Source organism: Candidatus Poribacteria bacterium, assembly GCA_021295715.1.
Classification (GTDB): Bacteria; Poribacteria; WGA-4E; order WGA-4E; family WGA-3G; genus WGA-3G.
The window spans coordinates 1-57,671 of sequence record JAGWBV010000038.1 but is presented as its reverse complement, the minus strand read 5'-3'; the positions used below and the strand labels follow the sequence as shown (position 1 = coordinate 57,671).

The following is a 57,671-nucleotide window of genomic DNA, read 5'->3' as shown; positions in this document are numbered from 1 at the left end:
GAATCCCCCAAGACGCGTGCCACTGCCGGATCTCCCAATCTGCCCTTCGTTGAGGTCTCAAAAACCTTTCATCCCCAAAAGACTGTGGAACACGATCTTGCTCAGGAGTACCACCTATCGGCATAAAAGAAATGCCCGCCTGCTCTAAGTCGTAGAGCGCCACTGGATATCTCTGCGCACAAAAGACCGTGAAATGGTGAAAAAGTCCTTTGTAGAACGAAGGTGTTACAACCGTCTTTTTCTGCCGAAGCGGTTTCTCGCGTCGTTGATGGCAGCGTTGAATAATATCTTTCAGAGCATTCATAGGAGCCTTTTGCCAAATTTTGAATCAATTCTGACGGATGTTTGATTTTTGGCAATCTCTTTATTATTATAAGATTTAAAGATCCTTGCTACTTGTGGCACCATTTATCTTCTCAAGGAACGGACTGAGTAAATCAATCGGGATTGGGAAGACAACGGTCGAGTTTTTCTCCGCACTCACTTCGACCAAAGCCTGAAGGAATCGGAGTTGCACAGCCGTCGGGGTCTTACTGAGAATTTCAGCGGCATTGGTTAGTACCTCAGCAGACTCGAACTCACCCTCAGCGTGTGTGACCTTCGCACGCCGTTCCCGTTCTGCTTCCGCCTGTTTCGCCATGGCGCGTTGCATCTCGACAGGGAGATCCACGTGTTTAATCTCCATCGCAAGCACCTCAACGCCCCACGGTTCACAATGTTTCTTAATGATCTCCTCCAAATCCTGATTTAGTTTCTCTCGTTCTGAGAGCAGGTCGTCCAGTTCAGCACGCCCCAGTACACTCCGGAGCGTCGTCTGTGCGACCTGGGCAATCGCAAAACCGAAATCTTCAACCTCAATCACGGCTCTATCCGCTTCGGTCACTCTGAATGTAAGCACGGCGTTAACGCTCACGGAGACGTTGTCTTTCGTAATCACATCTTGCGGTGTGACATCATTGACGATAACTCGTAGACTGATACGCTGCATCCGTTCGATCCAGAACGGTATCAAAAACACGAGTCCAGGACCGCGGGTCGAAACCAATCGTCCGAGTCGGAAAATGACGGCGCGTTCGTACTCTTTGAGAACGCGGACGCTCGTTGCGATCATTATAACAACGGCAATTGTGATGGCAAAATAGATAGGGTCAACTTGTGGCATATTTTAATTTTTCCTTTTTTAATTTTCCTTGCGGAGAAACAACGTGCATTTAGACTTTTATGCCTGATGCTATGAAGCATATCAGCCAGTAATGTCGCGAGCCTTTTGAAAAAAGGCACGTTTGCGCGGTGTATTGATTTGCCATTGCACTGGCACGGACTGGTAGCCGTTAAAATAGTCATTTTCGCCTGGGTCGAAGTAGCCCCATGAGGCATATTGACTCACAGCGGCAACGAAGTTGTTTAGGGGTTTATCGAAATCGAAATGGTCGTCTTCATTGAAAAGGATTGGCATCGGACGGTAGCCCGGGACCTCGCGGGTCTGTTGGACCATCTCAATGATGCGGTTCGGATCACTCACGCCGTTTCCGTGGACGAGTAGGAAATCGGAAGAACGAACAACATTTTCAAGGGGCACTCTGCCTCCGCCGTAACTCGTCCCGACGAGGAACCTATCCCCATTGCGCGTCGTCGCCTTCACCCGTTCGATCAATTCATGCACCCGCTCAGGTTGTAGAATTTCATGTGAGTATCTCACATTGCACTCATTATTAACTTCAACAATAACATTTGTGTATCCCTTGTCAAAGAGCCAACCCGTTGCGTTGTCAACGGCGTTTTTGACGGCATTTTCGTTAGAGATCCGTTGGTCCTGACCAAAATAGAAATAACCGAGAATAACAACCATACCGAGCGCGTCAGCGAAGTCGATAATACGTTCAAGCCTCGATAAGTAATCGGAATTCAGACGACCATCGGCTTCTATACCTGAATTGTGCCACGGCTGCGCTTTGGAGTACCCTTCCGGACTCCCACCTTGGAGGTTAATAGTGAACGCCAATATACCGTGTGCACGCCACGTCGGCATCGCAGATAGAAATTCACGCGTATTGCGTTCTGGATCCCATTCCCCTGTATCCGGGTATTCCCAGAGATGTACCGTTTCAGAATTCCGATCATCAAATATACCTTGCACCATACGGGTGTTGAGCAGTAACCCTTCAACCTTATGTCCTCGGTAGACCCGTCCCGGATAGGTAATTTCTCCATTGATGTAAAACGCATCATCAACAATACTAATTTCTGTTTTCATAATTTTTTGCCTTTCGTTTATATGCCTGTCAATATGGGTTTCATGATGGTTCGGATGCGGTCGCGCGGGACCGTTAGCGAGAAAGAGTCCTGCGAATGCGGTGCTTCCGTTAATTAAAAAATTCCTGCGGTTCATGAATTCCCCTATTGTGTTATTCAATTACATTCTAAAAAAATCTCCTGTCCATTCCGCTCACTGTGTCTTCTGGGACAATGCTTTGAAGTACTGTAGAAGCTGCTTCCGATACTGGAATGGAATATCTTCAAATTCCTTGGCATAAGGTGTGGTTTCTAATTTCCGAACGACTTCGAGGAGCTCAGGATGCAAAGGCGGCACTTCCTGTGCAGGTGCTTCGGGTCTCTCCGCGACCTCTGCTTTGCGCTGTTTACCGACATCTCGTTTCTGCAACGATTTTAAACTGTCAAGCATCCGCGTCAGAATTTGCGCCTGTCTCTCAAGAACGTCCTCATTGAGTTCACCTTGACGAAGCGACTTCTCAACCTGAGCCATCTCTTCAGCAACATCTTCGAGACTACCGAGAACCTGCGCCATCTGCTCTGCACGCTCAGCGATCCGTTCAGTTGCCTCTTGGATCAACTGCTGCTGCGCAGCGAGTTGACGCATCATCTGCTCAATCCCTGGGGTTCGTCCCTGTTCCCGCATCTGCTGATTCAGATTCTGTGCCATCTCGTTGAGCTGCTCTTGACTCTCAGCGAGCTGCTGCAACTGTTCCATCATGTTTTCAAACCCGCTGGCACCCATCTGTTGGTTCATCTGTCCCATCGCCTCAAGGAGTTCAAAAACCGCCTGATTAAGATCAGCGAGCGCGGATTTTTGGATCGGGACAGCGAGGCTTGGCTGCCGATCCTCTAAAGCACGGGCGGCACGAGAAAGGGCATCGTTAGAAGCATTAAGATGGAATATAGCTTCAGGTGGCACTTGTATCTGTCGGTTGCCTAAATTCCAAAGTTTACTGGAAAGCTGCGTGAGACTCTCCGCCGTACTGAGTTCATCCGCAGCGAGGTGTTGCAATCGCACAATCTCACTTGAAATGTAAGCATCAGACTGCCCAGCGGTGAGGATGTCGTTCGTTTGCATGAGGACTTTCTCGTGGAGATGTGAGAGGTGAAGCCCACTTTCAACGGCTTCCTGTAGGGCGGTCAAAGTTTCGTTGGCGTTTGCCCCTTCCATGAACGCCAAGGCGTTATCCAACCCCTGTGCGAATTCTGTGAGTGTCTGTTCTGCACCCCGTCCAGATTCAAGTGCCTCCTTATTTTCTCCACGTCGGAGGTTTTCACTCGTCGCTTCAAGCATCTCAGGCAGTTTATGCTCGTGCGCAAACGCATTGAGTCGAAGAATTTCATCCGCAAGTCGTTCTATTTGCGGCGGTGCGTTCTCTTGATTTTTAGCGAGTTCGCCCATCTTTGTGCCGAGTTCCTCTAACTTTCCGCTAAGCGCATTGAATTCATCCGCCACTCGGTCCTCTTTTTCTGCGAGATCGCTTGTAGGTGCGGACTGTCCCGACGACTCCAATGTATCCATCAACTGCTTCTGCTGTTCAGCGAGTGCCTTTGCTTGTTTCACTGCCGCTTCGAGTTCCTGTTCGAGGAGAATCTGTTCATAGAGCGATTTGGCACGTTCCAATTGCTGTAAAAACTGCTCTTGACTGAGATTCGCTTCCGCCATCGACCGCTCCTGCTCATCCACCTGCTGTTCGGCGAGTGCCTCTGATAATTTCTGTAGGAGTTCTTTATGTTCTTCGGAAAGTGCTTTCTCCATGAGATATTGCAGTTCTTGATACTTCTCTATCGTCTCAGCGTCAAAGAGTTGGTTCTGTTCCATCTCTTCCGCTGTCTCCTGCATGTTTTCGATGAGTTGCTTCGCCGATTCCTCAATCTGCTTCTGATTCTCAAGCACTTGTTGCATCAGATTTTCGTCATTGAGGGTAAGTTCCTGGCTCTTCCTGATTTTATCAAGGAGCGTGTCAACCAGACCCGTCGCATCTGCCTGCTCGTCAACGAGTTCCTCAAGTCCTCGTTGTTCGGTTTCCTGTTCCGCAGCAACAGCGTCATATAACTCCGAGAGAGAAGGAAAACGGAGGGTATAGGTATGAGACTTACCGATATTCGGTCCTGAGACATCATCAATATCCAAGGCTTGAACGTAATACGCGAGCGTTTCGCCGGGGAACATGCCAATCCGATCAACATCCCACGTGTATGCTACATAAACCGATCTGTGTGAGAGCGCATCCCCAGACTCCCAACGTTTTAAAGGCACATTTACCTCTTCAGCACCTTCACTCTCAATACGGTATACCAATTGAAGTTCCTGTATGCCGTAGTCGTCTGTAGCCTCCACCTTTAGCGCGATCAACATTGCATCGTCTAACACGGTATCCCGTGCAGGTGCGACAATATTGACATCGGGAGCGGTATCTTCAAAAACAGTAATCGTCCGACTCACGGGGTTTCGATTCGTGAACCCATCACTATCAGTAATGTGGATACGATAATTTTCACTCTGACGAGCAACGAAAGACCCTTGCATGGAAGAGGGGAAGGGTGGAAGAGTGGGTGCCCATCCTTCCGCTCTTCCATCCTTCCATCCTTCCATCCTTCTATCCTGTGTAGGAGTCCCCTGTAATTGCCGCTCCGTAACCTCCAATTCCACATTACCAGATGCATCAAAAGCAATGTGTGCCTTCTGAAGCGGTTTATTGCTCTCCCCTGTGAACACTACCTCTGTTCCGGAAAGCACTTGTATGTCCCCGACATTTGCGGGGAGGGTCTGGGACTGTAACTGCGTGTAAGAAGGATAATTAAGTCGATACTGGAACTGCGTGACAATCGGTTCATTACTGATCGTTATTTGATACTGTTCCGATGTCACCTCTTCGACAGAAATATAATATTGAAGCGGACGTGTAACATTCTCAAGAAGTGCGCTATGCGGCGATAAAATCTCGATTGTTTGCGAAATGTGACCAGTGTCAATGGGGTTACGATGCATTGGTAGGGATTGCCATTCCGCAGTGGGTGTAGCCTCATCGCGACTTCCAACACGATAGTAGAGTGAAACAGGCGCGTCGAAGTGTCCGTTTACTTCGGCGGTTATACCAACATGGCTCCCTCGTTCAATCTGGATACTACCGGGTTGAATGTCTGTAATTTGAATGGAGTCTTTCAGATAAACAGAATCCTCTTGCAGTGCCGTTGGTAAAGTCTCAAAGGTCCTCGCAAATCCCATGAAAGCGGTAGGTAAAAGAAGATGTGTACCCCAGAGAAACACCACGCCCACGACAGCAATACCAGCATTCCGCCGAACTTTCCGAAACTCAGTCTGGAACACTCGCTTGGGTTGAATCTGTTCTACATCTTGACTGGCTTGAACGATAAGGTGTTCAATAAACTCAGGGGCATATCCGAGTGGGTTATCCGTCAAGTTTTTCCGGAGCTGTATAGCACTGAGAATCCGGTTTTCAGTAGCGAAGGATGCTTCTGTCTGCGTCGATTCAAGGCGCGATGCAACAGCCGCGTCCGTCAATTTCTGACAGAGGGGCAGAACGAACGATCGGATGACAGCATAGACAGCACCACTTATTGATAACAGGAGGATCACAATTCGTATCCAGCGTGAGAAAGGAGACTGCCATAATTGGAAACTCACTGTTAAAACGATAAGTGTCCCCGCAATCACGAGTGCCACAATACCGATGCACTTCAGGAATCCCTCAGAGAAAATGAGCCAGCGCCACTGTCGTTGAATCGCACGCAGCCGATCAATGAGGTTTCCGTAAGCCTCGTTCACATTTTGTCCATCCATTTCATTTCGTCCTTTAGTGGGTCAGCACATATACAGCAATATTTACCGCCATTTTCGCTGCGAGTTCGCGAACCTGAGGTGTATCGTCTGGATGCACATCGGCATCCTCAAGCCCATCCCCGATGTCCGCACTATAGGCATAGTAAACGACCATACGTCCATCATGAAAAAGCCCAAACCCTTGTGCGGGCTCAGCGTCATGTACATGAATCTTAGGTAGTCCTTTCAGTTCGTAGAAACAGCGATAAATCAGATGCGTGTTTGGGATAGGGTGTAGTTCCTGCTCTGGAAACACTCTTCGCATTTCACGCCGAAAACTCTTGTCAAGCCCGTAATCATCGTTCGCGAACAGAAAACCACCGTTCTTGAGATAATCCCGCAATGCCTCAATCTCACCTTCAGTCAATCGGATATTCCCATGCCCTACCAAATAGAGTATCGGATATTGGTAAAGGGTATGATCGGTCAGCTTAATAATCACTCTATCCTTAGCGGTTTCAATATCTGTTCGGTTTCGGAGGAGTTGAAGCCAATTTTTGATCGTTGTCGCGTCACCATACCAATCACCGCCACCACTATAGTGGATTTGGGCGATAGTTATCGGGACATCGGAAGCCTGTAAACTCCGTTTCATCTGCACACCTACCACAGCGCAAAAAAGGAAACAACAGATCCAAAAAGAGTTTCGTAAAACGGCTTTCGGCTTGGAAATGGAAAGCAGGAAAGATGGAAGGATAAGTGTCCACCGTTCCAATCTTCCAATCTTCCAATCGTTCAATATTTTCTTCCATCCTTTCATTCACGTTTCCCCTCTTGCCGACGGCTGACGGCTGACAGCCGATAGCCATTTAAGTCAGTCCAACCCGTTTACGCAAAAACCATTCAGTCCCTAATAATCCGACAACTGTGATCAGAATCAATGGATGTGCCCAAAGTTCGCGTTCTGCATCAACAAATATCGGATTTTGGACATTCGCAATGCTTTCAGGGACCGATTCTGCGTCAGCCATTGTAAAATAGGTGCCACCGGTTTGTTCAGCAAGTTGCTTTAGTAAGTCTTCATTGAGCTGCGGGTTCTCTAATTCGGCAAGCTGTGGATGAGCATAAATATCTGTTTGATCTTCACCTAATTTCAGATTGTCACGCCTACCGATTGCGCGAATGCGGTACCTCCCCTTTCGCAGTAGCACAAATTGGGCGGTATAATGGAAGGAAGGAAGGGTGGAAGGATGGGCATCTACTCTTCCATTCTTCCCCTCTTCCATTCCAGACCGGTTTGTGCTTCCAGCCGTTGCATTCATCTGGAACTGGAAAGGATCTCCATCAGGCGGTACGACTTCGATCTCGACTGTTGCTCCCGCTTGAGGTTGATAGGTTTCAGAATAGAGATATGTTGTGACCTTCACTGTATCCCCTATTGCATAGGTAGAGGCATCTGTCGTAAGATACACATTCTTGTCATCGGTATTTGTTGCCATCCATCGCAGCACCTGTGCCCAAAAACGAGCATAGATTGTGTGATAACGGCTATCTTTAAATGTTTTAACACCAAAATCCCAATTCCAGAAGCCCTCCGCGGCGATAAGGAGGCTTTTGCCTAAACCTGCTCTCTGAAGAATCAGAATAGGCATGCCTCTCCCATTTTCCATCAAAGCCATCGCGCCACCCCTGAGACGAAATCCACTGAAGGATCGCGGCAACGCTGGCATATTCCGCCACAAACTTACGCTATTTTCACCCAACACCACAGTTTTATCCGTTTGTGTGTTCTGACGGTCATCAAGTTGCAACATCGGGTGAAATGCACCAGATTCGGTTAATTGCAGCGTAAATTCTGTATCCTCTACATGACATCCATTACTGGGGATGTCAATCGGCAAAAGAGGTGCTAATTCTGTATTCCCGAACCCATTCACGCCAAGCATGTTCCGAGAAGGTAGAAAGATAACCGGTTTTCCCTGCGTCTCAACAAAATCGACGATTGCACGTTGCTGGGTTTCAGTAAGATGCTCAGCCCCCACATCACCTAAAATCAGAACATCGTATTTAGAAAGTTCAGCAAGCGTTTCAGGGAACTGAGGGGTCTCCGATACCGGAGTCGCCTGCGGATAATATCCATCTAAACGATTGAGGAGGCTACCTACAGGGAATTTCTTTAATCTATGAGACGCTAAAATTGCACAGGTAGCCTCAATGTCCGGGTCTCGTTCCAATGTCCGTTTTAAAAAAGTATAGTCCCACCTGGGCCTGCCTTCCAAATAAAAAACGTTCAACTTGGCTTTCACAACTTTCACCGAAAACGTCTTTTGATTGTTCGCCTCCGTGAGTTCACCGTCAAGCATCGGAAGTGTAACCGTGTATTGAAAGTTACCTTCTGACTGCGGTGTCAATTTCAACTCAATCACCTGTTTCGCGCCGGCATCGACAGCGTTTACTCCCTGATGCGCGTTGAAGGTAAACGTTACAGCATCCACGAGATCCTTACTTTCTACTTCCCGTAAAGACAACTGGGTCGTTTTGCCGGTGTAGCCTGTTTGCACAACGGTCACACGAATAACACTCTCATGGTCTGTGTAAGCAATTGGCGTGTAATTGACACCCTGAATCTGAATGTCTTTTGGCGGTTCCACAGAACCGACACCTATTGGATAGATCGGCACTCCTAATTCGGTGATCGTCTCCACAGGAAACTGTCCAGAATTGTGTGCCCCGTCTGTAATAAGGACAATACCGGCAGTTTGTTGCCCCTTCCATGCCGCTGCAGCACCCCGTATAGCATTTGCGATATCAGTAAGGTTTCCTTCTGCTTCAAACGGCGGCATTGGAGAATCATCCGCTTGTGCTAACAAAACACTTTGTTGCAGTCGCGTGTTGAAAGGGTAGAGATGAATCTCAAATTTATCTTGTAAGGTTTGCAGGAATTGCCCGGGGACATTGAAAAGCAGTTGATTCACCTGACTCAGTCTTGACATAGGTATCTCGCTCATAGAGGTATCAACGAGTTGCATACTGCGCGAGGTATCAACCAAAATAGAGAGGTGTGTCGGTGGTGTGATGTCTTTCTTTTCAATGATAACAGGGGCTAAGAGACAACCGAGCAGAATCGACGCTGCAGTGATCCGCAGCAGAATGAGCAAGAATCTATACCTCGGGTGTAATGAACGCGCCATACGAAAATAAACAAACACCGTTATACCGATGACAACGCCGATACTGAGTACAACTACCCACCCTGGCAAGAAATAGGTGAATCGCATATTTGAATTCCTTTCAGAACATATTATAGTCCAATTAGCGAATCACTGTCAACCCGATTTCTGTTTCTTCAGCGTATTCAGTTCTTGCGTTGCGAGAAGTTAATTATATTTTCACATTCATTTTTGTAGAATATATAGTAAAGTCGAAAAATATGTGGACAGTTGTGCAGCGAAACAAACCGCCCCCGCCACTGGCGAGGATTGTATCCTCGCCTCTTTAGAGTGTCTCATTCATTCTAAATTTTACTATAAAAATTGTGAAAGTCTCCTCAGAAGCGCGAATCTGTAGACGCTTCAGGAAACATTAGAAAAAATTGTTTGACAATAGACACTCCTCTTTGATAAAATATGCTCAATTCAGATTTTGTAGAGGTGAAGTGCAACATGGTGGAACAAAATACTAACGAGAATGCTGTCGAAGCCGAAGAACAAACACTGGCAGAAAGCGGTGTGATCGTCAACGCTGCGCAGATGCAGTCCCTTGATATTAGTGATCGGTTCACTCGAACGAAAACAGCAACCGGTTGGCAGATTAAGTTGAAGGCAGCATCGCGGGTCACTATCAACTTCATAACCAGCATGCGAAAATTTGAAATCACATTAATGCAGGACGATCTTATTGAGCGTGACGGGGATGACCTCATCCTGACCCGGAACCAACCGGCGGATGCTTACCGTTCCCAAAGGAATGTATCCGCATCACCCCTCGCGCGCGGCAATGAACGGACATTAGTTTCTGAGCCGACCGAAGGCAGGACAGTATAGTTCTCTGCTGTGGAGGTAGCAACTATTTTAGAACGCATCTATCAGCTTCTCTCCAGTTTAAAAGGCGGAACGATGATTCCGACTGAAGTCGTCCTGAGCCCACAAAGTTACGCGAAACTTGTTTCTGAGCTCGCCGAAAAACTCGGGTCTCAAGGCATATCGCATCTGCAACTCGCGCATCACCTCGCCTTGTCAGTTTCCATCCAACAGGAGAACACAGACCTTGTCGTTCTGAAGGAATTGACCCCTAATCCCTGTCCGATCTGCCACCGCCGGTTAACGTTCCTTCGAGAAACAATGGAACGTTTTGAGAATGATAATTCCGATCTGATCCGTTGTCCAATGGGGCATCGTTATCCAGGCGTGCTAAAGGTGTATTATTTGAACATTCTCCAACACGGTGAGAGAGACGACACCGAAAAGCCGATAAAAACGTGCCCAGACTGTGGTGGTAAAAACATCCAGTATTTAGGACCAAAGGTGATGTTTTGTCTTGATTGTGATTGGGATAGCGGGATGGAAGCACGGTATTAGATACAGTGCCGGATAGAACACTAAATAATGTGAGTTTGATAATAAAAATTGAAAGAGGCCCGTAGGTGTTTTTGCTTGGGTGTTTCCGCCAGGTAGAGTGATGAAGACCTCAGAATCCTTCAGTTTACCCAGAAACGTCTCTTTTTCATGACACATTGAGAAAAATAAACATAGCGAAACCCGACACTCCACCGGGGGGCTGTGAGAATGAGGCGGGTTTCCAAAGATACGCTTATGTCAAACTCACGTTAAATCAAGTCGTGTATTTGTTAGGTAGGTGCGCTTTGGAAGCGCACCATAGGTGTCAATTTAGTAGGAATAAGTATGTTTTTGGTGTAAGAACAAATGTTAGAGGTAAATTCTACAAAAGAGGTATTTCCAATGTCCATTTTACTACAGGTTCCCGAAAAAATGCAAATGATTCTTCAAACCGTCCCCGATGAAGTCGCACCGCAGACGGGGTGCGTGAAAAGAAAACGCAAACTCACCGGGAGTGCGTTAGCCCAAACGCTGGTCTTCGGGTGGTTGGAAGACCCTGAAGCGAGTTATCAGCACCTCACTGAAACAGCTGCGACTCTCGGTATACAAGTCAGACGCCAGGCTCTTGAACAACGGCTGACCCCTGAAACCGCTGAAATGTTCAAACGCACGCTTCAAACAGCGATTGCGGAAATGCTCGAAGGGGGCAATCAACGGCAAACGCTCCCTTTACTTGAGGCGTTTACGGGTGTCTATGTTCAAGATTCGACATGGATACGACTCCCCAATGAACTCCATGAGATTTGCAAAGGGCCCCCGAAAAAGGATCATCCTCACAAAGCGGCTTTGAAACTTCATCTGTGTTTTGATGTCCTTACGGGAAGTTTTCAACACTTCCAACTCACTGACGGGATGACGGCGGATGCCACGGCTATGAAAGCCGCTCACCCCCTACCAAAGGGGAGTTTACGCCTCGCAGACTTAGCATATTTTTCGCTCGATGCGCTTGAGAAACTGACTGAAAACGGTATCTACTGGATATCTCGGTTGAAAGCCAACTCGTTCGTGTCTGATGACACCGGGGAACGCCTCGATCTACAAAACATGCTCAAAGCAGAAGCAGAAAACACCTTCATCCGTAAGTCTATTCGTATCGGCAAAACCAAGCGACTTCGGGTGTCTCTCGTCGCTGAAAGACTTTCTCAAGCAGAAACCGATAAACGCCGACGCTCCATCCAGCACCGTGCCAAACGCAAGGCAGAAACCCTCTCAAAAGCACTCTTACGTCTCGCTGGATACAACCTCTATATCACCAATATCGAGGCACATCGGCTCACACCGAAGCAGATTTGTGCCATCGTCGGTGTCCGTTGGCAGATTGAGTTGATCTTCAAGAGTTTCAAAAGTCTCTCAAAACTTCAGGTCTCCCGAAGTCAGAAACCCTATCGCAGCCTCTCTGAAATCTATGCCAAACTCATCGCACTTTTGATTCAGCATACCGTCATGTTAGGCACTGGATACCGACACATACAACACAGTTTCATCAAAACCGCAAAATATATCGCAGGCTATGCGAGACTGATCACCATGAGCTTTCATCACGCAAAAACGACACTTCGCAAAACCTTGAAAGACATAAAGCGTGCCTTTGAAAATGGAGGCACTTTTCAGAGAGCCACTGGAAAAAATACAACATGGCGGAAACTCCAAGAGGCTACGGAAAATCCCTAAATTGACACCTATGGAACGGTCTCGTCCCACACCTGCTCAAAAGGCGTTTTCCAATAGAGTTTGCCGGTGGTTGGTGAAATGCCGATGCAGTATTTCCGGGTAAGTGCGACAAGTTGTTTTATTCCTTCAAACTCAACACAGATTGGTGATGCGTAGGACGGTCCATCTTCAGTCCACTGCCACGCGACTTCTCCTGTACGTGCATCAAACGCAGTTAATGCACCGTTCTTCGGATCGCCTACATGAACGATGCAATAACCTGACTCCACAATCGGCGATGTCGAACTCCCAAAGCCGAGGTGTTTTTGAAGTCTTTGCGCCAAAGCAGTTGACCCGTTTCGGCATCGAATGCGGAGAGGGCTTGCGCGATCCCCAGGGCATAAACAATCCCGTCATGAAACACCGGTGTGGAAAATGGACCTTGACCACGCGATTCTGCACCATGCCAGGGCCACATGTAAGGTACCGGTCCATAGGAATTCTGCCAAAGCATCTCACCTGTTTTGAGATCAAGTGCAGTAACGACTTCATTTTGGTTCTGCCGTGTGTGCGTGTAAATCCGTCCTTCCACAACGATAGGCGAAGCGTCCCCACTCCCTAACTCCACATGCCATAGTTTTTTAAGTTGTTTCGGCCAAACCTCTGGTGCAGAGAATTGAGTCAAGATACCATCTCGGTTTTGTCCGCGCCATTGTGACCATTCGGCGGATGCGATGGTGGCACAAAGGCACACGATGATCCAGATGCTTCTTGAAAGTTGTTTCATTTTTCTCCTCTTGATGGATAAGCCGGATTTATGGATATAACCCTTTAACAGCAGGACGAGTATTGTCTTGTATCCTATGACTACCACCAAGTTGTCCACCAATACTGTGTCCAATACAAGGAGGAAGCAGCTATCTTCGTTAGCTCGCAGACGGTGTGGAGCAGGAAGATCGCACCTGTTGAAGGATCGGATGTCTTCTCGTAGACACTCATTTCTCCATATATCGCTTCCTCTGGGTGTTCCTCTGGGACAACCATCAGATACAGCATTATCTGTTTCGGGGTCAGATACCAGTATAAAGCTTCTCATCTGTTCTTCAACGATCTGCAAATCTGCAAAAGCATAGTGTCCATCCCGTCGCTGCTCATCACGCCACTTCATCATCCGTTCGCTTTCTGTCCATTCCCAGTTATCTCTCGGCAACTCCCAAGGTGAGCGACCTGTGCACGTGTTCAATCCCCACTCCATTAGTTGGAGGATGTAGAGTTGATCCTCTGATACTTGGTTGTATAGTTTCATCCTGTCGTATTCCCTGTCCACGTCGTCGAACTAAAGCAACGGGGGCTTGACACCGAAGATGTGATAATCCTGTCCGCGTTCTCCGCTTCCTTCGCGATTTAGACGACAGAAAAACCGCCAAACTTCACACACAAAAGAAAATACAGATATTTTCTTAAATTGACACATAAAGGTAGATCGTGCGAAACCCAACAATACGGACGGTAATATCAGTAAAGTGTCTGCTTATTTTCGCCGGAAGCGACTTCCCAAATACGGACGGTGCCATCTCTGCTACCGCTCGCAACCGTCCGCATATCCGGACTGAAGGAGATAGCAATTACCCATCTGCTATGCCCTTTAAACTTTTTTCTGTATTCGCCTGTGTTTGGATCCACCAAGTGGATATGTCCGAATTCATCACCACCAGCTAACAGGCTCCCATCTGGGCTAAAAGCGACGCTATTAAGATCATACATACCGTTCCCAGAAATTTTATGTTTCAGTTCTCCTTTCACCGTATCCCACACATGGAGAACTCCGCCACTACGGAAGGTCCCGTCTTCACGACGGATAACCGGCTCACTTCCTCCGCTCGCCAATGTTTTGCCGTCCGAGCTAAAAACAATGCAATGACAACCTCGTTTATGTCCTATAAGCGTTTTTTTGACTTCGCCTTTAACCGGATCATATAAATCGATGGTGGCGTGCAGATTTGAAACTGCCAATATAATGTTATTCGGGTCGAAAATGGAAAAGTAAGCATTTATAAATTCTGTACCGAAACCCCGCATGATACGCTCCTTTTCGGCACCAGTGTCTGTGTCCCAATAAGTAAGGACTCCGTGTATTCCCACTGTCATGAGTGTTTCCCCATCAGCACTGAAGTCGAAACTTCTGATCCAGCTGCTACGATCGAGTTTATATTTATGCTTTCCTGTGTTGACATCCCAAAGATGGATTCTGGAGAGTTCTTCTTCACTTGCGATGATGCTCCCGTCCGGGCTGAAAACAATCTTGTGTACACCGGTTCTACGACTCTTCACCAAACGGAGTAATTGATAGGCGGTCGTATCGTATATCCAAATCCCCACAGAATTTGCGACAGCGAGCAGTGTGCCGTCTGGTGAATACTCCACATCGTAGATGCGCCCCACATTGAACTTTGTTTTCGCATCTTCGGGTAAAGGGGATTGCGCAAAGAGCGTGGTAGGGAGACAGAACGTTGAAATCAGTAGAAGTATCAATAAGGTCGGAAGGTATCTGATTTTTGTTGCGAATATGTTTTTCATCGGTGTCCCTCCTTTTAGGTACAGTAACGTGAGTTTGATAAATATTTGCCTAATTTTTAAAGAAAGAGAACCCTTTTGGTAGAATGAAGTAAAACCATTTTATTTTTTTCACCAAAAGGAGTTCTCCGATGAATATCCTAACACTTTTCTGCGACATAGACGACTTTTTTCTTGCGTATGAGAAATGGATGTCAACACAGTGTCTCCCTGAGACGCCCCCCTCGAAACCCGGGGACGTCCGAGACGGTTGCATCCAAGCGAGGTGATGACGATCTTGATCGCGTTCCATCAAAGCAACTATCGGACGTTTAAACACTTTTATCTCAAACACGTCTGCGTCTATTGGCGGACAGCGTTCCCGCATCTACTGAGTTATTCTCGCTTCGTGCAGCGAAAAAAAGAAGTCCTGACGCTTTTGACGTTTATCTCGGCACGCGCCTTGGCGACTGTAGCGGGGTGTCCTTCGTCGACTCAACACGCTTGCGGGTCTGTGATACCAAGCGGATTTCCTCACATCGCGTCTTCGCAGGTGTTGCGGAACGTTCAAAAACGTCTATGGGGTGGTTTTATGGATTCAAACTTCATCTCGTTATCAATCACACTGGGGATCTCTTGGATGTCGCACTGACCCCTGGAAATATAGATGACCGAAAACCGCTCGGAACGTTCGCAGAACGCCTTCACGGGAGTCTCTACGCAGACAGAGGGTATATCTCCAAAGACATTCGCGAAGCACTCCGGGAGCAAGGGGTCAACTTGGTTTACAAAGTCCGTAAGAACATGAAACCCCTAAAGGTATCTGTCTCCGATGAGGTGTTGCTGAAAAAACGGACGCTCGTTGAATCGGTGATCCGGGAACTCAAGACACAGATGCAGGTGGAACACAGTCGTCATAGAAGCCTTGAAAACTTCCAAGTCAATGTCTTCTCTGCTTTGATTGCGTATCAGTTGTTGGAGAAAAAACCCTCGCTGAACCTCGCTGAACTTCAAGGTGTCAGCGATTTACCCGTGATTTTCTAAACGCTAAACTTTTATCAAACTCACGTTAATGGAAGTGTCCAGCGTGTGGATCAGCAGCGGCAGCAGATGGACCCGGTGGCTCTTCAATCTCTGTAATGAGCGTTTCTGTCGTCAACAGCAAGCCAGCAATACTGGAAGCGTTCTGCAACGCGGATCGGACGACCTTTGTCGGGTCAACAACCCCTTCTTCAAGCATATCGCCATATTCAACTGTTGCAGCGTTGAAGCCGTAATTCCCTTCACCTTCCTGCAGCTTGGCAACAACGACCGACCCTTCCATACCCGCATTCTCTGCGATAGCACGCACAGGTGAGAGCAAACTGCGACGGATAATATTGAGTCCTGTGTTCTGGTCTCCGTCGAGTTCCAAATCACTCAAGGACGCGGCGGCCCGTAAAAGTGATGTGCCACCCCCTGGGACGATCCCTTCTTCAACTGCGGCACGCGTTGCGGCGAGGGCATCTTCAAATCGAGCCTTCTTCTCTTTCATCTCGACTTCCGTAGCAGCACCAACATTGACAACGGCAACACCACCTGCGAGTTTAGCGAGCCGTTCTTCCAACTTCTCTCGATCATACTCAGAAGTCGTTTCCTCGATCTGCGTCCGAATCTGCGCGACTCTTCCTTCGACGCCCTCCTTAGCACCACTACCTCCAACGATTGTGGTGTTATCCTTGTCAACAACGACGCGTCGAGCCGTTCCCAACATGCCAACAACAATGTTTTCCAGACGGATGCCCGTCTCTTCAGAGATGACTTGACCACCGGTCAGGATTGCGATGTCTTCCAACATCTCTTTACGTCGATCCCCGAAACCGGGGGATTTAACGGCGGCAATTTGAAGGTTTCCACGGAGTTTATTCACAACTAACGTAGAGAGCGCTTCCCCTTCAACATCCTCAGCGATAATGAACAAGGGTCTGCCGAGTTGCATCGTCTTTTCCATAATCGGCACGAGATCTGCCACTGTGGAAATTTTCTCGGTATTGATGAGAACAAAAGGGTTCTCAAATTCGACCACCTGTGCCTGCATGTCAGTTACAAAATTGGGTGAGAGGAAACCACGATCAAACTGCATACCTTCAACAATATCAACAGTCGTCTCTGAGGTCTTGCCTTCCTCAATCGTGATAGCCCCGTCGTTTCCAACTTTTTCAAGTGCTTCAGCGACAGTCGCGCCGATATTACTGTCGTTTGCAGGATCATTGGCTGCGATTGCGGCTACCTGTAAAATCTCTTCATGTGTATTAACCGCACGGCTCTGTGCGGTAATCGCATCAACAGCAGCGACGACGGCTTTGTCTATACCAATCTTCAACTGCATCGGGTCGGCACCAGCAGTGACGTTCTTGAGACCCTCATGAAGGATTTCCTGACCCAACAAGGTAGCAGTAGTCGTTCCATCGCCTGCGACATCGTTTGTTTTCGTTGCAATAGATTCGAGTAACTGGGCACCCATATTTTCATAGGGGTCCGGGAGTTCAATTTCTTTTGCGACGGTGACACCATCGCATGTTACCAGCGGTGCCCCGAAAGATTTTTGAATGACAACATTCCTACCACGGGGACCGAGGGTAACCTTCACAGCATCGGCGAGTGTATCCGCGCCGCGCTTGAGTGCCACCCTCGCTTCTTCATCAAAGATAATTTGCTTTGCTGGCATTGAATTCCTCCTATATCAATTTAAGTGTTGCAATATTTAGTATTAGAAAATGTTGCGATTACAAATCGCTGCTATAATTATAGCATACACGCCAGATAAAGTCAATTTTTTATAGAAGAACGCGCAAAGTTCCTCACTTCCCTGGTAGGAGGGAACTCAGAAACCTTCAGTGCTCAGCAAAGAAGGATTCTGTAACAATTGACTTTTCTTGGAATATTCCGAGAGCGGGTGAATTATTACGAACACCCTCTTACCGACCGCCGACTGCTAACTGCCGATTGCCATTCTTGTAGGAGGGAACTCCGATTCCCGACTTCCCTGGCTCTGATTATAGCCGGCACGAGCACATAAAAATAGGCGAGGCGTTTGCTGGGGTGTTTCTTCATATTTCCCCTAAGACACCTCACCCGCGAGTAAAGTTTAGAATCTACGTGGGTTTTTCAGACTCCCCCAAGTGATCGCCAATTTCTCCGATGGATCAACTGCGAGTGACGCTTCACCCAAGGTAATCGCTGGAATGACAGGCACTGACCCTAACTCCAAAGAAATGGCATCTATCGTCTCAATCCTTATGTCGGGTCGCGGGTTTTCCCATTTTGTGGTAATTAACCCCGCGTGTCCACAAGGACCGCCTTCCTTCTTCACCCAGCCCCAGACCGAGTTATCGTCTTGGAGCTCAGCATCGTCGTGGCACCAATCATCGGAATTAAAACCTGAAATCATCTCAAGCTCTTCCTTCTTACCATCCTGATAATTCATCACGAACATGTAGCTCGGAACGCCGTTCTGTTCCCACCCGGTCGAGTGGAAAAAATAGATGAACTTTGTCTTACCTCCAACGACGATGTCTTCAACCGCTTTGGGCCATATCGCGGCATTGGTGCCGAAGATAACAATGGCACCGTCTATAATTTTAAACTCTACCTTCCCATCCGGTCCTTCAAACTCGTCCACTTCACCGATAGGTAATCGGGAAAGCGTACTATCTCCAGGATTTTTCGTCCACCACTCGTGTTTAACGAGTTTCGTGTTTGCATAGGGCTCTATATCAACATGTATCCATTCTTCGAGTGCAGCAGCGGTTCCTGCCGCAAAAAGACTGACAACACAAAGGAATGCAATCAGTATGAACCACCTAACCAGTTTCATAAGAGTTTCTCCTATGTTAATTTAACGCCGGTTTGAAAATAAACTTGTAGGTGTTTTTGCTTGGGTGTTTCCCCTAGGTAGAGCAGTAAACACCTATTTCGTTTTTCAAGACCACTTTCTGTATCAATACCAGTAGCGAAACCCAACTTGACACTTTTATCAAACTCACGTTAATTTATAGATTATGCGAATAGTATAACAGGGGTAGGGATTAATGTCTATAAATTTCGGTAGGCGCGTTTCTCAAAGCAGCCATACAAGATTTTCATTCTTTCGACTTAGGCACGGCAGGCTCAACAAATAACGTCTTCTCACGCGTGTAATGCACATAACCAGCGACGTTCCCCTTGCGCTTCACAACATACCGTGCCCACGTATAATCAACAGGCACATTACTGGCATGATGTGCCTTGCTGTAGTAGGCAGCGAGTTGCGCGGCTTGCAACAACGTCGGCATCGGAATGTCTTGGCGATTTTCTGGGTTGCGGATGATGACATGTGAACCGTGAATTTGCTTCGCATGCAGCCACATATCACGAGGCTTGGCAATCTGACGTAAGAGCAAGTCATTCGACTGGCTGTTTCGTCCAACATACATCTGGAAGCCGTTGGTAGAAGTGTACCTTCGGAAAGGACCTCCACCTACCTCCTGTTTCTGCTTACCACGCTGGGGTGACTTGAGATAGCCGTTCGCGACAAATTCCGTTTTGAGACGCTGCAGCGCGTTTAAAGTATCAGCGGCTTCTAATTTGGAGGCATACAGTCGAAGAGTTTCCTGATCCGCCTCTACATCCGAAATGAGTTGCTCGATGCGTGAACGCCCTCGTTTTGCTTTTGTGTATTTCTTAAAATATGCTTGTGCGTTATCGGACGGACTTTGCTCCGGATTCAGCGGAATCGACAGCATTTCAAGGTCAGAACTGTAATAGTTCTGCAATTCTATCTGTTTCTGCCCGCGGGTGATAGCGTGTAGATTCGCGAGAAGCAACTCACCCTGAATGCGATAATCCTCCGCTTTCTCTGCCCGTCCCAAATCGGCGTGTAACCCATCGGCTTTCCGCTGGAGTAGATTCTCCTGTTTGTTTAACGCTTGCGTGAGGGTCCGGTGTTCCGAAGCCATCTCCTCCTTCAGGGTAACCGCCTCGTAGTATGCGGTGAGCGCGCCGCTCATTGTGTCAAACGTTTGAGAGGAAGCATGTGGGAATTGATGCAGCGTCATCGCTGAAGCGGCAATCGGCGCATCTCCATCCATGAGGAGTTGCGGTGAAGTCTGCGCCGCATCGAAACAGTCAATAACCTGCTGATACGCCTCCCAAAGACCTGTTTCCGCTGCCCGTGCAACCACCTCTTTTGCGAGTGTTGGACTAAAACCGTCGATTTTGTTAAAAAGCTTCCGCCAACTCACGTCCGCTTGTCCGTCAAAAAGTTCAGTGAACGTTGTCTCATCCAGCGTCAATGGATCTACCTTCTCCTGCTGCGGTGGCAGAGCATACGTTTCACCGGGTAAGATCTCTCGATGTCGGCTCATTGTCTCGTCGATACGTTTGAGACTTTCCAAAATCCTGTCGTCGGTTGCGTCAATGAGGATAATATTGCTATGTTTTCCCATAAATTCAGCGATAACGGCTTTAGGGGACGGTTGTATCGGCTCATCGGAAACGGGTTGAACGGTTATCTTGAGGATCCGATCCCAACCGAGTTGTTCAATTGCAGTAATCACACCGCGCCTGAGATGTGTTGTGAGAAAATCCGCCAGATAGGATTGCTTTTGTCCGGGTGGAGGTTTCTCGATGAGGTGGGTGCGGGCATGCAATGAATGTGCAGATAGCGTCAGCCACTGCGATTGGGCACCGCGACCGATCTTAAATGAAAAGGTGTGGGGATTCGCCTGTTCAATGTGCCGAATTGTCCCGCCCAAAAGGGTTTCTCGCAATTCTTGGGCAACCAGACGAAGTGCTAAACTATCGTAAGACATAGTGGAGATCTCACTTCATGGAATTTACATTGTAGCGTTGCTAATCAGAAAATGTAACGCGTTCGTAAATTTCCTGCAAGGGTAATTCACACTGAATGGAAGGAAGCGACAGAATCTCATCACGTTTTTCAAAATCGGTAAAAATCCACTGCCTCTCTTGACGGTAGTAGTGTTCAACACGAATCTGGTCTTGAGCAACGAGGACGTATTCCTGCAACGATGTGACATGGCGATAGTGGGCAAATTTTTCACCCCTGTCAAACGCTTCGGTTGAAGATGAAAGCACCTCTACGATAACAATCGGGTTCAAGAGCGTGTCAAAGACATCATCTTCAAAACGGGGTTCCTCACAAACAACGCCAACATCGGGATAAAAATAGGATTTTGCTGTCGGAATACTGATACGCATGTCATTCGCGAAAGCAGCACACGCTGTGCCCTTCAAGCGAGTGTGGAGCTCACCAAAGATATTACCTGTGACAAGATTGTGTGCGAAACTGGCTCCGGGCATGTTGATAATCTCTCCATTGATGTATTCGCTTCTGACTGTTTCAGCATCAGGTATCGCTTTACGTTCTAAAGCGATGTACTCCACTGGCGTGAGATATGTTTGAACTGCCCGAGTTGCCATGATTTGCCTCCAGGAATTTTTAGGGGTTCTTAGGACTTAGGCAATTTTCTGATAAGAATCTACAGTCCACCATAGGCGAGGTGTTTTGCTGTCGAAGGGTGTTTCTTCTAAGAAACCTCGCCAATAAAGGAAGCTGCGTAAGTCCTGTAATTCTATTATAACATTGTTACAGGAGGGGGTCAAGATTTTTACATACCATCATTAACCTCCATTTTTTCTTGGGTTTATGTTTAGACGGTTACAGACGCACTGCAGGCGGTTTCTATCAACGCAAGACCTGTATCTACAAACCTCAATGATAACGTTTTAAGTTCTGTGCCACGCCGCGGAGGTGTTCCTGAATTTCGGACGGAACACGCGGATTAAATGGAGCACCCGTCCCAGCGGCAATATCATCAAAACCGCTTAAGATCATCGCTTCAACGACAGCAGAATAGTTATACACCCGCTCGTTCATGAAACGAATCTCCTCAAGCGGCGCAATGTCGGCTTCAATGCGTGCAGAGGTCTCGTAATCCCCTCGGCGTTGGGCATTATTAATCTCGTCAGAGGCACGCGCAAAGGCGACCGCAATACCAGAGGTATGCCCTTTCGTACCCAGCTCCGCCGGACGGGTACACCTATCGCCGATGCCCCACATCACAATTCCGCTGTCCCCAACACCTTCAACGAGTGGCACAACGTCCTCTTCACCTGTCCCGATCTTCACACCCACGAAATGCGGCGAATCGTTTAGGAGACGAATGACCGCTTCTAAGTCGCGTTTCTGACGGAAATAGTAGAGGAATCGGGCACCACAAGAAGTGCCGTATTTCTCACCAAATTCCATGTACTGTTGGTAGATCCCCTCTGGACTTGAGACGCCAGTCAAGGGCATGAGCAAGTACACATCTGGCGGTCTTTTGAGTCCAGACTGGGCTTCAATGAGTTGACCTGCCTGACCGATGGGATTCGGCACAATACCAGACATGAGGATACCACTATCCCCCATTTGTTGTCCGGTGTGGTCAATGAGCCGAAGTTGCGCTGCTTCGCTGATATGATGGATCAGACTTGTCCCAGCGATAGCAATGACCCGCTGCCGTCCTTCATCAAGATAGTTGTTACGCATTAAATAGTCAATGTTCTTAGCGTGTCCGGTGTAATCAATGTTGTCCCCTTCGAAAGGAACAATAGGAATCGCAGTAACCGAATTAAGTGCCTCCAAAAGATTTGATAGTTCTAATGGCATAGCAGTCTCCCGTATTCTGGTAAATTTTAGAAATAAGCTTACATCACCTCTCGTTGTTTAACATCTGAGCGAAGATGCACAACCTAACAGGTTATGCTACTTTAACGTGAGGATGTATTTTCAAACTGGCGTTACAATAGTCTCAAACCCCGTAGCTCGTAATGGAATGGAGAGCGGATATACGGAACGCACGCAAAAGTTGAAACGCACGTTGTTCCTCCGCAAGGTAAAATTAAAAATCCGCAAGGTAAAATTAAAATCTTTTCCGTAGGACAAGTGTGCCTGTAAGCGCACCAGCCGCTATGTCGGTTTGTAAATCTATCTCAAGTGCGTTGACTCGTGTTTGTGTCAGTGTCTTTTGCAAGCGGGTATTGAAACGTTTCGTTGAGATCCGGGCCTCCACAGCACTGACAACATGGTTTAAGATTGCTACACCTAATATTGTCCGAGCGAGTTGAAAGGTGTCGTTCGCTTTCTGCCGTAAATCAAACGCTTCCAAGCGATACCGCGAGTCGAAATCAATGTCTAAATCGGGTTCATTTTTTAGATTCGGATCGAGATCCGTCCAATACCATTTGCCAGTGCGCGCCCGTGTCTCGTCCGAATCGTAGACATGATTCCATGTTTCATATTGCGTGGCGTGCTCAAAATCCTCTATAGGATCCCAGTCCTCAAAGGAACCTGGACCGATAAACGTAACGTGTTGTCTGACGACATCGCGATAGTCTTCTCGTGTGTTTGAAGCATTATTTCGTAGAAAAAAATAGGTCACGAGCAAACCAACGTCTGCAGCAGCGTAGAGATACCCGCGTTTTGCCCCAGTATAGAGTTGTCCCATCCCCGGAATAACGAGCGAATACAAAAACGCCTCGTTTGGAGATTTCCGAGTCTGGAACTCTTGGGTCGCCTCCATAACGACAGTGGATTGATTCATGAGCGTGCGGCTTCCGAGGGTAGAATCTAAATAAAAAGTTGTGAGTAGTGGCGCACGAGGACCTTCGGATGCTACACAGAGACCGGACGCTAAACATAACATCAGCACGATTATTAAAATTTGGGTCTTAGATTTCACTTTTCGTTGTTTTCCTTCTAAAAGATGAACATCAAAGTGGTTTCATAGAGTCGCGAGCGGCTTGGACCGAAGCTCGGTCCAATTGTAAAGTCAATATTGAATAGATACCATCGCGCACCTACACCGGCAGTAATGTAATCTGTCAAGTCCGGTAAGTTAATGCCGGGTTCCGACTTGTAGCCAACACGGAATGCAAGCATACCACCGAGCCAGTACTCCAAGCCGAGATTCTTTTGAAGGTGCCGCCATTCAAATGCTCGGATACCCACCCCGCGATCGGAAAGGAGTTGTTCTCGTGTCAGTTTTTCTTCTCTTTCGGCGTTGAGCCGGTCCAAATCTATGGCTAATTCGTTTTCATCCTCTGCCAATTTATCAATGTAGGCTGTGACACCACTGACGAAGCGAATGTGATGATACCTTGACTGATAAAGACTCATAGACGTACCGATTCGTAAGAACCGCGGTAACGGATCTGCTTGGTTTTCATCAATGAAAGAGATGCCCGGTCCAACGTTCTGAATTGCAACACCGAACGTTGTTGGAATAGGATCGAACGGAAGGAGATATTGCATTCCCAAATCAACGGCATAAGAACTTCCACTTTCGCGTCCGAGAACCATCCGAATCATCTTGCCGTTGATACCCGCCGATAAAGACTCTGTAATGCGGTCCGCGTATGAAAACGTCAACGCGAAGTTGGTACCGAGACTTTCTTCACGAAGAATATCGGGAGAATCTGTTGTCACAGCGATTGTGCCTTGTCCCTGCATCTGGAGCGTCGCGCCGATAGTTCCGACATCGCCGAGTGGCATCGCGCCTGAGAGGAAGGTATAGTACAATCCTTCCCCGGCTTCTCCAAAGGGTGCGCTGTAATCTGTATAAAACATTGAGGCTTGTGTCGCTTTCCTGCCAGAACGGAGTTTACTTTCAGGCATATCTGCCAATCCACTTGGGTTCCAGAGCGACGTGGTTACATCACCTGACATCGCAGAAAAAGCGTCACCGAGTGCTCTTGCTCGCGCACCGCCGCCGAGGTTTAAAATTTGAGCACCTGTTCGACCGGGTCCGGCAAAAGCTCCCACCGGAAAAAAGATCGCAAGACATAAAAGCAATATGAAGATTTTGCGTCTAAAAGAGTACACTTAATTCCTCCATTTTTTTATTCAAAAGCAATGCTACTTAATAGTATATAACAACGCGAGCAATAACGCAAATCGCTTTCATTTCGTTTACATTCACGGGTGGGAAAAACATTTACCTCTCCTTTTTGATATTGACAGAAAAATAGGCGCATGCTAAAATCGTAAACAGATTGACATCAAAAGGAAGGTCTAAAGACTTCAGTGACTCCAGACTAAAGTCTGGAGATTGTTCAGTACGGTAGCCGGTTTCCTATAGGTTGAATGATTATAAATACACTGAATAGAGTCATATATCGCGGAATCTCAGTATGGCAACTGGTAAGACGATATGGATGCTTCCCAAGTCTATATCCGCTCTGATTTCGTGATCTCGATGGGGCAATATATATCCGAAAGGAATTTACAAACTATGTTTGTACCAGTTGTAGATAAAAACCAAAATCCATTAATGCCTACCACACCGGCAAGGGCAAAGAAATGGATTAAATCTGGCAAAGCCACTCCTTTTTGGAAGAATGGCATATTCTGTGTAAGACTTAACAGAGAGCCTTCTGGTAGGCATAATCAAGAGATTGCAGTGGGCGTAGATCCTGGTAGTAAAAAGGAAGGATTTACGGTTAAGTCTGAAAAGCATACTTATCTGAATGTTCAGGCGGATGCACATAATAAAGTTGGTAAGAAGGTCAAAAAGCGTAGTGAATTAAGGCGAGGTAGACGGGGTCGCAAGTGTCCGAATAGAAAGAATCGCATGAACCGCCTCGCCAACAAAGAACGCATCCCTGCTGGCACACGTGCAAGATGGGACTGGAAACTACGCATATTGGATTGGTTAAACAAATTGTATCCAGTCACACATATATGTGTAGAAGATATTAAGGCAAGAACCAAACAATATTAAAAGAAATGGAACCAGTCTTTTAGTCCGTTGGAAGTCGGTAAAAACTGGTTCTACTCTGAAATACAGAAGAAGTGGGAGTTACTCACGCTTCAGGGTTACGAAACAAAAGAATTACGTGACAGCCTTGGAATTAAGAAGTCCAAAGATAAGATGTCAGAATCCTTTGATGCACATTGCGTGGATAGTTGGGTGTTAGCATATCATACCATAGGCGGTGAGCCAATTGTGGATAATACTGATATATTTTGTATATCACCTTTACCTATACAAAGACGTAATTTGCATAGAGAAGTCCCAAAGAAAGGTGGTATCAGAACCCGATATGGCGGCACCAGATTCCTTGGCACTCGCAAAAATATGTTAGTAAAGCATATTAAACATGGAATTCTCCGTGTAACTGGACATCAGAAAGGTGGATTAACCTTAAGCAATATAGAAAATGCGAAACAAGTCGTGTTATCAGCAAAACTTGATACTTACAAAATACTAACCAGACTTAACTTTAGATACAAACAAATTGTATCTGAACAACCGAAAGTGGAACAAGGTGAATTAGCACTACACCTCACTTTGGATATATAGGAGCGGCGTCTACATCTCCAAGCTAAAGCATGGAGTTTTGACTCTGAAGAATTTGATAAAACAATGCGAATAATTAGGGCGCGGCTTAGCCCGTATTTGATACTATCAGTCTCCCTCATCCTCTGTTTGTGGAGTTTTAAGGGCCTGCCTGCAGACACGAATGAGGAGCCTCCCGAAATTCTTACGAACCGCGAGATTAAAGCAGTCCGCATAGAAACCCCTCCAACAATCGACGGAATATTGGACGACGTCTGCTGGCAAAATAGTGCAAAAACCGGTGAATTTCTTCAATTTGAACCGCAGCGGGGTGAACCAGCAACACAGTCAACGACTGTTTATCTCGCCTACGATGCCAATAATCTCTATATTGCCTTTGAATGCTTTAAGACCAACATGGACAATCTCGCAGCGAACCTGACACGGCGCGACTCCTTCTTCTTCTCCGATGACCATGTTGAAGTTTTAATCGATACCTTCCTTGACGGCAGAAACTGTTATGCATTCGCCTTAAACCCACTCGGCACACAAACCGATCGACGCCTGATTAACGAAGGTGCGAATAGGCGTACAGGTCAGTCCATGATCGGTACTGCTATCTCATGGGATTGCGACTGGCAAGGTCAAGCCGCAATAGGAACAGACAGTTGGACCGCAGAATTTGCCATTCCGTTTGCAGAAATCCGATTTTCAAAAGGAATGGAAACCGCGACGTGGGGCATCAACTTCTGGCGAAACGACGAATCTCCTGCCGAAGAACAGATGTGGGCAGATTTAGGGGAACGCCAGTACGCTGTCTCAAAATTCGGACATCTCACGGACCTCCAGATCTCTGGATTGGTTACCAAACGACCTGTGAAGTTCAAACCGTATGCCACGCTAAGACCGCAACTCCTGCAACCGGCAGAGGGTGAAGCATCAACCGCCCTGAAACCGGACACTGGGTTAGACATCCGGTATCCGATTGGGGACTTTACTGTTGATCTGACGCTAAATCCAGATTTCGCACAAATTGAGGCGGACCCTGACCTCGTGAATCTCACAGACATCCCACTCCGTTTTCCTGAAAAACGCCCGTTTTTCCTTGAAGGAAACGAACTTTTTCAAATGCCCCTTGACCTGTTCTACAGCCGTAAAGTTGAAGCCCTGCTCGGTGGTGGAAAAGTCATCGGGAAATTCAGTAAGTACAATCTCGCTTTCGTGGGAGCCGTCGCGGGACCGGAGAACCCCGATAGAGAAATAGAAGCAGGCGAATTGCCTCTCGCAAACTACAATTACTCCGTTTTTCGGTTGCAACGGGAGGTCGGTAAAACGTCATCCGTCGGATTTTTAGGCGTTAACAAACAACGCGGTGCCACGTATGACCGAGCCGGTGGATTTGATGCCCGCATTCAACTCCCCGCCGCGACGAGTCTTAACTTGGAATACGCAAGAGAATGGAAAGGCGGCGGTCTCGACAGACCAGAGAGTACCGAGGACAACCTTGTCTTTGTTCAACTCGCCCGTCGCACAAATGTATTCTCACTTGATGCAATCTACGCAGATATTGGCGAATACTTTAACCCTGAAACAGGATTCGTTCCACGCGTCGATAGACGTGGGTTGATGATCAGAAGTCGCTATAATAAACAGTACAAAGGGGCTGTTGAAAGACTTCGCGGTGAGGTAGAATATGAACGCCTCACGAACCACGCAGGTGAACTTACAAATCACAGAGCGGGTTTAAGTGGACTTTTCGGGGTTTACGATTTCTTTTTCCTCATCGGTCCTGAATGGTACAATCACATTGACGATGACGACAATCAATTATATGAAGACAGAACCGCTCGTTTCTTCGTCGGGTGGTTTCCACCGAAATATGTGCAAATCCGAAACACCGGTAACTTCGGTCTACGTAATGACAAAAACATATTCTTTTTCCGACCCGAAATCACAATTCGTCCAACTGCCAAACTCAGTTTTGAGTTCATCTTGCAGCGACTCCATGAAAAGGAACCCGATGCAACCGCGTGGGAACTTTCTGAATGGACGCGTCGCTTTGTCGTGAACTACCAGTTTGCACAGCGTATGTATGCAAGAGCCAGTGCGGAATTTACATTAGAAAAAGAACGCCGCGTGTTCGCACTCTTCGCTTATGAGTATCGTCCTGAAAGCAATCTGTTTGTCGTCTACACCGACAACCGTGATGTCGAAGGAGACACGGAGCGAATTGTGTTCATCAAAATTTCGCACCTCCTGAAAACAGACCTTTTTTGAATGACCCAAATCCACGTCGTTTCTCCGCAAGGAAAATTAAAATTTTGAAATGCTACCAACACTGGATGCTCGCGGTACTTTCAGCATTCCTGTTATTCCTCAGTTTCCCAAATTTAAATCTCTTTCCGGTTGCTTGGGTCGCGATGGTGCCATTCTTCATTGCTCTGACCCGCGCAACAAGCCGGAAATCCGCCTTTTGGATCGGTTACCTAACAGGTTTTCTGTTCTTCGCAGGTCTGCTCCCTGCCATCCTCCTTCTCTATCCGTATGCGAATATTTTCGCCACAATGGTCGGATACCTATTATTAGTGGGATACACGGCACTTTATTTCGCCGTTTTTGCAGTGCTGATGCGGTTTGTGCCGAGGCATTCCAGCGTCCTATTTTCTCTGTCCGCTGCATGTATCTGGACAGCATTAGAATGGGTGCGGAGCTGGATGATAACAGGATTTCCATGGGGAAGCATCGGCTATTCGCAATGGAATAATCTGTTGGGTATACAGGTCGCCTCGCTTGTTGGTGTTCATGGTATCAGTTTCGTCATCGTGCTTTTCAATGCCGCTATCGCTCATCTGTTTTGTAACCGTCATCACTGGCGAGAAGAAATTCGCGCTGTAGTCCTGCCACTGATCCTGATGCTTTTTTGTTTCGGTTACGGGATACGCCAACTCCAAAACGCTAACGCCTTAGACCAGCGCACAAACGCAACGACACACACAAACGTCGAGACCTTAAAAGTTGCGCTCATTCCCGGCAATATCTCGCAACTTCAGAAATGGGATCTCCGTCAGTTCCCACAGATTTTGCAACGCTATATCGAATTGACACATAAAGCCAGCAGAGAAGATCCTGAGTTAATTGTGTGGCCCGAAACTGCAACACGCAGCAGGGCCTTGACAGGCGAGTGGCCCACATACTACAGAAGATTCTCGTTGATGCTCCGTGATATAGGAATTCCAATGCTCCTCGGGACCGCGAATCGAGGAGAAACAGACGCAGCGATAGGTCAATTTTCCAAAAGTGCTGATAAAAGAAACACGGAAATATACAACCGCGTCCTTTCAATAGCCCCAGATGGTAAGATACACGGGGACTATGCAAAGATGCATCTCGTTCCGTTTGGTGAATACGTGCCTCTGGCACACCTTCTGCCGGATTTTATCCCCAATTTTATCCAATTTGAACCCTTCGCTCACGGAAAAACAGTAAACCTTTTACCGGTGTTTGACGTTAAAAATAAGACAAACACCCGGAAGATAGAGGTCGGTGCTTCGATTTGCTTTGAATCCGTGTTTCCAGATGAATTTCGCAGACCCGTAAAAATGGGTGCCAGAGTGATGGGCATCTTCACGAACGATGCGTGGTTCAAAGGCACTGCTTTTCCCGAACTACATCTATCCATGGCACCTTTCCGCGCGATTGAGAACCGAATTGCCGTGTTCCGATGCGCAAATGGTGGATTTACGTGCGTCGTGGACAAGTTTGGTAGGATAACAACTTCGTTGATTACACCTGACACCGCTCAGGAAATTCTCATCGCATCCGTCCCACTTCTTTCATCCACGGAACATGAACAGACACTTTATACCCGCTACGGCGACTGGTTTCCGATGCTTTGCACGCTTATTTGCGTTGCATGGTTCGGCAGTCAAATCATAATATGGGCGCGTCGTAGACATTCTTAGTGATTCATGAGGAGTAATATGCTTGTAGATTTAAAGAACCAGGCTGAAGAGATACAAACCCGTCTTCAAGAACTCAGAGGTTATCTTTGACCTGGATCAAAAACGAAAAGAATTAACAGAACTTGAAGAGGCAACGGTTGCCCCTGACTTTTGGAGCAATACACAACGCGTTCAAAAAGTTAACCAACGCATCGCCTTCCTCCGAGATGAAGTTGGCGCGTACGAAGACCTCGCTTTCAACATCGAAGATATCCAAACCCTGATCGAACTCGCGACCGAAGAGAACGATGGGAGTCTACAAAACGAGATTGTCGATGGATTGAGCAACATCACGCAACATCTCGAACAGATGGAACTCCGCTTAATGCTCACAGGTGAGTTCGATGAAAACAATGCAATCCTCAGTATTCATTCCGGGGCGGGTGGAATCGACGCACAGGATTGGGCAGGGATGTTGATGCGTATGTACCTCCGTTGGTGCGACCAACGCGGCTATAAGACCGAAATCGTAGACCTCACCTCAGGAGACGAAGCCGGTATCAAAGGAACGACAGTCCTTGTTACAGGTGCTTCGGCTTACGGTTATCTTCAAGCCGAGGCTGGCGTGCATAGGCTCGTTCGATTGTCCCCCTACGATTTCAATAAGCGGCGACATACCTCCTTTGCCGCTATTGACGTGACCCCTGAAATCGATGACACCGTGGAAGTCGATATCCAATCCGAAGACCTGCGGATAGATTTCTATCGCGCAAGCGGTGCTGGTGGACAACACGTCAACGTCACCGACTCAGCAGTTCGGATTACACACAAACCCACTGGGATTATCGTGCAATGCCAGAATGAACGTTCGCAGCATAAGAACCGAGAAATCGCTATGAAATTACTCCGTTCGCGGCTTCATGAAAAATATCGCGCCGAACGGGAGGCAGAACTCTCAAAACAGCGGAGCGAACGCTTAAATATTGACTTCGGAAGTCAAATCCGGTCCTACGTTTTGCACCCGTACCAACGCGTCAAGGATTTACGCACGAATGTCGAATCAGGTAATGTTAACGCCGTGTTGGACGGTGCTTTAGACCCCTTCATTGAAAGTTACCTCAAAATGAAGGCACAGCAGAAATAATACTGCTTTTGGGTTGCTTTATGGACGAAACTACGGTATAATTGTTATAATATTTCTGAAGTATAGCAACGGTCTATCATAGAAAAAATAAAGGAGGGATAGAGCTGTGGAAGAAACAAAGGACATCATTCAGCAACGTCGCGAGAAGTTGGACGAAATTCGCAAATTTGGCGTAGAACCGTACCCACATAAATATGAACCTACACACACGACCTCCGCCATCCATAGAGACTTTGCTGACGTTCAAGAAACACCCGATGAAACCCAGAAAATCCGAATCGCTGGTCGGATCATGACGAAGCGCGACCATGGCAAAAGTAGTTTCGCACATCTGCAAGACAGTGAAGGCAGAATTCAAATCTACGTCCGACGGGACGATGTAGGGACAGAGCCGTATAAAATATACCGACGCTTTGATACTGGCGATATTGTCGGTGCCGAAGGAGCAGTCTTCCGGACACGCACAGGCGAACTCACCGTCCTTGTTGATGCTGTCCATCTCCTTTCCAAATCCATTCGACCGCTTCCGGAAAAATGGCACGGTTTACAAGATAAACAGACACGCTACAGACAACGCTACGCAGACCTCATCATGAACCCAGAGGTGAAGGACGTTTTCCTTAAAAGAACACGTATTGTTCAAGCAATTCGCGACATGCTCAATGCACAAAACTTTATTGAAGTCGAAACGCCCGTCCTTCAACCAATTTACGGTGGGGCAAACGCACGTCCTTTCACAACATATCACAATACATTGGAGCAATCACTCTATCTACGGATCGCAAATGAACTTTATCTCAAGCGTCTCATCGTAGGAGGGTTCGATCGTGTTTATGAATTCTCGCGCGATTTCCGAAACGAGGGAATGGACAGGGATCATAACCCCGAATTCACGATGCTTGAACTCTACCAAGCCTACGCAGATTATATCCAGATAATGGAGCTCACGGAAACCCTCATCGCTGACACCGCAAAAATCATTCACGGGACAACGAAGATTCATTATCAAGAACATGAGATCGATCTCACACCCCCTTGGCGTAGGTTGAGCATGGTCGATGCCGTTCGAGAGTATAGCAGTATTGATCCAACAACATTATCAGCTGATGAATTATACAAAGCCGCAATTGACGCAGGCGTTGACTTAGCGGGTGATGAGACGAAAGGGAAAATTATAGCTGAACTCTTTGACACATTTGCAGAATCGAAACTGATCCAGCCGACATTTATAACGGATTATCCCATTGAGGTATCACCGTTTGCCAAAAAGAAGCCCGATACTCCAGAGTTCGTCGAACGCTTTGAGTGTTTTATCTGCGGCATGGAGGTAGGAAACGCCTTTAGCGAACTCAACGATCCGATCGACCAACGCCAACGGTTTCTTGAGCAGGCGAACAGTTTAGAGGCGGGTGATGATGAAGCCTTCATGGTGGACGAAGATTATTTACGCGCATTGGAATACGGGATGCCCCCGACGGGTGGACTCGGTATCGGTATCGATCGGTTGACAATGTTGCTAACGAACCAATACTCCATCCGAGATGTCATCCTGTTTCCGCAAATGCGTCCGGAACGCTAAGATGAAAACTTCGCCGATACTTCATACAGAAAGGTTGATACTCCGTTTGTTTACATCAGAAGACGCAGCCGACGTGCAACGTCTTGCTAACGATCCCGATATGGCATCGACCACTGATGAAATAGAATATCCTTATGAAGATGGGACGGCAGAGGAATGGATTCAGTGGTGTCAAGAATGGTTCAAAGACGGCGAACGTACGAATTTTGCGGTTACACTGAGAACAGACGGAACGTTGATTGGCAAAGTTGGTTTGGCCTTTCGGATTCACTTACCTTACAAAGATGCAGAACTCGGCTATTGGATTGGAAAATCTTATTGGAACCGAGGGTATTGCACTGAAGCCGCAAAAGCTGTTGTCGCTTATGGGTTCCGTGCGCGTGACATCGAACTGATTTACGCCTACTACTTCAAACGAAATCCGGCATCCGGGCGGGTGCTGCAAAAAATTGGGATGCACTATGGTGAATATATTCCCAAAGATTCAAGAACATATTTTTTTGAAGATACGATCCAATACCGTCTACTAAAATGTGAGTTCGTAGAAAAATGAAGTCCGCGCCGCCCCTCCTTACAGAAAGATTGCTACTTCGCTCGTTTACACTTGAAGACGCGGCTGATTTACAACGCCTCGTTGGTGAATTCGATGTAGCATCAACATTAACGAATATGCCGCACCCCTACGAAGATGGTATGGCTGAAAAATGGATTCGTTCCTGTTACGAAAGGTTTGAAAAAGACGAAGCACTCAACTTCGCAATTACGCTCAGAACGAACAAAAACTTAATTGGCGGGATAGCACTTAGACTCGATCCAAAGAACGAAAATGGTGAACTCGGTTACTGGATAGCGAAACCGTATTGGAACTGTGGGTATGCCACAGAAGCAGCAAAGGCTGTTGTTGCGTATAGCTTTGAAGTCTTGAAGTTGAACCGACTTCATGCGAAGCATTTCAAACGAAACACCGCTTCTGGACGGGTACTGGAAAAAATCGGGATGTGCTACGAGGGATGCTTTCGGCAGCATATAAAAAAATGGGATAACTTTGAGGATTTAATGGGATACGGGATGCTAAAAGCGGACTATGATTCATTAGCTCCTATCTCGTCTTAGGATATATATGGGATTTGAATGGTTCGTAGCCTCCCGCTACCTACGCTCACGGCGCAAACAATCTTTTATTTCAATTATCAGCATTATTTCCATTGGAGGTGTCGCGCTCGGTGTCGCCACAGTGATACTTGTCATTGCTGTATTAGACGGTGTTGAACAAGAACTCAAAGAGAGGTTCCTCGCAAATGAAGCACATGTTGTTCTTCGGTTGCACGATAGCAGTTTCTTTGGGAGTTACGAAAAAAGGATTTCACAGATTGAGTCAATCGAGGAAGTCGTCGCCACATCCCCCGTTGTTTGGGCACAAAGTGCCATTTTTCGGGAACGCAGCGATACCATTCAAGATGTCATTTACATCAAGGGCATCGATCCCGTTCAGGAAGACAAAGTCACCGATTTCTCAAAATTTGTTGATGGATCCACTGAGCTTCAAGATTCTGAGTACATCGAAAGCGCGCGACTCATCAGAGATGAAACGATCACAGGCGGGATTGTACTCGGCGGACGTTTAGCGGCTCGCCTCGGTGTCATTAAAGGCGATGTGCTCCGACTTATCGTGAATCTTGTGAAATCTCCTGTAAATGAGTCAATGCTCATACCGGACTTGGCGAACTTCGTTGTGATTGGGTTCTATGAGTCCGAGTTGGCGGTTTATGACAACAACTTCGGGTTTATTCATCTACAAGCCGCTCAAAAGATATATAACAAAGAGGATCAGGTAAATACGATCTTTGTTCGATTAACCGATGCGGAATTAGCACCTCGGATCGCCAGGCGGATTGAGGACAAGGTTCAGTTCTCCGTCTTGGAGGGAATGCCGGATGCGAGAACGTGGATGGAGATGCAGGCACCGCTCTTTTCAGCACTTCGATTGGAAAAGATAGCAACCGTCATCATTGAAGCACTCATCATCTTGGTCGCGTCCTTTAATATCGCAAGTACACTGATCATGACCGTAATGGAAAAGACAAAAGATGTTGGGACACTACGCACACTCGGGGCTTCACGCGGAAACGTTATGAGACTTTTCATGATTCAAGGGAGTGTCATTGGGGTGCTTGGAACGGTATTAGGAACGGTTTTGGGACTTGTCCTTTGTTGGCTTCTGAGCTATAATTCAGAGCGTCCGTCTTATTGGTACGCCCTTGTTCTCATTGTGCCAATAGTCCTACAAGTTCTAATTGCCTTCAGGCGAATGATACCTCGCCGTAAAGGTTGGATGTTCGCAATCAGTGTTTTATGGCTCATCGTAATAGGGTTCGCGCTCTACTGTGTTGTTACACCGATTTCGCTCGAAGAACTCGGGCTGAGTCAAGTTTATCAGATGAATCAACTACCGATACAAGTGAATTGGTTCTTTGTTGTTTTCATCAATGTGCTTTCGTTTTTAATCTGTTGGCTTGCGACATTATACCCAGCATGGCAAGCAGCGAACATGAACCCAGTTGAAGCCTTACAACATGAATAGAGAAACACTTATCCGCATCGAAGATTTACACAAATCTTACTATGATGGCGAATCAGAACTTCCAGTTCTTCAAGGCATCAACCTTGAAATATATATGTCAGAATTACTCGCAGTCGTCGGCGCATCAGGTGTCGGAAAAAGCACACTGCTTCACATTATTGGGACACTCGACAGACCGACCGTAGGAAGCGTTTTATACGACGAACAAGACGTATTCACACTATCCGATACAGAACTCGCTCGATTTCGGAACAAAGAAATTGGGTTTGTATTTCAATTTCATCACTTATTACCGGAATTTACAGCACTTGAAAACGTCGCAATGGGGGCATTAATTGCATCACCAAACAATAAAAGCGTTTATAAAGAGGCGGAGTCATTGCTCGATTATGTTGGGCTATCCGAAAGGCTTGCCCACTATCCGAGCCAATTGTCTGGTGGTGAACGGCAACGCGTCGCCATTGCCCGCGCATTGATTAATCACCCAAAGGTTGTACTCGCTGACGAACCAACAGGGAACCTCGATCGGCGGAATAGCGAAGCAGTCTTAGAATTGCTCTGGGATTTGAATTCCAAATCCGGACAGACCTTTGTTATCGTAACACACAATCAAGAACTCGCCCAACAAGTAGATCGTGTTATACAACTCGTTGACGGAAAGGTTTTTTAGAAAATGTTGATTTATATCGACGGAGAATTTTTACCAAAAGCAGAAGCCAAGGTTTCGGTGTTCGACCACGGTTTGCTTTATGGAGACGGTGTTTTTGAAGGAATCCGTTCCTATAATGGCGGAGTTTTTAAACTCGATGAACACCTTGAACGACTTTACGATTCCGCGAAATCAATCATGTTAGAGATCCCTATCCCTATTGAAACGATGAAGGAAACGGTTCTGGAAACACTCCGTCGCAATCATCTCACGGAAGCCTATATTCGATTGGTTATCACTCGCGGCGTAGGAGATCTCGGACTCGACCCGGATAAATGTCCAAAGCCGAGTATTATTATTATTGCAGATAAAATCGCCCTCTACCCACAAAAATTCTACCAAGAGGGTTTGGAAATCGTAACCGTCTCCATCCGAAGAAATTATTCAGAAGCCGTTAATCCACGTGTTAAATCGCTGAACTACCTAAATAATATATTAGCAAAAATTGAGGGCAAACAATCCGGCGCAGAAGAGGTCTTGATGCTTAACGCAGAAGGTTATGTTGTTGAATGTAGTGGTGATAATATCTTCTGGGTAAAGAATGATGTCCTTGTCACGCCACCGGTTCACATGGGAATTTTGGAAGGCGTAACCCGGAACAGTGTTATCGATCTGGCACGCGACGCTGGAATGCGCGTCGAAGAACGCGTTTTTACACGGCATGATCTTTACATTGCTGATGAATGTTTTCTCACCGGCACAGCCGCCGAAGTTATACCTGTCGTGAAAATAGACCGACGCGCCATCGGAGACGGACAGCCGGGAAAAGTAACAGAAAAACTCATTGCAGCATTTCGACAGTTCGCACATAGCTGCGGCACCCCAATCTATACCGCTGACGTATGACAACGCTATAGATTGGGCCGACACGCGCGTAGAAATGCCTACAGCACACAGGAGAAGATTGATTATGAATGCGCCAAAATACATTTTTATTCTAATAAGTCTATTTATCGGATTCGCGGCGATCACCGCTTTTGCAGAAGAAACGGAAAAACCAGTATTTGGTCCCCAAGCAGCCACTATCACCGAACAACAGACAGAGACGCAACCCGATAAAGAAACGGCAGCAGATACCACCAAAGACACTGGCGACTTGATGCTCCTTGTCAAAAAAGTCTCTTTTGAAGGGGTGAAAACTGCCTCCGAAGATATGTTGCTCACCCTTATTCAGACACAGATCGGACAGGAAATCTCTGAAGAACTCCTCACGCAGGACCTGAAAAGCCTCTTTAAAGATACAGGCTTCTTCTCTGAACTCACAGTAGATGTAGAACCCTACGAAGAAGGCGGGTTAGAAGTCATCTACAAGGTCGTCGAAAGTCCTAAAATCTCCGGAATTAATATTATCGGAAACGAAAATTTGAGTACTGGTAAGCTGCAGGATGAAATTACACTTCGCCCCTCAGAAATTTATAGTGATCGGCGACGGTGGGAAAGCGAGCGTGCCCTACAGCAACTTTACCACGAAAAAGGGTACTATCTTGTGGGCATCCAGACCCACCTTGGGAATAAAGACGAAGAGGCGAATACCATCCAGATCACGTTTGAGATAAACGAGGGGCCGAGGGTGCGAATCGAGGAAATCAATTTTATTGGAAATACAAATATCACCGCGAATACGCTACAGAAAAAACTCAAAACCCGCACAGGTAAGCCCTTCGACCAGATGTTGTTTGAGGAAGAAGACTTATCTCTGAACCTCCGAAATTACTATCAGGATCGAGGCTTCGCACAAGTGAAGGTCATCGGTTACGAGAAACGATTCACAGAAGACAAAACCGGTTTAATGCTGGACATTACTGTTGACGAAGGCCCCGAATTTATTATCGGCAGCTACACACTTGAAGTGGAAGCCGGTGCTAAGAACCTCTTTTCAGAAAAGAAAATACGCGGGATGCTCGACCCTGCGGAAGGTGAGGTATTTAATCGCGCCACTTTTGACGAATCAATTGCAAAGTTACAACAAGCTTATCTCGACAAAGGCTACTTACTTTCAGAAGTCGCACCGTCTCCTACGTTCAATGAAGTCGATGGCGTGGTTGACATTATCCTGAAAATCAACGAAGGTGATGTCATCGTTATTGACAAGGTAATCATTACGGGATTAGAAAAAACACAAGAACACGTCGTTAAACGCGAGTTGGATTTTTTGGACATCAAGTCCGATGAGTTATTAGATGTCAAAGCACTGCGCAAAGCGCGACAACGTTTATTCCAGATGGGCTCCTTCATCCGTGCTGTTGATTTCGTCCCAAGCGACACCTCTGAAGAGAACCGAAAAGAGTTAAGAGTTAATATCGCAGAAACGCCACGAACAGGGATGTTAAGTCTCGGAGGCGGGTATGGCAGCGAAGGTGGGGTCTTCGGTGTTGCAGAGGTCGGACAAAACAATTTTCGCGGACGCGCGTATCGGGTGCATTTAAAGGGTGAGTTAGGCACGAGAGATCATCATACCGCCGAACTCAGTTTTGGAACACCTTGGATCTTGGGAACACCCACCCGGCTTAATGCCCGAATCTATGACAACCGCCGCTTCCGCCGCTACTATGGAACGGTCGGTGCCCTCCTTAATCGTCAGATAGGAAGTAACTACTTATACGACCGGTACGTTTGGGCGAGACGCGGGGCGTCTCTAACGCTCGGAAGACCCATCTCATACGACATTGATCTGTCGGTCCGTTTTCGGAATGAACACGTAGAATCACACAACCCAGACCGAGAGTTATACAACCGCTCGACACGGAGTATTCTGTTTTCCGTTGGAAGAGATACCCGTGATTATCGAACCTCCCTGTTTGACCCAACAGCGGGTTCATTTAATACACTCTCTTATGAATACTCCGGTGGTATTCTCGGAGCAGACAACAAGTTCCAAAAATATTATGCCGACTCGAGTTTGTTCTATAGTGGTTGGTGGAACCACGTTATCGCCGTGCACGCCCGCGCGGGTCTCATGCGAAGTGAAAGCACCGATGCATATTTCCTGTTCTATGAAAGGTTCTTCCTTGGCGGTGTAGATAGTATTCGTGGCTACGAAGATTGGGAAATCTATCCTGATCCAGATGAAACGGGCTTTATCAATCCTTACGGTGGTGATAAGGTATTCTTCGCAAACCTTGAGTATCGTGTCCCAATTTCTCAGCAGCTCACAGCCGCACTGTTTTTTGATATAGGGCAGGTGTGGGATGAAAGCACTTCAAACATCTTCAGCGAAATCAATATGAAACGAGGGCTCGGTCTTGAGGCTCGGTTTACCATGCTCGGTATGTTAGTTCGGTTAGGTTGGGGATATGGCTTGGATCGTGTAACCGGGGAACCCGCTGGCAAATTCCATTTCACAGTTGGTCCCGGCTTTTAATCGTTCGCGAATTGCAAAAACCCTGCGCCGTTGTTGCAGGGTTTTAATTTTACCTTGCGGAGGAACACCATGCGTCCCATCTATCATGTGCTTTTCTTAAATCCGCCTGCGCCGTTGTTGCAGGCTACGTCTTTGATTCAAACATTGGAAGGAATAATTTCATGAAACCATTTCGATTAGGTGCTTACCAAGCACATCTAACACTATTAGTTATTGGTCTTACAGTTTTCTGTTTCAGTTCAGGGAGTATCGGACAGGAATCTTTCAAAATCGGTGTCGTAAATACACAAGAAGTTTTAGAAGGATCCCAAGAAGCAACAGATGCCACCGAACTACTCCAAGCGGCAAGCGAACGCCTGAAAACGAAACTGCTGCAGTTAGAAAACGAGATCAGAACGCTACAAGAAAAGAAAGCGAAAACGGAACTCTTCGTGGAAAGAGCACAGACAGCGGATTTAGATAACGAAATTCGCATGAAACAGCAGGAGTATCAACGTGAAGTCCAAATCGGTCAGCAGGCATTGCTTGAAAAAGAGCAAGAACTGATGGAACCGATTTACAACGGTCTTCAAGAACTGATTGTCAAAGTCGGTGAGTCCGAAAATTTTGACATCATCCTCGAAAAACGACTCATTACACTTTATGTGAAAAAGGACTACGATTTGACGCAACAGTTAATCGGTTTGATGAACGAAGATTCCGAATAACGCAGACTGCCTAAACTCCAGCTGTGGAAGGGGTATGTAACCCCGAATAACCATTCACATCGACAGAGAAAGGAACACGGCTAAATGCTATGAAACTTAAGGAAATTTGTGATCGCTTGGATGGCGATCTTTCTGGGGACGGTGATATTGAAATTACAGGGGTTTCTGGAATCAAAGAAGCACTCCCAAGTCAGATTACTTTTGTTGCTAACCCCAAGTACCTCGCTGCCATAGCGACAACACAAGCAGGCGCAATTATTATTGGCCGCGGTGTCAACGGTAACGGTAAGCCTACCATCTGTGTTGAGAATCCGTACTGGGCTTTCGTCAAAGTTATAGAAATGTTCGCGTGGGACAAAAACCACCGAGCACTTCCGGGAGTTCATGAAACCGCAATTTTAGGAAAGAACGTCAAACTCGGTGAACGCGTCTCTATCCAAGCGTTCGCCTATATCGCTGACAACGTTGAAATTGGAGATGATACCGTTATTCAGCCGTTTGTTTATATCGGCGAAGGAACTCAAATCGGCTCCGATGGTCTCATTTATCCACATGTCAATATTCGGGAAGAAATAACCATCGGGAACCGAGTGATCATTCATTGTGGCGCAGTTATTGGTAGCGACGGTTTCGGGTTCGCTCCTGTTAGCAGCCGACACCACAAAATCCCCCAAATCGGAACCGTGGTCATTGAAGACGATGTTGAAATTGGAGCGAACACTACCATTGATAGAGCAACACTCTCCGAAACGCTTATCAAACGCGGTACTAAACTGGATAATCTCGTCCAAATCGCACACAACGTTATCATTGGTGAAGATTGTTGCCTCGCGGCGCAAGTCGGTATCGCTGGCAGCACGACGCTCGGTGACCGCGTCAATATTGCGGGGCATGGAGGGGCAGCAGGGCACCTAACACTTGGCGAAGACAGCGTCGTTTACGCCAAATCCGCAGTTACAAAGGATATGCCTGCTGGTAGTCATCTATCTGGATTCCCCGCACGTCCTCACAAACAGGAACTACGTATTCACGCAGCGACTCGGAAATTGCCAGAATTGCTCCCCGAATTCACTAAACTCCAAAAACGCGTTGCGGAACTGGAAACGAAACTTCAAGAACTGGAGGATGAATCGTAGGCATATTACCGGAAGCGGGCGACTTCAATTTTTTGATACTCTCGATCGTGTTGAATCGACTCGAGTTTCCGTGGAAACCTCGCGTATTTGATCCTCATTTTACCATCAGTCACACTCGAATTTATCTACTGTGTGCCTCTTTTGTCTAAAAGGAAGTCCTATTCTAACTTGTGAGGGGTAAATGCTTGGGTTCTGCGCGAGCATTCTTTTGCCACTGGACCTCCCCTCGTTCAAACAATACTACAGTCGACGTGCTGGCAGTATGGAACGCATTTCGGTATCCATTATCCCTAACAGATTATTATTCAATGCTCACTATGAGAAAAAATGAAGACATTGATCGCGTATGTTGAGTTGGCACGCCCACTTAACGGAATCATCGCCTTCATCTCCGCATGGCTTGGTGGTATGTTTGCCAGCCATGGCAACGTGGAAAATCTCGCCGATATCCGACTTCTATTGGTTTCCGTTGCCGCGCTTGTCGTGATCTCCGCCGGTAACGCCATAAACGATTACTGCGATTACGATATTGACCGTATCAATCGTCCGAGGCGACCGCTCCCTTCTGGACGCATTCGGCGTCCCAATGCGCTAATTTTCGCAATAGTACTCATTGTAATCGGCATCTATCTCGGAACCCTTATCAATATAAATGCAACAGCCATTGCTACCCTCGTGTCGGTTGCTCTTGTATGTTATGCTTTCTGGTTGAAACGCACCCCTTTTGTCGGCAATTTAGTCGTCAGTGGATTAACGGGTTTAACCTTCATTGCTGGAGGGGTAGCAATAGATTCCGTGCAAGGCACGCTTATTCCAGCAATCTTCGCCTTTTTGTTCACAACGGCTCGGGAAATCGTCAAAGACCTCGAGGATACGGAAGGCGACCTGAAAAATAACGTAAAAACACTTGCTACGCTCAACCCACGAATGGCTGTCTGGATAGCCGTCGGTTTCATGGTATCTGTTATTCTATTCAGTCCCATCCCTTATGTATTGGGTTGGTATTCATGGCACTACTTGATTGGCGTTCTCATCGGTGTCGACGTGGTCCTCATCGGTTTGGCAATCCGTCTGTGTCGAGATGCCTCCAGAGCAAGTTGTGCATCCATTCAACGGTGGATGAAATGGGATATATTCATCGGACTCGGCGCAATCTACCTCGGCTTTTAATTTTACCTTTGACCGCTCATTGCCAATGATAAATTACAATGAAATTATCGCCTTCTTGGAGAAAAAAGACTCCGATGCAGATGCCGTTTCTCGTTTTAAAGAGGCGTATCACACCTTCTGCAAAACGGGCACATGGTCCCCCGCATATCAAGTATTTGCTACAGGGTGGCAGCGGCTTGATGGGGTTATGTTGTTAGAACCGGAAGACACTTATGACAGTGACTACCGAGTCCATCTCACAACAAAAACCGAACGGAGTTTGAGAGAATTACTCCTCGCTTTTCCAAGACGCTACAGGGGGCTATTTCACCTCAAAGAAAAGTGGATAGAAAACAGAATCCACGATGTTTTAGAAGGAGACGTAATCCAAACCGATACGGGTTCCTTCTACAGGGGCATCAAACGCGGCAGCAGCACACGTGCCGAACAACGCACCGTCTCGAAACGGAAGGATACAAGAGTATCGCACATCCGCAAATTAACTTCCCTGAAAGGGAAACTTGAACACTCTGAATTTATCATCGAAGGACATTTGATAGTAGAACGAGCCGTCGCAGATGGACTTCCAATCGAGGCTCTTCTCTATACAACTGGATTTGTGGCAACCCCCGAAGGGAAAGCATTGCTCACGCGGGCAGCGTCAGAAAACCTATCTTCATATCAGGTAAACGATGGCGTGATGGGTTCAATTACGACAACGCGCCCCGTGCCACCCATCATCGCTTCGGTTCATCTCAGCTATCCGAACTTCCTTTCGGCGTCCGGAAGTCTCAATTTTCACTTTAGCCCAAAATGTGTATTGCTCATCGCAGAGAATATTGGAAATCCCGATAACCTTGGAATGACACTACGGACAGCAGACGCGGCAGGCGTATCCGCCGTTCTATTGAGCGGGGGAGGGGCAAGCCCTTTTCATAAAAACTGCATCCGTGCTTCCCGAGGGGCAGTCGGTCGTTTACCTTTATTCTATACACCAGACATCGGCGATGCGATTGATGCACTCCGGGTCTCAGGTTGGCAAGTGTTGGGTGCCACAGCAAGTGCCAAAAACCAACTCCATGAAAAAGGTTTTACACTTCCCACGGCTATCGTCGTAGGTAACGAGAATACCGGCCTCTCCACTGCTGCAAGGGACGACTGCACGGACTTAGTTCGCATCCCCATGGCATCAGGACAATCATCACTCAACGTAGGTGTCGCCGCGGGTATTCTACTTTATGAACTCACGCGACAACACAGAATTTGACAAACCGACATAAATATGATAAAATTCTTAAGGGAACTGACGCTCTATAAGTCCCAATATCAGAAAGAGCACATAGTTTGTCAACGTTATTTTGACTTTTTGTAGGTGTTTTTGATTGGGTATTTCCTGCAGGTAGAACAGAGTGAAACCCGACAAAATTGGTCGAATACACCTATCAGTTTAGATGTGACAGACTAACAGCATTCAAACCGATATTTAGCATAGTCAAAGAAGGAAAATCGCATTTGAGATCAGATTGGGTTCTTAACTACTTTCATGAGGTATTGAAAAAGCACCATGCTGGTTATTTCGTTCTAATTGATCCGGAGCAGTGTGAAATTGAAAAATGCATTAAACTTGCAGGCGAAATAGAGCAGGCGGGAGCAGACGCAATTTTGCTCGGTGGCAGTTTTTTAACGAACGATTTGCACCGCGTCGCAAAAGCGCTCAAGCAGGAAACAGAACTCCCACTGGTGTTATTTCCGGGCGATTCGATGCACCTCACTCCCCATGCGGATGCAATCCTGTATATCAGTCTCATAAGTGGACGCAACCCGAGCTATCTCATTGGCGAACAGGTCAAAGCAGCACCGCGGATACAACGTTACGCGCTCACACCGATTCCAACTGGCTATATGCTGATTGAAGGCGGCAATAAAACTGCCGTTGAATTTATGAGTGGTACAATGCCCATCCCACGTGATAAACCCGATATTGCGGGACCACACGCATTGGCTGCCGAGTATCTCGGTATGCAAATGGTATATCTGGAGGCAGGAAGCGGTGCCGTCCACTCTGTTCCGGAAGAAATGATTACAACAGTGAAAAATCAGATCAGTATCCCCCTCATCGTCGGTGGAGGCATCCGCACACCAGAAATTGCCGCAAAAAAGGTAGAAGCGGGGGCAGACTTCATCGTCACAGGGAACATTCTCGAAGAAAACGGATCTCTCGAACTGATGAAGGCATTCGCTAACGCCGTTCACGGCTAAAGCAAGCGCGCTTTTATGAAGTTTAAGTATTTAAATCGGTAATTCTATGTTTTCCCAGGCCCGGTAGAGTGCCACACGCGCACTCGGCGTTGATTCATGCGATCTGCATTCCTAACCAGGGTTCCCACCCGTTACTGGGAAGGGATGCCGGATATGGTTATGGAATTATCGAAATATTTTATTAATCTTCATTCAAACACGCCTACAAAAAGATAAAAGGACTGCATTATGGCTGAAGTTAAAGAAATACACATAGAAACAGAAGAAGAGACAGAAACAGAGGTGTCTGCCGATAGCGATTCCACCGACGGCAAAGAAAAAACACTTGTCGAACGGATGCGAGAGATCGCGGAGACGGCACTTGATACAGTCAAATCGGAAGTAAAAAAGGAGATAGAAGAACGCATCGCGCCTGTCGAAAAAACGGCTGCCAACCTCACCTCGGAAGTCAAAGAAGAAGTCGAGGCGATCGTGCAAAGGGTACGCGAGCAATACGAAACAGAACGCGAAGATTTATTGCACACAGAGATCGAAAAAGAAGTAGAAACTGCCGTGCAACATGTCCATGAGGAATACAGAGCAGAACGCGATCGTCTCCTACGCACAGCAGCGGAAGCTGAGAATACCAAAAAACGCTTGCAAACTGATTATCAACGGCAACTCAAATTCGCCAATGAGGGGATTTTAGAAGGCATGATTCCCGTCTTGGACAGCATGGAAGCCGCGATCAAAAGCGCAGCAGAACAAGGCGAGACAAGTGATACGTCTCCAACTTTCACAACCTTCAACGAAGGCGTGCACCTCGTTCATAAACAACTCTTAGATGCCCTCAAAATCCATGGACTCACACCGATTGAAGCAGTTGGTGAAACGTTCGATCCGAATCAACACGAGGCACTCTTGGTCACAGCATCCGATGATGTCCCAGAGGGAAAAGTTATTGAGGAATTTCGGCGTGGCTACATGTTGCACACCCGTGTTCTACGCGCCTCTCAAGTTGTCGTCTCACAAGGATCTACCGAAGAAGAAGCATCAGACGACGTGTCGGATGATACAGATGCTACTGACACTACTGGATAGCTACAGGAAGGACAGTATATGACGCAAAAACGCGACTATTATGAGATTCTGAACGTTAATCGTGATGCCAATGAAGACGAAATAAAGAAGGCTTATCGCAAACTCGCCATACAATTCCATCCCGATAAAAATCCGGGTGATGAAGTCGCAGAAGATAAATTTAAGGAAGCCACAGAGGCTTATGAAGTATTGCGAGACTCTGAAAAACGGGACCGCTATGATAGGTTCGGGCACGCAGGGCTGGAGGGCATGGGGACCGACTTCGGAGACTTTGGCGTGAACCTCGACGACATCTTCGGCGATGTCTTTGGCGACCTCTTTGGAGGGTTCGGCGGTGGTTCTCAGCGTAGCCCCAAGCGTGGACGCAGTTTACAATATAACCTCGACATAACATTGGAAGATGTTATCCATGGCAAGGAGGTCGCAATCCAAGTGCCACGGGTTGAATCGTGCTCCACATGTAAAGGCAGTGGTGCCAAAGAAGGCACAAGTCCTGTAAGGTGTCCACAATGTCACGGCAGAGGACAGATCAGCCAATCACAAGGTTTTTTCACAATGTCCCGAACTTGTCCGAGATGCCGTGGGGAAGGCGCAATTATTCAAGAACCTTGCCCTCCCTGTGGCGGTAGGGGTGTTGTGCGAAACACACGTGAGATTAAGTTAAATATCGAAAAAGGTGTTGATACAGGTTTCAAGTACCAACTCCAAGGTGAAGGCGAAGCGGGTGTAAACGGCGCACCCCCGGGGGATTTGTTTGTTGTTATCAATGTCGAACCGCATCAACGTTTCCAACGCGATCGAAACGACCTTATTACATCCTCCAAAATTTCGTTCGTCCAAGCCGCCCTCGGTGGAAAAATTGAAGTTGATAGTATTGATGGAAAGGAAGAATTGCACATCCCACCGGGTACACAGTATGGTGCACACCTACGGATCCCTAACAAAGGGGTTCCACATTACAGGCGTTCCTATTCAGGTGATCTGGTCGTGAGAGTAGAGATTGAAACACCAGTGCATCTCAGCACGGAACAGCGAAGAGCTTTAGAAGAATTTGCGACCCTGCGTGGAGAATCTCATCAGAGCGAACACGGCGGATTCTGGGACAAACTGCTCGGTAGACATGATGACGAGGAAACCGAATAGCAGCTTCCCGTCCGTAGAGGCTGGATAACCTTATTCCTACAGACGCTCGCATGCAGATCAGATTCGGAAAACGGAATGCAAAAATTAAACGGCAGCCTGCAACAACGGCGCAGGGTTTTTGATAGGGTGTTTCTTCAGGTTTAAGACACGCACTTGATAGTTTAAACGCATGTCGTTTCTCCGCAAGGGAAATTAAAAAGACGTGGTAAATATGGACTGGGCAAGAATCACGGTAACCACCTCCCAAGAGGCATCAGAGGCTGTTGCGAACCTTCTCTTTGAATTACAGGCAACCGGCGTTGAATTCAAGGATAACGATGCATCCACAGTAGACCTCATCGCCCACTACCCTTTAGATGACAGAGTTGGCGCACGGATGCAGAAGCTCCGCGACTTCCTCACGGAACTACCGACGTGGGGGATCCAACCACACCCCGCAACGATTGATTTAAAACATGTCAAATCCGAGAAGTGGGAAGAGGCATGGAAATCCGCCTTCCCACCGCAGCGTGTTGGTAGCAGGATTGTCATTGCTCCAACGTGGAGCGATATTCCCCTCAACGAAGCGGAAATATTAATTCAACTCAACCCTGGTATGGCATTCGGGACAGGCTACCATCCGACCACACGACTCTCCCTCGAATTATTGGAACGCACCGTCGAACCCGACCATCAGATTGCTGACATCGGGACAGGCTCCGGTATCTTAACGATTACCGCTATCAAGTTAGGTGCGAAACACGTTGACGCGATTGAGATTGACTCGACAGCACTTCCCATTGCTGCAGCGAATTTTCGGGCAAACCGCGTGGCATCACAGGTGTGTTTATCTCAAGGCGATGGACTCAAAGGAATAAAAAACAGATACCATCTTATCATTGGAAACATCTTAACGAAGGCAATTCTTCCAATGATTCCGTTCTGCACACAGCGGCTTTATCCTGATGGAATCATCATTTTCTCTGGGATTTTGGAGACTGAGCTTGCGCAAGTTAAATCGGTTTTAGAAGCAAACCAATTTCAATGTCTCGAGGTAATCAGCGAAGCAGAAGATAACGTTACTTGGGTAGGAATCAAAGCCGCTCTTGCTCCCGTCTCTGTATCGTAGTGCTGTGTCACTTACTATCTTGCGGTGCTTCCTTGGATAGCCCGTGGCATAGGTTGCACCGACCGAGATTGAGATGCGGCATCGTTGGTGATTTTTCATCACCCCTTAAGTGACATTTCAGGCACTCAACCGCTTCCTCTGAACCACGATGATCCTCAATATTAGAACGCGCAGGTGCAGCGTTGAAAAAAAGAATAACCATAACAATCGCATAGATAAGACCAATAACGCTGACAATAACAAAAAGCGTTCTGGGGCTGGCTTGTTCCGTTGGCATGTCGTTAAAACAAGACTCCTTACTTGAAAAATGGAAAGAGGGTGGGGATATTTTCTGAGGTGAGCGCGGAACCGTACTCGCAGCCTTCAAATGCTTCAGCATACTTGATTTGTGCACCGGTGTCTTCACCATAGAGTGCTATCAGCAAACCTCGATGCTTTTCTGCGACATCTCGGAAACGATTTAACATACGCTCAGCGAGCCACGCTCGCCGTTCCGATGCCACAGCAGGTACAGAGGCTAACGAGCCGCCGTTGTAAGGAAGCCACTCGTAAAACTGCGATACGTGGCAGTGGAGCATATCAATCTTCTGTTCAACGACAGCATCAATGCTAACGGCTACATCCGGCGTGAACGGATAGGGTTTCATGAAACCATCGCTCAAATAAGCAATAACGGGGTTTTTCTCCAAATGTGGTGTGAGGGCACAGATATTCGGCACAGTAACCATGTATGCCGCGTCCTGAACCAAGGTTGACGTATACCGATGGTCGGGATGATAATCGTTGGGTCGATGAGTCATTATTAAATCTGGCTGGAATTCACGAATGGCACGAATAATCTTATATCGGTTTTCTAACGTCGGCATCAATTCACCATCGTGATTGTCCAATAACTCATATTCAATTCCGACGACTTCGGCAGCGGCTTGTGCTTCCTTATATCGCCGCTGTGCTAAAGGACCACCACCCATTTCGTGATGTCCGGCATCGCCGTTCGTCACAGAGATAAATTTGACGCGATGCCCCTGTTGGGTATACAAGGCAGCGACCCCTCCCGTTTTTATATCACAATCATCGGGATGTGCACCGAAAACAAGAATATTTAACGTTGGCATTTTCATTGTCCTTACAAAAGTGTTTCGCCTGCTTCTTCAAGCACTGCGTCGATCAATCTATTGCTGAGTCGGAAGCCTTTTTGAAGTAGTTGTAATAGCAACGGCCGAACCTCCCTAATTTTTCCCTTCTTTTTGCCAAACAAAAGAAAGCCTGCCACACCAACCACTTGCAATCCTAAAGATTGAGCAACTTTTCGTCCGCGTAAATCGTCAACAACACCTTCGTTACACTCAGTTCCGTTGCTAATACAAGTGTTTCAGCCTCTCCTGCATCCAAGGTTGCCATTAGCATTGTAACCGCTGATGTGTTAGAAACGGTTCGTCTTCCAACAAAAGTCGCTTGGCGCAATTCTTTTTCACCCGGTTGTCCTTCTCCTCGTTCAACAATTTCCTCCCAAACTTTGTCCGCAATAATCAGATTTTCGACAAGTACTTCCAAAGTGTCCCACTGTTGACAAAGAGAGATACCAATCACAAATGAAGCGTCAGCCACGGCAGTTAACTTGCTCCCAGTAGTTACTTTGTTTGCTGTGTTAAGCATGCGACCGTCTTCAATTCCTGTTGGATTTCTTCATCATCATATTCAGCAATAGGAATGCCCCGCTGACTCAGAATCTGAATAAAATCCCATAAGTGTAGTTCTGCCAATTTTGCAGCCTGCCCTAAAGAGAGAATGTTACGTTTGAAGAGAGAAACCGCAAGTACCTGTTTCGCCTCCTCAGTCAGTTTCTCTCGATTATAGCCGGAGATAGAAAGTGGTGTTGAAAGTTCACTGGGGACATCCAACGTAATAGAAAGCATGATTTTTACCTCTGTATTGGATTAAGGATGTTGCCAAAATGTAGTTCGCTTTTTTATTATACCAATTCTGATTGATGATTCCTCTTAAAAGGTCCCACTGTTTTTGGTTATGCCCGGTGCGGTTAGGAAACCGCGCCTACCGGGGTCTAGATGAATGTTGCGGTTAATGCGATATAAACTTTTAGAAATGGTATTACAAGCCACTACATGTATATAAGTTAACATTATAACATCTTTGAGAAGAAAACGTGATTTAATTTGACTTTATTGAAATTTCTCATACAATTGAAAAAAGATTGTTAAAAGACTAAGGAATTTCTATGGAGGCGATGTAAGAGATCGTGGTAAAAGATTCCCAAGCCCGATACGACTTATTGTAAAATGAATACTATGAAAAACTGGAAAGTTGAAGTTTATTATAAACCTGAAGTCCCCGATACCGTTGGACAAGGCATTCTTGAGGATATAACCGATCTCGGTATTAATGGTATTAATTCTGTGCACACAGCCACGGTCTACTGGATCGAAGGATCCGTTGACGCAGAAACGATTGATCGAATCGGTACTGAACTCCTCGCTGATCCCATTACACAAGCCTACACCTTTGGTACCGAAAATGATACCGAGACAGATTGGACCCTTGAAGTGCAATTCAAGCCGGGTGTTACGGATGCAGTCGGTGATAGCACCGTTAAAGGTATCACAGACTTAGGCATCGCGGGTGTCACCACTGTCCGCACAGGACATAAATACTGGTTCACTGGCACGCTAAATACGGAAGTGCTTGAGACGATTGCACAGCGACTGCTCATGAACGAGGTCATTCAAACATTCTCTTATCAAGAACCGAAATCGTGAAGCGAACCTCCTAACTCGCATACACTCGAATCACTGTCCCTAAATGGAACCGAACCAAGGCAGCAGTCGCTGCTTGACGAAGTCCGAAACCGATCCCAAATGTCGGGCTAACGCGCTTTGGTTTTCCCAGTGTAATGTCCTGAAAACCGTGTTTCCGAAGTAATTTCGGTAAGGAACGCGCAGAAAAATAGTAGAGATGATCGTGCGGATGGACATAGGGCCACTCCGCTTTCTGAAGACGGCTCTGCAAACCCTCACCATTTGGTACCTCAATGACAAGGGTCCCTGTCTGAGGCTTCAGAATCCGGCGTAACTCGCTGAGGAATGGATTTAATTCCGGGATATGCTCCAATACATGGTAGAGTGTAATTGCATCGAAATACGCAGTCGGAAAACCCGCATCAAAGACCTCTCCACACTTCACATCTAATTTATGTATCTCTTCTGCGAAAGTGATACCACTCTTGGAAGGGTCAACGCCGTGGGATTCCCACCCCTGTTCGCGAGCGAGATGCAGAAACGTCCCAATACCACATCCTACATCTAAAAGCCGCCCCCTACGCTGATGCTGTTTCTCTAACTCAGCGAGACGCTCCGTCATCTGCAACCATTCCATGCTATCCGTATGGATGCGTTCTACTTTATCCGGCGGATAATAAGTCTCAACATACCCGTCTTCAAGGGTCTCACGATTGATTCTCGGATTCACATAACGCAACAGACACCGCTTGCAGACGACTACCGATAAAGAGTCCTTACTAAATAACTCTTTCGTTTCATCCCGTTCACAAATTGGGCAGTTGATACGTTCGAGATTATCTACGTTCAATTTTAACTTTACCTTGCGGGAGAACGATGTGGACTATGATTTTGATGTGCTTTCCTTAAGAGTCGCCCTCTACTTCGTTACGGGCTTGGTTTTCGTATTAAATCCCGACTAAAAAAGCGGAACTCCCTGTGCTTCCACATAAACCGCATAGAGAGACTGGCTACCCATCATAAACAATCTGTTCCTTTTGACACCACCGAAGCAGAGGTTCGCACAAATTTCTGGGAGGTGAATTTGCCCGATACGTGTTCCGTCTGGTGCGAAGACATGCACGCCATCGTATCCATCGCCAACCCAACCCGCACTCGCCCATAGGTTTCCATCGACATCACACCGAATACCGTCGGCAATACCGGGAGCCATATCGCAGAACACCTCCTGCTTGCCCAACCGCTCGCCATCTATTACGTCATAGACGAAAAGGTGCCGCGGGGTTCCCTCTTTATGCGTAACACCTGTATCCACGACATAAAGTTTCTCATAATCCGGCGAGAAGCAGATACCGTTCGGTTTTTCAAGTTCATCTATCACGACGGTCGCTTCTCCCGTATCTGGGTTGAGACGATACACGCAGGTCGGCAATTCAAACTCGGCTATGTGTCCTTCATAATTGAGCATAATACCGTATCCGGGATCGGTAAACCAGACATGTCCATCGGGATGGACTGCGACATCGTTCGGTGCGTTGAGCGGTTTCCCGTCAAAGCTGTCCATCAGCACGGTAATCGTTCCATCGTATTCGGTTCGTGTGACGCGCCGTGCCCCGTGTTCACAACTGATGAGCCTTCCCTGTCGATCACGGGTGTGTCCGTTGCTGTAGTTGGACGGTTTACGGTAGACACTCACGTCGCCGGTGGATTCTTCCCATTTCAGAATCCGATTGTTCGGAATATCGCTCCAGAGCAGATACCCGCCATCGCCGAACCAGACGGGTCCTTCTGCCCAGCGCGATCCTGTCCATAACCGTTCGACAACAGAATTGCCAATCTTATATTTTCCAAAACGCGGGTCCAGCACCTCAATCGCCGGGTCTGGATAGCGAACAATTGAATCATCCCATTTTCTTTCTGTACTCATGCAAATCTCCTTCAAATAGCACTGCAAACAGCAAAACACTTTCGATTTCTACATACAGTATACCACAAATCGAGAAGATGTATACAGAAAATCTCAGAGATAATCTTTGTTTTCCCAGGTCCGGTAGGTGCGGTTTTGCGGCGTACTCGACCAAATGCGATATGCATTCCCAACCGCACCTTTCTGCTTGTCTTTTCTATACACCCATGATACAATTATTACAATCAACACAACACTATTACTCCCGTCGAAATCAAGCTACTTAGGACTTACACACCCCGCTCTTTTGTAGCATAAACTTTTAGTTTGTGCCAGAAGTTCGCCTGTGTTTTTTGGAGTATCTCCATCTCTATACGACGTGCTACCCTCAAAACTGCTTAAGTCATACCTACAAACAGAAACACCTATGTCAAACAAAAACACATCCCTAAAATCCGGCATCCGAGATAATCTTCTTCGTGAAACAGTTCACGATTTTTTAGAGCAAGAAATTAAGAACGGTTCCGCACTCTCCATCGTATCCGCCTACTTCACCATCTACGCCTATGAAAAGATGCAGCACTCCCTCAACGAAATAGAGGAACTCCGTTTTCTTTTTGGAGACCCTGATTTTGTCAAACGTATGGACCCAAATAACACAGATACAAAAGCGTTTGACATAACGGATACAGGTCTACAACTCAACCAGCAACTCCGACAGAAACCGATTGCTAAAGCGTGTGCCGAATGGATAAAAGAGAAGGTAGAAATCCGCACGACCCGCGAATCAAATCTGATACACGGGAAAATGTATCATATCGCCAATAACGGAGTTGAAAAGGCGATTATGGGTAGCTCAAACTTTACCATGCGCGGCTTAGGCTTAACGCAGGATAGTAACAATATTGAACTCAATCTGGAAGTGGATAGCAACCGCGACCGTCAAGATCTAAAAGCATGGTTTGACGAAATCTGGAACGACGATAAACTCGTTGAAGATGTTAAGGAGAAAGTACTCGCCACATTAGGACAGATAGGAAAAGATCACGCCCCAGAACTCATCTATTACAAAACCCTCTACGAACTCTTCCAAGACGAAATCGAAACCCGCCAAACCAATGACCAAACCCTTGAAGACACGCACCTCTATGACACTCAAATTTGGGAAACCTTGTACGAGTTTCAGAAAGAGGGCGTGAAAAGTGTGATTGCCCGTTTGTTACGGCACAACGGCTGTATCTTAGCGGATAGCGTCGGGTTAGGAAAAACCTATACGGCACTCGCCGTCATCAAGTTCTTTGAACTGCGAAATGAACGTGTGTTGGTATTATGTCCCAAAAAACTGCACGACAACTGGGCACTCTATCCCGCTTATAACTCGCAAGACACGAACCCATTTCTCAATGACAAGTTCGGCTTCACCGTGCGATGGCATACCGACCTCTCCCGCTATAGTGGTGATTTGGAAAACTTCAATTGGCGTAACTTTGATATGATCGTTATTGACGAATCGCACAACTTCCGCAACGACACGAAACCCACGCGTGATGCTGACGGCAACTTCGTTCGTCATAGTCGTTATACACGGCTCTTAGAGGAAGTTATCAAAGAAGGCACGAAAACAAAGGTCCTGATGCTGTCAGCCACACCCGTGAACACATCGCTTATTGACCTCCGCAACCAGATTTATCTCATGACCGAAAAGCGCGAGGATGTCTTTAGAGACAGTTTAGGTATCGGTAATATCGGTTCACTGCTGCGACAAGCGCAAAAGGAATTCAAGAAATGGGAAGAGGAAAGCGGTGAGAACGGGAAAAAAGACAAAGCGAAGTTGCTGGAAACACTCGGTGCCGAGTTCTTCCAACTGCTCGGTGGAATCTCTATTGCCCGTTCCCGACGGCATATTAAAACCTTTTATGCCGAAGAAATGATCAGAATCGGCGAGTTTCCGACACCACAGAAACCCGAAAATTGCCATCCACCGACCGATGTGACAGGTGAACTCTCCTATAAAGCCTTGGCAGACCAGATAGCCGAATTCACACTCTCCATCTATCAGCCATCCAGTTACGTCATCAGCGAAGCCGCGAAACAACGGTTAGCAGATGAAAAGCAGAAATTCCGTTTCAATCAAGCAGACCGCGAGCGATTCCTTATCGGTATGATGCAGACCAACTTCCTCAAGCGTTTGGAGAGTTCAGCACACTCGCTCTCGGAAACGCTCGAACGCACCGTCGGCAAAATTGATGTGATGCTGGAGAAGATTGACAAATACGAACAAAACCCGCGTATACAGGACGCTGAAGCCGATGTTCTCCCCGATGATGACGAAGACGATGAGGAGTTTTTGGTGAACCGAGCGCGCAATCCGTATCACCTTCACGAATTGGATCGCACGCGTTGGAAAAAAGACCTCATCAAGGACAAAGAGACTCTGACCGCCGCGTGGGATAACGTCAAAGCCATCACACCAGAAAGAGACGGTAAACTCAAGGCAATCAAAGCGCATATTAGAAATAAGGCACAAAACCCAACCACCGACAAAGACGGAAAAATGAATCGCAAGCTGCTCGTTTTCACAACCTTTAAAGATACAGCGGATTATCTCTATGAAAACCTATCCGACCTCGCAGAAGCATTAAAACTGAAGATGGCAACGGTTTCAGGAAGCGACACACAAAACAAATTCAATCTCACCTTAAACAATTTCGCGCCAAAAGCACGGACCCAGAAAAACAGCGTCGCTGACGAAATAGACTTACTCATCGCCACAGATTGTATTTCAGAAGGGCAAAACCTCCAAGACTGCGATACCGTGCTGAACTACGACATCCACTGGAATCCCGTGCGTATCATCCAACGTTTCGGACGTATCGACCGGATCGGTAGCCGTAACGCAACGGTGAAGATGATTAACTACTGGCCCACTGAAGATATGGAGGTCTACCTCCGTCTGCAAAGCCGTGTAGAATCCCGCATGGCACTCGCCGACACAGCCGCCAGCGGCGATGACGATCCGTTGAACGAATTCACTTATGAACAGGCACAGATGGAACTCAACTTCCGTGACGAGCAATTGAAACAACTCCGTGAAGATGTTTTAGACCTCGACGATCTCTCCGATGGAGTCGTCATGAGCGATTTTACGTTTGATTACTTCTTTGCCCAGTTGCTAAAGTATCTCGAAAGAAATAGAGCGGAATTAGAAGCCACACCGAAGGGGGCTTATGCCGTCACGACCCACGAAAACAATCCGGCAGAAACCGGGGTCATCTTCTTCCTCCAGCAACGCAACGCCACAACGAATATGGAAAAGAAGACACCGAGTCCCATCTATCCATATTACACCGTCTACATCCGCAAAAACGGCGACATCCGTTACGGATGTGCAAACGCCAAGCAAGTGCTGGATCTGTTTGAAACCGTTGCTGTCGGAAAGAGCGATGAATTGCGAGAGTTGTGTCTCCAATTCGACCAAGAGACCGAACACGGTCAGAATATGGAAGGCTACAACAAACTGCTGAACGCTGTGATTGCACACATCACACGCTCGCATCAAAAAACGCAAACCCAAAATCTCGGCAGAAGTGGAACACGCGGTTTCAAACTGCCAGTCGCATCCGAAGTCCCCAGAGACTCCAGCGATTTTGAACTGGTAACGTGGTTGGTGATTGCTTAAGTCTGAATCGCGGAAGGAGAACCCAGAAGACACCGAGCCGTCTGAATCACAGATTACGCGGAGAACGCGGAGAACGCGGAAAATGCTATTGTGTCTCCCACGTTCCCTTTCACAAAAAATGTGGGCGGTACCAAATAGCCTCTTAATTCCGTGTCCTCGGTGTCTTCCGCGAAAATCCGCGATTCAGACAACTAAACATACTGATAAAGGATACAATATAAATGAGTAATCATCTGAAACATAAAGACATCACTGAAAAGATAATTGGGGCAGCGATTGAAGTCCATAAGTTTTTAGGAAACGGATTCCAAGAGATAATTTATCAGAGAGCATTAGCCGTTGAAATGCGGAAGGTAGGACTGGAATTTGCTCGGGAAATTGAGCACGATATATATTACAAGGATTTTCCTGAACCTATTGGAACTCGACGCGCTGATTTTGTAGTGGCAGGAATGTGTTGGTGGAATTAAAAGCTGTCACGATGTTAGAACCTGTCCATGAAGCACAGATATTAAATTATTTGAAGGTATATCGACTGGAGATCGGTTTGTTAATCAATTTCGGTGAGAAAAGGATAAACATCAAAAGATTGATTCTATCACAACCTAATCGTAGGTAATGTGTCAGAATCGCGGAAACTGTCAGAATCGCGGAGAGCGCGGAGAACACGGATTACGCGGAAAATGCTATTGTGACACCTACATTTTCTCTCGTAGGAGATGGTGCGGGAACAAAAAATCTCTTAATTCCGCGTCCTCGGCGTCCTCTGTGCTTTCCGCGATTCTGACAAAAGATAATCCGCAATTCTGAAAAAGGAAACAGCATAATGAACAAGGAAACAATCAAATCCGCTCTCGCGGCAATGCCCACCGGCGACCTTTTAGAAAAATTGAAACATCTTTTGGCAACGATAGGCTACCGCAGCGAACGCACACTTGAACTCTCAGGAAGTGTGGATGACTTCATACGAGAATTTGAAGCACTGAACCTGAACACAAAGACTGAACAAGAATTTCGTGACACTGCCGAATCCGTGAAACTCGTGTTCCAGTTTACAAGTGATGAAATCGCCGATGACCTGCAGCAGACACTTTTTGAAGCAGCGTCCTTCGATAAGGGAAACACAGACAGTTTCCTTTTCTGTGCAGTTGAGTTAAAAGATAACACCTACTCCCGAACCAAATACGCCGAGTTTA

The 57,671-nt window shown here is 47.0% G+C and carries 47 protein-coding genes and 3 pseudogenes (1 of these 50 running past the window's edge); 27 read left to right on the top strand and 23 right to left on the bottom strand.

Annotation, left to right across the window (positions count from 1 at the left end; genetic code table 11):
* From J4G07_11100 to J4G07_11075, 6 genes are all read right to left on the bottom strand, one after another.
* On the bottom strand, window positions 1-304 hold the start of the coding sequence (locus J4G07_11100) for a hypothetical protein (protein ID MCE2414544.1). The gene continues 3,104 nt to the left of window position 1, outside the view; 304 of the gene's 3,408 nt are visible here — the first part of the coding sequence; its start codon is at window positions 302-304; the stop codon falls past the left edge of the window.
* Window positions 305-379: 75 nt separating this feature from the next.
* Window positions 380-1,162 (bottom strand): slipin family protein, encoded by a 783-nt coding sequence (locus J4G07_11095; GenBank protein MCE2414543.1) that lies wholly within the window; start codon window positions 1,160-1,162, stop codon window positions 380-382.
* A gap of 81 nt (window positions 1,163-1,243) precedes the next feature.
* Window positions 1,244-2,254 carry a hypothetical protein gene (locus J4G07_11090; protein MCE2414542.1) on the bottom strand — a complete coding sequence of 337 codons (1,011 nt, stop codon included), beginning with the start codon at window positions 2,252-2,254 and terminating at the stop codon, window positions 1,244-1,246.
* Window positions 2,255-2,446: 192 nt separating this feature from the next.
* A complete protein-coding gene (locus J4G07_11085) occupies window positions 2,447-6,079 on the bottom strand; it encodes a hypothetical protein (GenBank protein MCE2414541.1) in 3,633 nt (1,210 codons plus the stop codon).
* A gap of 13 nt (window positions 6,080-6,092) precedes the next feature.
* Window positions 6,093-6,713: a DUF4159 domain-containing protein gene (locus tag J4G07_11080; GenBank protein ID MCE2414540.1), complete on the bottom strand. Its 621-nt coding sequence runs from the start codon at window positions 6,711-6,713 to the stop codon at window positions 6,093-6,095.
* Between the two features lie 214 nt (window positions 6,714-6,927).
* A complete protein-coding gene (locus J4G07_11075) occupies window positions 6,928-9,336 on the bottom strand; it encodes a hypothetical protein (protein MCE2414539.1) in 2,409 nt (802 codons plus the stop codon).
* A gap of 384 nt (window positions 9,337-9,720) precedes the next feature.
* On the opposite strand from J4G07_11075, the gene J4G07_11070 reads away from it, so the two are divergent.
* The 3 genes from J4G07_11070 (at window position 9,721) to J4G07_11060 (ending at window position 12,345) form a co-directional block, all read left to right on the top strand.
* Window positions 9,721-10,101, top strand: coding sequence for a hypothetical protein (locus tag J4G07_11070; GenBank protein ID MCE2414538.1), 381 nt, complete (start codon window positions 9,721-9,723; stop codon window positions 10,099-10,101).
* A gap of 9 nt (window positions 10,102-10,110) precedes the next feature.
* Window positions 10,111-10,635, top strand: coding sequence for a hypothetical protein (locus tag J4G07_11065; protein ID MCE2414537.1), 525 nt, complete (start codon window positions 10,111-10,113; stop codon window positions 10,633-10,635).
* Between the two features lie 381 nt (window positions 10,636-11,016).
* The gene (locus J4G07_11060) at window positions 11,017-12,345 is read left to right on the top strand and encodes an IS4 family transposase (protein ID MCE2414536.1); all 1,329 of its coding nucleotides are present in this window, start codon (window positions 11,017-11,019) and stop codon (window positions 12,343-12,345) included.
* Between the two features lie 8 nt (window positions 12,346-12,353).
* Here J4G07_11060 and J4G07_11055 read toward each other — a convergent pair whose 3' ends face one another.
* From J4G07_11055 to J4G07_11045, 3 genes are all read right to left on the bottom strand, one after another.
* Window positions 12,354-12,614, bottom strand: a complete 261-nt coding sequence (locus J4G07_11055) for a PQQ-binding-like beta-propeller repeat protein (protein MCE2414535.1) — start codon at window positions 12,612-12,614, stop codon at window positions 12,354-12,356.
* On the bottom strand, window positions 12,584-13,630 hold the full coding sequence (locus J4G07_11050) for a PQQ-binding-like beta-propeller repeat protein (protein ID MCE2414534.1): 1,047 nt from the start codon (window positions 13,628-13,630) through the stop codon (window positions 12,584-12,586). Before J4G07_11050 ends, J4G07_11055 begins: the two co-directional genes overlap by 31 nt.
* 209 nt (window positions 13,631-13,839) lie before the next feature.
* On the bottom strand, window positions 13,840-14,901 hold the full coding sequence (locus tag J4G07_11045; protein MCE2414533.1) for a WD40 repeat domain-containing protein: 1,062 nt from the start codon (window positions 14,899-14,901) through the stop codon (window positions 13,840-13,842).
* Between the two features lie 128 nt (window positions 14,902-15,029).
* Between J4G07_11045 and J4G07_11040 the strand changes: the two are divergent.
* A pseudogene (locus J4G07_11040) lies at window positions 15,030-15,921 on the top strand (IS982 family transposase).
* 25 nt (window positions 15,922-15,946) lie between these two features.
* Here J4G07_11040 and groL read toward each other — a convergent pair.
* From groL to J4G07_11005, 7 genes are all read right to left on the bottom strand, one after another.
* On the bottom strand, window positions 15,947-17,584 hold the full coding sequence (gene groL, locus J4G07_11035; GenBank protein ID MCE2414532.1) for a chaperonin GroEL: 1,638 nt from the start codon (window positions 17,582-17,584) through the stop codon (window positions 15,947-15,949).
* A gap of 420 nt (window positions 17,585-18,004) precedes the next feature.
* Entirely contained in the window at window positions 18,005-18,733 is a 729-nt protein-coding gene (locus J4G07_11030; protein MCE2414531.1) for a hypothetical protein, read from the bottom strand.
* 265 nt (window positions 18,734-18,998) lie between these two features.
* Window positions 18,999-20,708, bottom strand: a complete 1,710-nt coding sequence (locus tag J4G07_11025; GenBank protein MCE2414530.1) for an NFACT family protein — start codon at window positions 20,706-20,708, stop codon at window positions 18,999-19,001.
* 40 nt (window positions 20,709-20,748) lie between these two features.
* Window positions 20,749-21,339 (bottom strand): Uma2 family endonuclease, encoded by a 591-nt coding sequence (locus J4G07_11020; protein MCE2414529.1) that lies wholly within the window; start codon window positions 21,337-21,339, stop codon window positions 20,749-20,751.
* A gap of 292 nt (window positions 21,340-21,631) precedes the next feature.
* Window positions 21,632-22,570 (bottom strand): dihydrodipicolinate synthase family protein, encoded by a 939-nt coding sequence (locus J4G07_11015; GenBank protein MCE2414528.1) that lies wholly within the window; start codon window positions 22,568-22,570, stop codon window positions 21,632-21,634.
* Window positions 22,571-22,823: 253 nt separating this feature from the next.
* Entirely contained in the window at window positions 22,824-23,504 is a 681-nt protein-coding gene (locus J4G07_11010; GenBank protein ID MCE2414527.1) for a hypothetical protein, read from the bottom strand.
* Between the two features lie 155 nt (window positions 23,505-23,659).
* Entirely contained in the window at window positions 23,660-24,784 is a 1,125-nt protein-coding gene (locus J4G07_11005) for a PorV/PorQ family protein (GenBank protein MCE2414526.1), read from the bottom strand.
* A 409-nt stretch (window positions 24,785-25,193) separates the two neighbouring features.
* Here J4G07_11005 and J4G07_11000 point away from each other — a divergent pair.
* The 19 genes and pseudogenes from J4G07_11000 (at window position 25,194) to prmA (ending at window position 48,137) form a co-directional block, all read left to right on the top strand.
* Window positions 25,194-26,264, top strand: a pseudogene (locus tag J4G07_11000) (RRXRR domain-containing protein).
* 63 nt (window positions 26,265-26,327) lie between these two features.
* Window positions 26,328-28,517, top strand: a complete 2,190-nt coding sequence (locus tag J4G07_10995) for a carbohydrate binding family 9 domain-containing protein (GenBank protein MCE2414525.1) — start codon at window positions 26,328-26,330, stop codon at window positions 28,515-28,517.
* A gap of 44 nt (window positions 28,518-28,561) precedes the next feature.
* Window positions 28,562-30,202: an apolipoprotein N-acyltransferase gene (gene lnt, locus J4G07_10990; protein MCE2414524.1), complete on the top strand. Its 1,641-nt coding sequence runs from the start codon at window positions 28,562-28,564 to the stop codon at window positions 30,200-30,202.
* 18 nt (window positions 30,203-30,220) lie between these two features.
* Window positions 30,221-31,325 (top strand): peptide chain release factor 2 gene (gene prfB / locus J4G07_10985; protein MCE2414523.1). Its coding sequence is split into 2 segments (ribosomal slippage): window positions 30,221-30,277 and window positions 30,279-31,325, totalling 1,104 coding nucleotides; the frame shifts between segments, so codons are not numbered across the junction.
* Between the two features lie 106 nt (window positions 31,326-31,431).
* Window positions 31,432-32,904 (top strand): lysine--tRNA ligase, encoded by a 1,473-nt coding sequence (lysS, locus tag J4G07_10980; protein ID MCE2414522.1) that lies wholly within the window; start codon window positions 31,432-31,434, stop codon window positions 32,902-32,904.
* Between the two features lies 1 nt (window position 32,905).
* Window positions 32,906-33,457 carry a GNAT family N-acetyltransferase gene (locus J4G07_10975; protein MCE2414521.1) on the top strand — a complete coding sequence of 184 codons (552 nt, stop codon included), beginning with the start codon at window positions 32,906-32,908 and terminating at the stop codon, window positions 33,455-33,457.
* Window positions 33,454-34,017: a GNAT family N-acetyltransferase gene (locus tag J4G07_10970; protein MCE2414520.1), complete on the top strand. Its 564-nt coding sequence runs from the start codon at window positions 33,454-33,456 to the stop codon at window positions 34,015-34,017. Before J4G07_10975 ends, J4G07_10970 begins: the two co-directional genes overlap by 4 nt.
* Window positions 34,018-34,024: 7 nt before the next feature.
* Complete coding sequence (locus tag J4G07_10965; protein MCE2414519.1) at window positions 34,025-35,485, top strand: ABC transporter permease; 1,461 nt, start codon at window positions 34,025-34,027, stop codon at window positions 35,483-35,485.
* On the top strand, window positions 35,478-36,155 hold the full coding sequence (locus tag J4G07_10960; GenBank protein ID MCE2414518.1) for an ABC transporter ATP-binding protein: 678 nt from the start codon (window positions 35,478-35,480) through the stop codon (window positions 36,153-36,155). The genes J4G07_10965 and J4G07_10960 overlap by 8 nt, the downstream gene beginning before the upstream one ends.
* 3 nt (window positions 36,156-36,158) lie before the next feature.
* The gene (ilvE, locus tag J4G07_10955; protein MCE2414517.1) at window positions 36,159-37,040 is read left to right on the top strand and encodes a branched-chain-amino-acid transaminase; all 882 of its coding nucleotides are present in this window, start codon (window positions 36,159-36,161) and stop codon (window positions 37,038-37,040) included.
* A gap of 64 nt (window positions 37,041-37,104) precedes the next feature.
* The gene (bamA, locus tag J4G07_10950) at window positions 37,105-39,555 is read left to right on the top strand and encodes an outer membrane protein assembly factor BamA (GenBank protein MCE2414516.1); all 2,451 of its coding nucleotides are present in this window, start codon (window positions 37,105-37,107) and stop codon (window positions 39,553-39,555) included.
* A gap of 161 nt (window positions 39,556-39,716) precedes the next feature.
* Window positions 39,717-40,262, top strand: a complete 546-nt coding sequence (locus tag J4G07_10945; protein ID MCE2414515.1) for an OmpH family outer membrane protein — start codon at window positions 39,717-39,719, stop codon at window positions 40,260-40,262.
* A gap of 89 nt (window positions 40,263-40,351) precedes the next feature.
* Entirely contained in the window at window positions 40,352-41,398 is a 1,047-nt protein-coding gene (lpxD, locus tag J4G07_10940) for a UDP-3-O-(3-hydroxymyristoyl)glucosamine N-acyltransferase (protein MCE2414514.1), read from the top strand.
* A gap of 327 nt (window positions 41,399-41,725) precedes the next feature.
* Window positions 41,726-42,568 carry a geranylgeranylglycerol-phosphate geranylgeranyltransferase gene (locus J4G07_10935; GenBank protein MCE2414513.1) on the top strand — a complete coding sequence of 281 codons (843 nt, stop codon included), beginning with the start codon at window positions 41,726-41,728 and terminating at the stop codon, window positions 42,566-42,568.
* A 25-nt stretch (window positions 42,569-42,593) separates the two neighbouring features.
* Window positions 42,594-43,814, top strand: coding sequence for an RNA methyltransferase (locus J4G07_10930; GenBank protein ID MCE2414512.1), 1,221 nt, complete (start codon window positions 42,594-42,596; stop codon window positions 43,812-43,814).
* 245 nt (window positions 43,815-44,059) lie between these two features.
* Window positions 44,060-44,806, top strand: a complete 747-nt coding sequence (locus tag J4G07_10925) for a geranylgeranylglyceryl/heptaprenylglyceryl phosphate synthase (GenBank protein ID MCE2414511.1) — start codon at window positions 44,060-44,062, stop codon at window positions 44,804-44,806.
* Window positions 44,807-45,034: 228 nt separating this feature from the next.
* Window positions 45,035-45,886, top strand: coding sequence for a nucleotide exchange factor GrpE (locus J4G07_10920; protein ID MCE2414510.1), 852 nt, complete (start codon window positions 45,035-45,037; stop codon window positions 45,884-45,886).
* 18 nt (window positions 45,887-45,904) lie between these two features.
* Complete coding sequence (gene dnaJ / locus J4G07_10915; GenBank protein ID MCE2414509.1) at window positions 45,905-47,029, top strand: molecular chaperone DnaJ; 1,125 nt, start codon at window positions 45,905-45,907, stop codon at window positions 47,027-47,029.
* Between the two features lie 211 nt (window positions 47,030-47,240).
* Window positions 47,241-48,137 carry a 50S ribosomal protein L11 methyltransferase gene (gene prmA, locus J4G07_10910; GenBank protein ID MCE2414508.1) on the top strand — a complete coding sequence of 299 codons (897 nt, stop codon included), beginning with the start codon at window positions 47,241-47,243 and terminating at the stop codon, window positions 48,135-48,137.
* 7 nt (window positions 48,138-48,144) lie between these two features.
* Here prmA and J4G07_10905 read toward each other — a convergent pair whose 3' ends face one another.
* From J4G07_10905 to J4G07_10885, 5 genes are read right to left on the bottom strand one after another with little or no spacing between them, the layout of a single operon-like run.
* A complete protein-coding gene (locus J4G07_10905) occupies window positions 48,145-48,414 on the bottom strand; it encodes a hypothetical protein (protein MCE2414507.1) in 270 nt (89 codons plus the stop codon).
* A 19-nt stretch (window positions 48,415-48,433) separates the two neighbouring features.
* Window positions 48,434-49,258, bottom strand: coding sequence for a PIG-L family deacetylase (locus J4G07_10900; protein ID MCE2414506.1), 825 nt, complete (start codon window positions 49,256-49,258; stop codon window positions 48,434-48,436).
* A 5-nt stretch (window positions 49,259-49,263) separates the two neighbouring features.
* Window positions 49,264-49,410, bottom strand: coding sequence for a DUF3368 domain-containing protein (locus J4G07_10895; protein MCE2414505.1), 147 nt, complete (start codon window positions 49,408-49,410; stop codon window positions 49,264-49,266).
* A 17-nt stretch (window positions 49,411-49,427) separates the two neighbouring features.
* Window positions 49,428-49,793 (bottom strand): hypothetical protein, encoded by a 366-nt coding sequence (locus tag J4G07_10890; GenBank protein MCE2414504.1) that lies wholly within the window; start codon window positions 49,791-49,793, stop codon window positions 49,428-49,430.
* Window positions 49,769-50,053, bottom strand: coding sequence for a UPF0175 family protein (locus J4G07_10885; GenBank protein ID MCE2414503.1), 285 nt, complete (start codon window positions 50,051-50,053; stop codon window positions 49,769-49,771). Before J4G07_10885 ends, J4G07_10890 begins: the two co-directional genes overlap by 25 nt.
* Window positions 50,054-50,443: 390 nt before the next feature.
* On the opposite strand from J4G07_10885, the gene J4G07_10880 reads away from it, so the two are divergent.
* The gene (locus tag J4G07_10880) at window positions 50,444-50,911 is read left to right on the top strand and encodes a phosphoribosylformylglycinamidine synthase subunit PurS (protein MCE2414502.1); all 468 of its coding nucleotides are present in this window, start codon (window positions 50,444-50,446) and stop codon (window positions 50,909-50,911) included.
* Between the two features lie 10 nt (window positions 50,912-50,921).
* Here the strand turns inward: J4G07_10880 and J4G07_10875 are convergent, their stop codons facing one another.
* A complete protein-coding gene (locus tag J4G07_10875) occupies window positions 50,922-51,740 on the bottom strand; it encodes a class I SAM-dependent methyltransferase (GenBank protein MCE2414501.1) in 819 nt (272 codons plus the stop codon).
* Between the two features lie 108 nt (window positions 51,741-51,848).
* Window positions 51,849-52,817, bottom strand: a complete 969-nt coding sequence (locus tag J4G07_10870) for an SMP-30/gluconolactonase/LRE family protein (protein ID MCE2414500.1) — start codon at window positions 52,815-52,817, stop codon at window positions 51,849-51,851.
* A gap of 406 nt (window positions 52,818-53,223) precedes the next feature.
* On the opposite strand from J4G07_10870, the gene J4G07_10865 reads away from it, so the two are divergent.
* From J4G07_10865 to J4G07_10855, 3 genes and pseudogenes are all read left to right on the top strand, one after another.
* On the top strand, window positions 53,224-56,475 hold the full coding sequence (locus tag J4G07_10865) for a DEAD/DEAH box helicase family protein (GenBank protein MCE2414499.1): 3,252 nt from the start codon (window positions 53,224-53,226) through the stop codon (window positions 56,473-56,475).
* Between the two features lie 221 nt (window positions 56,476-56,696).
* Window positions 56,697-57,094: pseudogene (locus J4G07_10860) on the top strand (GxxExxY protein).
* A 207-nt stretch (window positions 57,095-57,301) separates the two neighbouring features.
* Window positions 57,302-57,671, top strand: a 370-nt coding sequence (locus tag J4G07_10855) for a hypothetical protein (protein ID MCE2414498.1), incomplete at its 3' end; no start/stop codon positions are given.

Coding starts and splice junctions, on each gene's coding strand:
- J4G07_11095 (MCE2414543.1), bottom strand. CDS start 1,162: ATGCCACAAGTTGACCCTATCTATTTTGCCATCACAATTGCCGTTGTT.
- J4G07_11090 (MCE2414542.1), bottom strand. CDS start 2,254: ATGAAAACAGAAATTAGTATTGTTGATGATGCGTTTTACATCAATGGA.
- J4G07_11085 (MCE2414541.1), bottom strand. CDS start 6,079: ATGGATGGACAAAATGTGAACGAGGCTTACGGAAACCTCATTGATCGG.
- J4G07_11080 (MCE2414540.1), bottom strand. CDS start 6,713: ATGAAACGGAGTTTACAGGCTTCCGATGTCCCGATAACTATCGCCCAA.
- J4G07_11075 (MCE2414539.1), bottom strand. CDS start 9,336: ATGCGATTCACCTATTTCTTGCCAGGGTGGGTAGTTGTACTCAGTATC.
- J4G07_11070 (MCE2414538.1), top strand. CDS start 9,721: ATGGTGGAACAAAATACTAACGAGAATGCTGTCGAAGCCGAAGAACAA.
- J4G07_11060 (MCE2414536.1), top strand. CDS start 11,017: ATGTCCATTTTACTACAGGTTCCCGAAAAAATGCAAATGATTCTTCAA.
- J4G07_11050 (MCE2414534.1), bottom strand. CDS start 13,630: ATGAAACTATACAACCAAGTATCAGAGGATCAACTCTACATCCTCCAA.
- J4G07_11045 (MCE2414533.1), bottom strand. CDS start 14,901: ATGAAAAACATATTCGCAACAAAAATCAGATACCTTCCGACCTTATTG.
- groL (MCE2414532.1), bottom strand. CDS start 17,584: ATGCCAGCAAAGCAAATTATCTTTGATGAAGAAGCGAGGGTGGCACTC.
- J4G07_11030 (MCE2414531.1), bottom strand. CDS start 18,733: ATGAAACTGGTTAGGTGGTTCATACTGATTGCATTCCTTTGTGTTGTC.
- J4G07_11025 (MCE2414530.1), bottom strand. CDS start 20,708: ATGTCTTACGATAGTTTAGCACTTCGTCTGGTTGCCCAAGAATTGCGA.
- J4G07_11020 (MCE2414529.1), bottom strand. CDS start 21,339: ATGGCAACTCGGGCAGTTCAAACATATCTCACGCCAGTGGAGTACATC.
- J4G07_11015 (MCE2414528.1), bottom strand. CDS start 22,570: ATGCCATTAGAACTATCAAATCTTTTGGAGGCACTTAATTCGGTTACT.
- J4G07_11010 (MCE2414527.1), bottom strand. CDS start 23,504: ATGAATCAATCCACTGTCGTTATGGAGGCGACCCAAGAGTTCCAGACT.
- J4G07_10995 (MCE2414525.1), top strand. CDS start 26,328: ATGCGAATAATTAGGGCGCGGCTTAGCCCGTATTTGATACTATCAGTC.
- J4G07_10975 (MCE2414521.1), top strand. CDS start 32,906: ATGAAAACTTCGCCGATACTTCATACAGAAAGGTTGATACTCCGTTTG.
- J4G07_10970 (MCE2414520.1), top strand. CDS start 33,454: ATGAAGTCCGCGCCGCCCCTCCTTACAGAAAGATTGCTACTTCGCTCG.
- J4G07_10965 (MCE2414519.1), top strand. CDS start 34,025: ATGGGATTTGAATGGTTCGTAGCCTCCCGCTACCTACGCTCACGGCGC.
- J4G07_10960 (MCE2414518.1), top strand. CDS start 35,478: ATGAATAGAGAAACACTTATCCGCATCGAAGATTTACACAAATCTTAC.
- ilvE (MCE2414517.1), top strand. CDS start 36,159: ATGTTGATTTATATCGACGGAGAATTTTTACCAAAAGCAGAAGCCAAG.
- bamA (MCE2414516.1), top strand. CDS start 37,105: ATGAATGCGCCAAAATACATTTTTATTCTAATAAGTCTATTTATCGGA.
- J4G07_10945 (MCE2414515.1), top strand. CDS start 39,717: ATGAAACCATTTCGATTAGGTGCTTACCAAGCACATCTAACACTATTA.
- lpxD (MCE2414514.1), top strand. CDS start 40,352: ATGAAACTTAAGGAAATTTGTGATCGCTTGGATGGCGATCTTTCTGGG.
- J4G07_10935 (MCE2414513.1), top strand. CDS start 41,726: ATGAAGACATTGATCGCGTATGTTGAGTTGGCACGCCCACTTAACGGA.
- J4G07_10930 (MCE2414512.1), top strand. CDS start 42,594: ATGATAAATTACAATGAAATTATCGCCTTCTTGGAGAAAAAAGACTCC.
- J4G07_10920 (MCE2414510.1), top strand. CDS start 45,035: ATGGCTGAAGTTAAAGAAATACACATAGAAACAGAAGAAGAGACAGAA.
- dnaJ (MCE2414509.1), top strand. CDS start 45,905: ATGACGCAAAAACGCGACTATTATGAGATTCTGAACGTTAATCGTGAT.
- prmA (MCE2414508.1), top strand. CDS start 47,241: ATGGACTGGGCAAGAATCACGGTAACCACCTCCCAAGAGGCATCAGAG.
- J4G07_10905 (MCE2414507.1), bottom strand. CDS start 48,414: ATGCCAACGGAACAAGCCAGCCCCAGAACGCTTTTTGTTATTGTCAGC.
- J4G07_10900 (MCE2414506.1), bottom strand. CDS start 49,258: ATGAAAATGCCAACGTTAAATATTCTTGTTTTCGGTGCACATCCCGAT.
- J4G07_10890 (MCE2414504.1), bottom strand. CDS start 49,793: ATGCTTAACACAGCAAACAAAGTAACTACTGGGAGCAAGTTAACTGCC.
- J4G07_10885 (MCE2414503.1), bottom strand. CDS start 50,053: ATGCTTTCTATTACGTTGGATGTCCCCAGTGAACTTTCAACACCACTT.
- J4G07_10880 (MCE2414502.1), top strand. CDS start 50,444: ATGAAAAACTGGAAAGTTGAAGTTTATTATAAACCTGAAGTCCCCGAT.
- J4G07_10870 (MCE2414500.1), bottom strand. CDS start 52,817: ATGAGTACAGAAAGAAAATGGGATGATTCAATTGTTCGCTATCCAGAC.
- J4G07_10865 (MCE2414499.1), top strand. CDS start 53,224: ATGTCAAACAAAAACACATCCCTAAAATCCGGCATCCGAGATAATCTT.